The organism is Acinetobacter pittii (genome assembly GCF_022449185.1).
Lineage (GTDB): Bacteria > Pseudomonadota > Gammaproteobacteria > Pseudomonadales > Moraxellaceae > Acinetobacter > Acinetobacter pittii_I.
In genome coordinates, this window is sequence record NZ_JAKUKO010000004.1 from 288357 (window position 1) to 346027 (window position 57671).

The following is a 57671-nucleotide window of genomic DNA, read 5'->3' on the forward strand; positions in this document are numbered from 1 at the left end:
AGAAAAAAGCCAAGTCTTGAGACTTGGCTTTTTTCTTACTCAACGATGGCTTTAGATGTGCTGAAATAACTATCTAAAAAGCTAAACAAAATACAAAATACAACCAGTCCAACACCTGCAACACATGTCATAGTCCATCCGCCACGGTTCCAAGCAAAAATTCCTAATGCTGAACCAGCTGCGCCACCAATAAAATAAGTGGTCATATAAATGGCATTAATACGAGATTTAGCATCTGGACGTAAACGGAAAATAATGCTCTGGTTGCTGGTATGAACGAGCGCGAGTGCTAATTGAATTAAAGCAAAGCCAATAACATAACTAGAAAGGAGGGTTTGTCCGAAATAGAAACAAAGCCAGCTCACCAAAAACAGTCCACAACCCATCCACGTAAGTAACTTTGTGTAGCCTTGGTCGGCATATTTACCAATATAGCGTGTTGATAATGCCCCAAAGATACCGACTAGTGGGACCAGTCCGATAAATAGATCGGGCAAATGGTGTGCCGAAGTCAAAAGTAAGGCGATGGTGGAATACAAAATACTTACTGCGGCAAAGGCGAAAGCACCTGTAAGCGCTCTTAATAATAGTCGCTTTTCCTCTTTTAAGAGTTGAGCCATGGAAACAAATATTTGTCCATAGTTCATTTTCATACGCAAGACATAAGGCAAGCGGCTTTTTAAGGTAAATGCCAACAGAAGCATTAATACGCCGCTGACGACATACACTACTTTCCAGTGAAAAAGGTTGGAAAATAAGCCAGCTAGACTGGTAGAGAGTAAAATCCCAACCAATAAGCCACTCATTAAAAAACCAATAATCTCGCCAGTTTTTTCGGGTTTTACGGTCATTGTGGCAAGTGGAATCAGGACTTGGGCAGCAACAGAAAACAATCCCGCTAAAATTGTACCAATCCACAACATGGGTAAGTTCACAGCAAAAGCAGATGTAAATAGACCAACTGCGCAAAGCACCATCAAAAATGGAATAGCTTTGGCTTTATTGACAATATCACCCAATGGGACAATAAAGAGTAAACCGAGGGCATAAGACACCTGAGCAAATGTCACTGTTAAAGCGGCTTGTGCTTGAGTTACAGCAAACTCTTGCTGAATAGAGTGAATTAGAGGCTGACAATAATAATTCACACCTGCACATAATCCGCATGCTGCTGCCATCAACCAAAGCAAAGGTTTATTTTGACTGATATCTTCAGGGGTAGACATGACGTTCTCTCAGTTTTATTGGGTGTATGCCGTTGCTTCAACTTCAATAAGCATGTGTTCTAGTGCAAGGCGCGGCACAGGAATAAGTGTACAGGCAGGAAAAGGATGATTTTTCCATAAATTTTGCATAATTTTAATCAAAATTTGATGTTTTTCGACCGAGTGGTCAACAACTAAAACTCTCAATACAGCAATATTGCTAAGCTCTGCATTGGCTGCTTTTAAAGCATGTTGAATATTATCAAAAACTTGGTTCGCTTGTTCTTCAAAACTTGGGCTTAATTCACCTTGGGAATTTTCGCCTCCTTGACCTGCTACATGAATAATATTCTTAAAGCTTTCCACTACAGCAACATGACTATAAGCGTTTGGCGTTGGATTATATAAAGTTGATGGATTTATGATTTTAAAAGTTTCTTGACTCATGTTGGAACTCAACCGTTTATTAAAATTTAGATGAGTATCCAACCTCAACTTAAGTTGAGGTCAAGAGAATTTAATGTTTTAGTCTTTTCTTTCTAAGTGTAATCATCATGACGCCGACAATATTAAGAAGGCAGCCGACCCATTGCCACATATTGAGATGTTCATTTAAAAAAGCAACAGCAAGTAAAATCGTTAACACTGGTCCAATTGAAGCAATCATTGCAGATTGAGAGGCACCTAATCGTTCAATACTTTGCATGAGCATAACGGTGGGTAACACGGTGATTAAAAAGCCTAAGCCAATGCCATACCAAATTACACTAGAGGGAAGTTGTAATAGAAGTTGAATTGGATGAGGTGTACTTAATGCGTAATGAGTTAATGTGCCGATACAAGCCACAGTTAAGGCTAACCCTGTGAAATTCCAAGAGCCAAATTTCTTAATGAGAGGTGGCGTCAGTAACAAATAGCCGGCGAAAGCCACGGCACTTGCAAATACGAAACTTGTTCCTAACCAGAAGTTGCCCTGAATTGGTGCATTGTTGTGCTCCTGAAGCATAACCAGTACCGTTCCACCATAACTAAGAAAAATGGCAAATAAACTTTTTACATCTAATTTTTGTTTGTAGAGTAAGCTTGATACGATGACTGTAAGCGTGGGATATAAAAATAGAATAATTCGTTCCAAAGAGGCACTAATAAACATAAGGCCCATGAAATCGAGCCAACTTGCAAAATAGTAGCCTAATAGACCGGCAAAAATTAAAATTAGCCAATCCTTCTTTTTTATGCCCTGATTATGATGCCTGTTAAACCAGCAAATTAATAGAAAGAACGGTAAAGCGCTTAACATGCGTAAAGCCATCAGGACCGTACCGTCTACTAATGGAGAAAGGGCATAAGTCTGTTTAATAAAGATTGCTTTTGTACTGAATAGAAACGCAGAGCAAAGAGCAAAAAAAGACCCGATTTGAAACGAAGATAAAGAAATTTTCATATACAGGACTGTATAAGAGAGACTATTGTCTGCAAAAAAAAGAAAAATCCTCTTATGTTACACCTCTAAACAAATATCGTGAATCATCAGTTCAAAATATGGGTATTTATTAAATAAATAGTGGGTGGTATTTTAAAAAAGTTCAATTAGAATCCAAATTCTGTACAAAGAATACACATGGGGGAAACATTGCAGCTTGCAATGTTTTTGACAATGAGAAATTAGCTTGAGGAACGCTCATGCAGATCGGAATCCCAACCGAAACTGTCGTCGGTGAAAATCGTGTAGCTGCTACGCCAGAGACAGTAAAGAAGTTGATTAGCGCTGGTCATAGCGTTGTGATTGAACGTGGTGCTGGTGTAAAGGCTGCGTACATTGACAGTGCTTATGAACAGGTCGGTGCAACCATTACGGATGATGCCTATACGGGTAGTCAAATTATTTTGAAAGTTCGCGCACCACAGGGCGGGGAAATTCAGAAACTTGCAGCAAATACCGCTGTTGTAGCAATGTTTGATCCTTATCGTAATACCGAGCTAGATCAGTTTGCGAATCAACAAGTGTCTGCTTTTGCTCTAGAACTGCTTCCTCGTACGCTTTCTCGTGCACAAAACATGGATGTGTTGTCCTCTCAAGCAAACTTAGCTGGTTATAAGTCGGTTTTACTTGCTGCTGCTGAATATCAACGCATGTTCCCAATGCTTATGACTGCTGCGGGTACTGTAAAGCCTGCGCGTGTTGTGATCATGGGGGTTGGGGTTGCTGGTCTACAGGCGATTGCAACTGCAAAACGTTTAGGTGCAATTGTTGAAGCGACAGACTTACGTCCTACAGCTAAAGATCAAGTTGAGTCTTTAGGTGGTAAGTGGTTAGACGTCCCAATGTCTGAAGAAGAGCAACAACGTGCAGCAGATGCCGCTAAAAATGGTTATGGATGGATGCCGGGTGAGCAATACATCAAAGACCAAGCTGCGATTGTAGATAAAGCTGTTTCTAATGCTGACATCGTGATTACTACTGCATTGTTACCAGGTCGTGATGCACCACGTTTAATTAAAGCTGAAACTGTTGCCAACATGAAACCGGGTTCTGTCATTTTAGATATGGCTGTTGAAACTGGTGGTAACGTTGAAGGCTCTAAAGTTGGTGAGACTGTGTTTACAGAAAATGGCGTGAAAATTTTGGGTGTTCCAAATATTCCGGCAACTGTAGCAACAGAAGCTTCTGCATTGTATGCGCGTAACGTTTTTAATTTCGTAGAGACCTTATTCGACAAAGAGAAAAACTTTGCGATTAATCAGGAAGACGAAATCCAAAAAGCCCTATTGGTCACTCATGGCGGTCAAGTACTGCTTAAGCGTGGTTAAGGAGATTTCTCATGGTTGAAACTATTACAATTTTCGTCCTTGCCATCTTCGTAGGTTATTACGTGGTTTGGGGTGTTACGCCAGCTTTGCATACACCACTTATGGCGGTAACCAATGCGTTGTCATCTATTATTGTGGTAGGTGCGATGTTGCAAACTGTAGGTCTGCCAGTTTTAGGTGTAGATGCTAACGTTGCATTTCAAAGTGTGAATGTGGTGAGCGTACTCGGTGCGATTGCAGTATTTTTGGCAAGCATTAATATTTTCGGTGGCTTTGCAGTAACTGCACGCATGCTGGAAATGTTTAAGCCTAAGCAAAAGAAATAAGAGGGCTTTGACATGGAATTTATTCAAGCAAATGCAAACTGGTTGTACCTTGTTGGCGCAATCCTCTTTATCTTGACGCTTCGTGGCTTATCTGGTCCTAAAACAGCAATTCAAGGTAACCGTTACGGTATGATCGCGATGGCGATTGCAGTTGTAACAACCTTCTTTGTTGCGAATAACCCAGTTATTTGGATGATCGTTGGGGCAATGGTGTTAGGTGCAATCGTGGGTATTGCGCGTGCACGTACAGTGCCAATGACGCAAATGCCGGAAACTGTTGCGCTTATGCACTCATTAGTGGGTTTGGCTGCTGTTTTAATTGCGATTGCTGCAATTTTACATAACAACCAACTTACTGAACTATTTGCTCAAAATGAGGCGGCTTTAACAGCAGCTGGCGTGCAGCATGCACACATGAGTAAGGTTCACTTATTTGAATTGTTTGTTGGTTGTTTCGTTGGTGCGATTACCTTTACTGCATCTGTGTTTGCGTATGGTAAATTGGCTGCGAAAAAATGGGCTAAAACAATTTCTGGTGCATGGGTTAAACCTGTTCAAGCACTTATCTTTGTTGCGATGTTGGCTTGTGGTTTCTACTTCTTTACAACTGGCAACATGACTGCTTTCTGGGCAATGACAGCACTTGCACTTGCATTTGGTTGGGTTTGGATTGCACCAGTGGGTGGCGGTGATATGCCTGTAGTGGTATCGCTTCTTAACTCATTCTCTGGTTGGGCAGCGGCAGGTATTGGTTTTACTCTTGAAAACAACATGTTGATCGTTGCTGGTTCGCTTGTAGGTTCATCTGGTGCGATTCTGTCGTACATCATGTGTAAAGCAATGAACCGTTCGATCATCAATGTATTGTTTGGTGGGGCAATGGGTGGTGCAGCAGTTGCAACTGCAGATAAAGGTGAACAAGTTCAACGTAACTACCGTTCAGGTTCTGCTGATGATGCTGGCTTCTTAATGTCAAATGCGGATAGCGTTGTGATTGTACCGGGTTATGGTATGGCGCAAGGTCGTGCTCAAAATGCGGTAAAAGAGTTGTGTGAACTTTTGAAAGAACAGGGTGTTCGCGTTCGTTTTGCAATCCATCCGGTTGCGGGTCGTATGCCTGGTCATATGAACGTACTACTTGCTGAAGCAGACGTAGCATATGAAGACATTTTGGAAATGGATGAGATCAACTCAGATTTCCCTGCAACTGACGTAGTACTTGTAATTGGTGCAAACGACGTTGTAAACCCAGCTGCGAAAGATGATCCAAGCTCACCGATTTATGGTATGCCGATTCTTGAGGCTCATAAAGCGCGTACAATCATGGTGATTAAGCGTTCTATGGCAACTGGTTATGCTGGTCTAGACAATGACTTGTTCTATAACGAAAAAACAATGATGATCTTTGGTGATGCTAAGAAAGTTGTTGAAGATATGACAAAAGCAATTAACGGTACAGGCCACTAATTTGCTTTGAAATAAAAAAACCACCTTCGGGTGGTTTTTTTATGTGGGCTGATTTTTTAAAGAAATTTTTCTACAAGATCCATAGATTGTTGATACAGGTCACGTGCCAGTTGCTGATTTTTAGCATGTGATGATTTCCAGTCTGGCATGTGGGCGCTGACATATTCGCCATTGCGGTTTTGCCATGCTTCAGAAGTTGCCATTTCTGTAATGAGCTTTGCTGGAACTGAGGTTGGGACTAAACCTAATTTCATCGCCGCATAGATGGGTTTTGGTAGGTCGCGATAAATATCAGAAGCAACACCACCCGGGTGTAATGCATTATTGGTAATTGAACTTCCAGCTAACTGTTCTGCTAATGCATTGCTGAATAATAAATTTGCAAGCTTTGATTGTCCGTAATAGAACAGGGGATTGTAAAAGCCTTCTGCGCGAAATTTATTGGGTTTAATTGAACCCACCCAGTGGGCAATAGATGCAAGATGGATAATGCGCGCTTTAGGAGATTGTTTTAAAACTGGAAGTAATTTTTGAGTTAATAAAAAATGGCCTAAATAATTAACCCCAAATTGTTGCTCAAAGCCTTCACTGGTCAACTGTTTGGTTTTGGCAAATAAACCTGCATTATTAATAAGTACATCAAGGTTGCCATATTTATCTGCAATTTCATCGGCAGCTTTTCTGGTTAATTCAAGACTATTTAAGTCGAGAGAAACGACATCGACTTGTCCTTGGTTAAGTGAGCTTAGTTTGTTTTGTGCCTCTTGCGCTTTCTGAGGATTTCGACATGCCAAAATCACATGTTGTCCTTGTTTAACGAGTTGTTCTGCTGTAGCAAGGCCAATGCCCGTATTGGCGCCTGTAATTAATATCTTCACTTTCTGTACTCCGGTTATGCTATTTATTGGTGAGAACTTTCAGAAAATATATAGTGCTGCAAATCTGACAATTTGTCATGTCAAATTTGGTTGTAAGTGATGATTGGTATTTGTGGGGGCTGGAAAGATGATGGGATATTTGAAAATGGTTAAAATCTTTGTTTAGTAAATAAAAAAAGCGGCTCAAAAGAGCCGCTTTTTTTAAAAGCAAAATTTTAAGCAACCGACTCTGGAGCGGTACGCCATAAGCTTTCTAAATCATAGAATTTACGAGCTGTTGGTAGCATTACGTGTACTACAACAAAGCCGAGATCAATTAAGATCCATTCTGCATCTCGTTCACCTTCAACGCCAATCGGGCGGAAACCGGCTTTTCGAGCTTCTTCTGCAACATTGTCAGCAAGTGCTTTGACATGGCGAGTAGAAGTACCACTTGCAATTACAATAGCATCAGCGACATTGCTAATTGAGCTAACATCTAACTGGAGAATATCTTTTGCTTTTACATCAACTAAAGCGTCATGGACGACTTTGAGACAAGCTTGTACGTCTTTATTTGAGGTGTTCATTGCGAAATCGTGAGAATTAGACACGCTGGGCGATGGTTCTAAATTCATATAGGGTATATTTTCCTGACAATTACTCACTATCTAATATAGTGGTTTTCGCACTAAATTTCAAACAGAAGTCGTAACAGTTTATATATTTACATCATCAGAAAAGTATTTTTTCTTCCATGTAAACGACTGATTTGAACCATTTTCAGGTTTATATTCCGCTGCAATATAGTTCTGATATGAACTTTGCTTTAACCAAGAAAAAATTTGTTCATAAGGAATTTGAGCTGTATCAGGCTCATGGCGGCCCGGACAGTCTGCAAATTGAATATGTCCAATTAAGTTAATATTCTCTTGCAAACCCTCAAGTACATCTTCCCCCATCATGGCCATGTGATAGCAGTCATATTGCATTTTCAGAGCAGGGTGGTTGACCGCTTCGAGCATTTCTTGGCCCTGCGCAATGTTCTGCACCAAAAAGCGAGGCATATCCGTGCCATTAATCATTTCAAAAACGGGTTCTATACCATGTTCACTGAGTAAGTTGCAGGCAAGTTTTAAATTGGCTGCTAGTGTTTTTAAACAAGGAAGTAAGTCAGCATCTAGTGGTTGCTTACCCGCCAAAATATTAACACGAGGAACGTTTAAAGCCGTGGCATAGCTAATAGCCAATTCTAATGCCTCATGGAAAGCTGTTTCTTGGCCGGGAATGCCTGCTAAACCGTTTCCGCCTTGCATAAGATCACCTGCAGGCACATTTATTAGACAGAGATTGAGGTTGTAACGTTTAAGTTGGTCTTGAATCTCGGAAATGGTAAGTTCGTATGGGAATTGGATTTCTACATGTTCAAAACCCTCTGCATGGGCTAATGCGAAGCGTTCAATTAAAGGAACTTCGGTAAAAATCATGGATAAATTGATTGCGAGACGGCCCATACTCAAACTCCGTTTATTATTGCTCTACTACTTGAATCATAGTAGCTAAATCTTTCTCAGCAAAGCCATTTTTTTGGTGAGTTTGTAGCTGTAATAGAGCTTTTTGTGCAACAGGGATATCTAAATTAACATTGTTAGCCAATGTTACCGCGTTGTTAAGATCTTTGGATAATGTTTGAACTTTCCACTGAACAGGCTCGAATGTATGAGTTGCCATGCGTGGTGCAAGTATTTGAAATGGCTTTGAGTCGGCAAATCCACCAGCTAGAGCTGGAGCGAGTAATGTGGTGTCTACACCCGCTCGATCTGCAAGAGCAACAGCTTCCGCAATAAGAGCACTATTTGCTGCCACAATCAATTGATTACAAATTTTAGTGGCTTGGCCAGTTCCTGTATCTCCCATTCGTGTTACACGTTGAGATAAAACATTATAAATAGGCGTTAATTCTGTAATGGTTTGAGCATTACCACCTGCAAAAATAACAAGTGTGCCTTGTTCGGCACCAGCGGTTCCACCTGATACGGGTGAATCAATCCATGTAACATCATGCGCGGCAGCAGTTTGAGCAAGCGTTTTTGTTGCAGCAACAGATAAGCTCGAGAAATCAACAATTACCTGTTTAGCTTTTAAATTAGGCTGAATTTGTTCAAATACAGTTTGTACAGCTTTGTCATCTGCTAGACAGGTCAAAATAACAGGATATTCGCCAATATTTATAAGATCTAAAGGCTGTGCGCCGATATCAATCAGTTCTTCACATGCAGAAAAGGTTCGATTCCAAACTGCAACTTGAAAACCAGCCTGAATAAGACGGGTTGCCATACGGCTTCCCATCAACCCTATACCTAAAAAAGCAATAGGGGTGTTGCGATCAAAATTCATAATCTGAGCTCTTTATTTATATTGGCGTGGTAAAAAATTAACTTCCGGATGTTTGTCTTTTTTACGAGCAAGTTTGCTATTTTTACCAAGTAATAATTTAAGTTGCCAGATTTTTTCTAGACGCAATGATTTTTCTGGTTGGTGCTCCATCGCATCAAGTACACGTTTTGCCGCAGTGAGCGCATCAGGTGAGCGTTGTAACATTTCAGTGGCAATTTCATTGGCTTTTTCTAATGGAGAGTTGCTTAAATGAGTGACAAGACCAATTTCTTTTGCATAATCTCCATCAAAAACACGGGCTGTTAAGGTAAGTTCTTTTGCAAGATCAACGCCAATTAGTCCCTTCAAGGAGCGAGTAAGTCCCATATCTGGAACTAAGCCCCAACGGCTTTCCATAATCGACATTTTAGTGTCTGGATGAGAAATGCGAATATCAGCTGCTAAGGCAAGTTGCATTCCGGCACCAAAACAATATCCTTCAAGAGCTGCAATCACAGGTACAGGTAAATTTTGCCAAATCAGGAATGCTTTTTGGAATAAGCTTTGTCCGGGTTTCACAAGCTCCCAAATGGCAAAGGCAGAATTTTTTGGATTATTCAGGTCAGATAAATCAATTCCGGCACTAAAAACTTGTGCTTCACCTGTCAAAATCACACAGCGGATATCTCTATCTTTTTTAATGGCTTTTGCTGTTGAAACGAGTTCTTTGAGAAGGGCAAAACTCATGGCATTACGTTTATCAGGACGGTTTAGATAGACTGTTGCAATGCCATTATTCTTTTCAATACGTAAAAGTGCCATGAAATTCCCGCTTATTTTTTTATCGATAAGCGGAGCATAACATGGCTGTAATTTGGAAACATGACAGCTCAGTCATACCATTTGGTAGATATGCTAGTCAGGAATCACCAAGATTTGGTGGGCTGCACTTTCTACTTCTTTAACAACAAGGCCTAACTCATCAAAGCGTCTCATAACCTCTTCAATAAAGCCTTCATCGGCTATACGGCGTTCTTTGCGTAGTGTTGAAATAAATTGCTCAAAGTCACCGGTCACTTGTTGTAGTTTTGGAGTCCCGACATAGCGAGTAGCACCATAGAGGCGATGTAAAACATGCTCAAGTTGAGGGAAGTCTTCAAGCTCAATGAGCTGCTGCATTTCATCAAGCTCAGTTGGAAAACTATCAACTAACATTTTAAGTAGATCTTGCGCTAAGTCTTCTTTATTTGCTGCAAGCTGCAAACTTTGTTGCCAGTTTAGAATTTCTGGGTCTAATGCTTCTGCAACGACATGATGGTCTTTATCTGGAGCTTTTGCTGTAAAGTTGTTTTTAGTCCATTGCGTTAAGATCTGGATAATTTGTTCCATTTGAATTGGCTTGGTGACATAGTCATTCATGCCGACTTTAAGGAGTTTTTGCTTTTCATCAGCAAGGGCATGCGCTGTTAATGCAATAATTGGAAGCTGCATTTCACCATCTAAAGTCGACTCTAATGAGCGAATAGCGCGAGTTGTATCAATACCTGACATAACAGGCATTTGAATATCCATAAATACCAAATCAAATGGTTTAAGCTTCTGGTCAATTCGCTCTTGGATCAGGTTCAGCGCTTCTTGACCGCTGAGAGCTTTAGTTGTTCTAACGTTGAGTTCACCTAGCAAGGCTTCTAAAACAATTAAGTTAGGTAGGTGGTCATCGACTGCCAGAATGTGTAAACCTTGACCATTAAAATCTTGTTGCTCCTCTTCAAAAATAGGCTGATCATTTAATAATTGAATGAGTCCGCTTCGACTTAATGGTTGATATAAAGGGCGAGCACGATATTCATTGAGCATATTTGGCTCAAGTGTCATTTGATAGCCATAGACTGCCAAATTGCCTTGATAACGACTACGGATTTCTTTTAATAACGCTTCAGTATCGCCGCTGTGGTCAACAATGAGCCATGTATTGTCTTTTTGATCAAGATGTTTTAAACGACTAAATAAGTCCAGAATCGATTGTGTCTCGATATGAGGAACATGATAGTTCTCAAGGTAATAACGTAAAACACTTGCTGTAGCAGGGTGGGCAAGATAAGAAACCACTTGTAAATGTTCAAAGTGCGGGTGTTCAATCTCGTAATCTTCATCTACTACAAATTGTGCTGTAAACCAGAAGGTTGAGCCTTTTTCTGTTGGAGCACGTTCCTGATTGTCCTCAAAGCCAATTTGGCCATGCATCAGATGGACAAGCTGTTTAGAAATAGCTAAACCTAAACCTGTACCGCCAAATTGGCGTGTAACAGATGCATCACCTTGCGAGAATGATTCAAATAATTTTTTACGATCTGTGCCGCTTAAACCAATACCACTGTCTTGAACACTAAAATGAAGTAGGCATTGTCCGATATCATCATGTTCCATACGAACACGAACAATAATTTCACCGTCTGGAGTGAACTTAATCGCATTTGAAATCAAATTGGTCAGAATTTGTTTGAAGCGTAAAGCATCACCAATCACTTGTTGTGGAATGTTGTCTGCATAATAAAACGCCATGGCAATATGCTTTTGGGCAGCCAGTGGAGACAGCATATCCATGACATCAAAGACAGCTTCTTCTAAATCAAACGGTGCTGTTTCAAGCTCTAACTTACCGGCATCAATTTTTGAGAAATCTAATACATCATTAATTAATGCTAATAAATGGGCAGATGATTTACGAATAGTTTGCAGGTAAAGATTTTGTTCGTTATTTAGATTTTGTTGACGAAGTAATAAATGAATAAAGCCATCAATACTGTTTAAAGGCGTTCGAAGTTCATGACTAATATTGGCAAGGAAAACCGATTTGGCTTGGTTTGATGAAATCGCTTGGTCACGTGCTTGACGATAGGTAATGTTTTGAACCTCTAAGGTATCTAACGTTCTGCGTAAGTCTTCTTCGGTTTGTTCGGTGTGTTCTTTTAACTCTAAAAAGCTAAAGTGCAATCGTTTAACAACGTTTGCAATATCACGCTGTAATAAGCGCAATTCACCCGTACTGTTAATGACCATATGCTGGTCCAACGTGTCTGCATTTAAACGTTGCAACTGCATGCGAATTTCGTACATCGGCGCAATCCAGCGACGCGAATAAAAATTCAAGCAAAGTAAAAGTAACAGTAAGGTCATTAAGCCAGTAATGACGAGGGCGATTAGAATACGGTAACGAGCCAGTTCTAATGGCTGATTATCCATTTCAATAACAAGCCAAACAGGTGCTTTTCCAGGTGTGTCGCTAATCCGTTGTCCATAAATATTGTTGTGGTTATAAGAGATTGGCCCAAAAAAATTATTGTTTTGTTTGAAGTTTGGCCAGTACCGATTGTCACGATAACCGATACTTAAATAAGTTTGACCATTACTATCAATTAAAGCAGCACGTTTTAGATTTTTTTCACTAAACATGCTTTGCATGATGTGCTGAGCGTGATCATATTCATCGGGTTCTAGTTCAACCAGCTTATATAAATCGATCGCGATTTGATTGTAGCGAGCTAAAATTGCAGAGGCATGATGTAGCTGTTGTTGTTTTACTGAATGTGAGGTTTCAGTTAAAACCAGAAAAGCACCAACACACGTTAAAATCATAATAGGCACAAAAATCAGAGCAATTAATTGCCCATATGCATGATTCAGACGTAAGCGTTTCGATAAGGTTTTATTGAAATTAGACATGGCTACATCAGATTTATCTCTCTGTACGGCATCTTATCACGCTTTATTTTAAAACAGACGGCATTTTATAAATGACCGAGCTTTAATCGCTTTCATGAAAAAGCATATTGAAATGGGTGCAGTACCGAGCATTTTTTCATACAATAGGCCCACCTCGATATAGGTGTTGATCATGAGTAATACACAACCTGATTTTTTAGCCGACGAATTTTTGTTAGATCACTATGTAGGTAAGACGCCTCTAGTTCGTTTGCAGCGATTAGCTTCTCATACGCAAGCGATAGTTTTAGCAAAATTGGAAGGTAATAATCCGGCAGGTTCTGTAAAAGACCGTCCTGCATATAACATGATTATGCAGGCAGAAAAACGTGGTCAAATTAAACCGGGTGATACATTAATTGAAGCAACTAGCGGTAATACAGGTATTGCGTTGGCTATGGTTGCGGCAATGCGCGGCTATAAAATGAAACTTATTATGCCGAACAATATGAGCCAAGAGCGTAAAGATGCGATGCTGGCTTATGGCGCAGAGCTGATTGAAGTAACACCGCAGCAAGGTATGGAAGGTGCACGTGATTTAGCCTTGCAAATGGAAAAAGAAGGCAAAGGTCACGTTTTAAATCAGTTTGGTAATCCTGATAATGTTGAAGCTCATTATCTAACGACTGGTCCTGAAATCTGGAAGCAAACAGGTGGGAAAATTACCCATTTTGTAAGCTCAATGGGCACAACCGGTACTATTATGGGTGTTTCTAAATATTTAAAAGAACAAAACCCAGATATTCAAATTGTTGGTTTACAACCTGCTGATGGCTCAAGTATCGCTGGTATTCGCCGTTGGCCAAAAGAATATTTACCTACTATTTTCGATAGTAGCCGTGTGGATCGTATTATTGATATTCCACAAATTGAAGCTGAAAAAACTATGCGTAAATTAGCACGTATGGAAGGTGTTAGTGCTGGTACATCTTCAGGCGGTGCAGTTTGGGCATCAATCAAAATTGCAGAAGAAAATCCAGATGCTGTTATTGTTTGCATTATCTGTGACCGTGGCGATCGCTACTTGTCTACAGGTCTGTTTTCAGTACAGGACGATAACTCATAATTGAGAGAAATAATGCGTTTCCCTACCTTAGTTTTTGATATTGAAACTTTAACTGATTTAAAAGCGGGTGCGCATTTATATCATCTTGATTTACCTGAGGCCGATGTAGAGCAAGCATTGACGAAAATCCGTCGCCAAGAATCTGGTATGGATTTTCAGCGTTTGCCTTTACATGAAATTGTGTGTATTTCTGGCTTATGGATCGATGAGTCTGGTTTTCGATTATTTTCTTTTAGTCGAGAACAATATTCTGAAGCAGAAATTTTGCAGAAATTTCTATCTATTTTTGATAAGCGCCATCCGACTCTAGTAAGTTGGAATGGTTCACAATTTGATTTACCAGTTATCCTATTTCGCGCTATGTATCATGGGCTCTCTGCACCTGGTCTGTTTGATCAAGGTGAGATTGATAGCCAAAAGCGTTTTAATAATTACCAAAACCGTTATCACCATCGCCATATAGATTTAATGGACGTGATGGCAATGTTTAATGGTCGTAATTTTCAAAAGCTTGATGATATTGCCTGTATTTTAGGTTTGCCGGGTAAGCGTGGCGAATCGGGTTATCATGTGCCTGAATATGTTCGTAATCAACAGTGGTTAAAATTGACGAGCTATTGTGAAGGCGATGTGCTCAATACATGGTTTATTTATTTGCGTTGGTTGGTACTAAAAGGTCAATTGAATGCAGATGAACATAACCACTGGATCAGTTCAAGTATTGAATATTTACAAACTATGCCACAGCAGGCCGACTTCCTTGAAGTATGGGAACGTACTTCGAAACATACTGAATTTACTTCTCACTATTTTAATTCTTCAGATTTTTAGGTTCATTCTTTGAAACAACAAGCCAAATCTCGCAACCTCCAACAACCTGAATATATTTTTCAGGTTGAAACACTTTCTCATGAGGGGCGTGGAATTGCGCATTATGGTTCTCATCCTGAGCACCCTGCAGATAAGCATGGCAAAAAAGTTTTTATTCGTTATGCATTGCCAGGAGAAACTGTAAAAGCTCGGATTACCCATCAAGCGAAGCGTCTTGAAGAAGCTGAAATGTTGCAGTTGTTAGGAGAACCTTCAGCACATCGTATAGAGGCAATTTGTCCTCATTATGGTATCTGTGGTGGATGTAGCATGCAGCATATTCATCCTGATGAACAAATCCGTTTAAAACAAAATGTACTCCAGTCACATTTACAGCATTTTGCAGGTATTCAACCTGAACAGTGGCTAGAACCGATTCGATCTTTACAAAGCGATTATCGTCGTCGTGCTCGAATAGGCGTGCGCTATTTGCCAAAACCAGATCGCTTAATCATGGGCTTTCGCGAACATCATAGTAATCGTTTAACTTCGATCCATAGCTGTAGTGTTTTGGATAAAAACTTATCAAATAGTCTGCCTGAGTTACGCACTTTACTCCAAAGTCTAAAAGGCAAAGCGCACATTGGTCATGTAGAATTAGCAAAAGGTGATAATGAAATTTCTTTATTGGTTCGTCATGTAGAAAAATTAAACAATTCTGATGTCAACCAATTAAAGCAATTTGCGTTACACAAAGGGTGGCAGTTGTATTTGCAACCTAAAGGTCCTGAAAGCATTCATCGTATTGATGATGAACAAGGTGCTTTACGTTTACACTATGCCTTAGAAAGGTTTAATGTAAATTTTGCTTTTTCGCCATTGGATTTTACTCAGGTCAATGCCACAGTAAATGAACAGATGGTTCAATTGGCATGTGAATTGCTTCAGTTGCAACCAGGTGAAAAGGTACTTGATCTATTTTGCGGTTTGGGCAATTTCTCACTCCCGTTAGCACGATGTGTTGGTGAGAGTGGTCAGGTTGTCGGTGTTGAAGGGAGTGAAGAAATGGTGCAGCGAGCAACAGCTAATGCGAAATGCAATAGTTTGGTGCAAGCAACCTTCTTTTCACAAGATTTAACAAAAGATTTTTCGCATCATTCTTGGGCAAATCAAGGATTTGATGCATTATTGATTGATCCTCCTCGTGCTGGTGCATATGAAATTATGCAGTATGTATCAAATTTTGGAGCAAAAAGAATCGTTTATGTATCATGTAATCCAGCTACACTGGCAAGGGATGCGGGTGTTTTGGTCCAATATGGTTACCAGTTAAAAAAAGCAGCAGTGATGGACATGTTTACGCATACCGAACATGTTGAATCCATTGCACTATTTGAAAAAATTCAAGAGATAAACGATTAAAAACATGAGTTACATATTGAGGAGAATGGTATGGTCACAGTACGTGAACAGTTACCTGAACAACTAACCGAGTTGTCAGAGGAAACGACTGTAGAGCATGCCGCCGAAACGCAAATCGGTTTAGCCTCATGGTTGGATCGGGTGCGTGAAATATTAGATGGGGCGGAGCTTGAACAACTTGAAAAAGTCGCTCATTTAACCCTGCAAAAAGAGTTAGATTCAACGGTTAATCATCGTTCCAATACTTTTGCTACAGGCGTTGGAATGGCCGACATTCTGGCACATCTCCATGTAGATGAAGATACTTTATCAGCAGCAATGCTTTATCGTAGTGTGCGTGAAGGCATTACCGATATAGAAGAAGTAAAACAGAAATTCGGGGAGCAGGTTTACAACCTTGTCAAAGGTACTTTGGCAATGGGTAAACTCTCAGAACTTATTGAGAAAAATAAACGGTTAGAAGATCACTTTAATAATAATCAACGAGAACATCTAAGCGGCATTTATAAAATGCTGATTTCGGTGACCGAAGATGTTCGTGTTGTTTTAATTAAACTTGCTGAACGTACTTATTCTTTGCGAGAGCTTGCAAATTCCTCTCGTGAACGTCAGGAACGTGTAGCGCGTGAAATTTTAACTATTTATTCGCCGTTGGCACATCGACTCGGTATTGCTCAGCTTAAATGGGAACTTGAAGATCTTGCATTTCGCTATTTGGCACCAGATCGTTATAAAGAGATTGCTTCATTACTCAATGAAAAGCGTTTAGAGCGTGAGCATTATATTCAGTTCGTCATTGACCGTTTGAAAAATGAGTTAGCGTCTTACGGCATTGAAGCCGAAATTACAGGGCGTGCAAAACACATTTATTCGATTTATCGAAAAATGAAGAGCAAAAACCTGAGCTTCGACCAACTTTATGACATTCGTGCTTTGCGTGTGTTGGTCAATAGTGTGCCAGAGTGTTACCACTCTTTAGGTATCGTACATCAAATCTGGCGCCATATTCCGCATCAGTTTGATGACTATATTACCAATCCGAAAGCCAATGGTTATCGTTCTTTGCATACGGCTGTAATTGCTGAAAATAAATCTCTTGAAGTGCAAATTCGTACTCATGAGATGCATGATGAAGCAGAGTTAGGCGTATGTTCACACTTTAACTATAAAGAAGGGTCAAAGAATACTGACCATTCCTTTAACCATCGTTTGCATTCATTGCGTGCAGTTTTAGAACACTATCAAGAACGTAATGAAACGACGGTACACCAAAATGAAGATGAAACAGAAGGCTTTGAACAGTTACAAGACTTTGAAGGCTTTGAGAAGATTTATGTTTTCAGTCGTGATGGTGATATTAAAGAATTGCCGCGTGGCTCAACAGTTTTAGATTTTGCCTATCATGTGCATACAGAAGTAGGGAATAAGTGTTATGCAGCGCGGGTCAACCAGCGTTATGTGCCACTTACCTATACTTTAAAAACGGGTGAACAGGTTGAAATTTTAACTAAAAAAGATCGTGAACCAAACCGTGACTGGTTGGTGAACTCTTTGGGTTATATCAAAACCTCTCGTGCACGTGACAAGTTGCGTCATTGGTTTAGACAGCAAGACCGTAGTAAGAATCTTGAAGTAGGCCGTGAACTGCTTAATAAAGAGTTGGCTCGTCTTGCGATTCACCCAAAAAGTATCGACCTAAACGATTATTCATCACATTTTAATGTGAAGACCGGCGACGACATTTTGGTGAATTTGGTCAGTGGCGATATTAGCTTACATGCTCTGATTAATCAGGTGAACCGCCAAATGCATCTAGATCAGGATGAGCCTGAACTAGTACTTAAACCAACATTAAATCCACGTGCCAGCCATACGCTATCAGCACATGGCATTTTAATTGATGGTTTAGATAATGTAGAGCTGCACATTGCTCAGTGCTGTCAGCCGGTGCATGGTGAATCAATCGCTGGATATATTACTTTGAACCGTGGTGTCAGCATCCATAAAGTCATTTGTTCTGACTATCAGCGTATGATTAAGCAAGAGCCAGAGCGTGCTGTTGAAGCTGATTGGGAAATGCAGCCAACACGTGGTCAAAGCGTTCAGATTGTGGTGGAAGCTTATGATCGTCGTGGTCTGCTTAAAGACTTAACTCAAGTGATTTTCTCTGACCAAATCAATATTCGTCAGGTCAATACAATTTCTGAGGCAGATGGTATTGCTAATATGAAGTTGCTCATTGAGGTTAAAGGTTTAGCGCAGCTTTCACGTTTATTGGCTCGCCTAGAGCAGCAACCTGGAATCATTAGTGCACGACGCATGATTCAAGGTGTTTAATAAATTAAATAAAAAGGCTGTCAAATGACAGCCTTTTTATTTACCAGCGAATTGGTTTTTCGCTAGAACCTGAAGGAAGATCCGCATCTGATAATGGTGAAGAATTTACCTCATTATCAAAACTATCTTCGTTTTGAGAGTAATGATTTGATTTCAAAGATAAACCACGCAATACATCATTAACGACTTGATCTGCGAAAATTTCGGTACTAGAAGGTGGGGTATCTTGTGTGACTAAATTACCAACATTTGCTTGTGGTGGTTGCTTAATAGAACCAGCTGCTGCAATTTTGCCTGTATTTACTTCAATTACACGCCAGTTTAATTTAATCGTATCACGTTCGGCTGGAACTGCGCCGTAAAAAGATTGACCTTGAACCGTGCGGGCTTCATTAATTCTACCAACAAGAATATAGTCTGCACCCACTTTTTGGGCAATTCTTGCCATTTCGGATGGCGCACCATCCCAAGCGAGGAATGCATTTTCGCTTGCCATCTCTTCAATATAATCTCGACTTACTAAACTTAGTTGTCGTGAATTTGCCATTTGCGTACCAATTAGATCCGCTACTTCCTGCACAAACTCATATGGGTCTTCACCCGATGCTAAGTTAAATTTTGACTCAACTACTTGAAAAGGAAAAACTGCGATTCTTCGTAAATGTTGATCAGCTACATTTGATTGATATTTACTAATATAAGCTCGAACGCGGGCTTTATAATTTTTACCTGAACCAGAAACACTAAGCACTTGAAAACGGTTAATTGCACCTGAAGACTCTGTTTGTACACTGAACACAGGTGAGCTTTTGCCTTGATATGACCAGTGGTGATCTGTCATAACCATATTAACTTCTTCAGCCATCCCCATTTGTGAACTTACTTTTGTTCCATTCACAGATTGAGCTGCTGTCAATAAAGCTTCTGCAATAGCTTGTTGCTGGGTTGGTCCACTACCTGAAGCTTCTTTCATCACTTCTTGTAACGCGGCAAAACTTGAGGTGGCAGTAAGACTTAATAGTACTGCGCAAAATATTTTTCTCATAAAGGCTCTTTTTATTTATAGAGCATAGCAATTAATAATTGCCATGCTATAAAGGATTATTTAGAAAAGCTTATAAGCCGAATGTAGATTTTTTTGCAGATTTGCGAATTTCTTTTTCACTGGTCCATTCAACGATTCCAGTTTTTAAATTCAGTAGTTTTAAAGTGAATTTATAGTAAACATCACTCTTGCCGCCCGAGTTTTTAACGATGCTAGATAAATTACCATTCAGCATATACTCAGCACCAATCTGTGAGCCAGATTTAACGGCAGTTCGTTTATCTACCATTCCGCTACGTTGTTGATACGCCATCTGGTCTGCTACTGCTCCCACAGAAGTCATGTCTACAAAGCGGAATTTTCCTGAATTGATTAGACGGTTTTGAATCGTATCGGTAATAGACTCTGTATCGATATGTTCTTGAGATTTGTTTTTAATTTTATCAACAAATAAAACAGGACGACGATTTTTTGTCATATCAATAATTGGTGGGAAGGCCAGCATGTCATCCACCATTTTTGTCGCAATTTGCTGTAAATCTGTAGAACCAAAATCTTTTGTTAAAGTTTCAACAGATTGCGCATCACTATAGCTAACTGTTTGTGAAGCACAACCAGAAAAAAGTGCAGCGCTACTCATTGCTGTAATCATGAATAGTGATTTAATTTTCATTAAAATGTCCTGTATCTATCTTTAAATAATGTTGTGAATTTAGGTTTAAAAACTTAATCTTTTTTCATGTAAATCAATACATCGACTGCACTAGGGTTAGGTGCAACTGACTGAACAGTTTTAACTTCACGACCTTGTAAGCTAATAGGTTTCCAAATTGCACCTTCTGGATTAATTTCAGTTCCTTCCGCATCAAACCATACAACTTTGTATTGGAAGTCTTGGGCATAGAACCAACCATTTTTCAATGCAAGTGAAGCGCGTTTGATGTCACCTAAAGTCGTCATGTTGATTCGACTAACACCAATACGGGTAGCTAAAATAGGGTTGCTGGTCTGTGTGCGAACAGTACTCTGACCTGTGGTAATGTCAGTTTTTGTTTGCATAGCATTTGGAGCTGTACAACCTGTAAAAAACGCAGATGTAATTGAGAGTAGGCTCAAATAAATTACGGCCTTTTTCATTTTGAATATCCTTTAATCATTAATGAGTAATAGCAAAACTATCGGTTAAAATTTCTTGATTTGCTTCTATGCCATGAATAAACACAGTTTGATTTGGCTTCACATCAATATCGAGTTCTTGAGTCATATAGCCATTTTTTAGTTGGATAGTATGAGTGCCTGTTGGCAAAGTGAGACGGGCAACTTGAGCATTACTTGGTAGAGTATTCCAAGCACGAACATCGGCTTTTTCAGAAGCTGTGTTGTAAATATTTCCAGCAATTTGACCAATAGCCCCTAGGTGATTCCCAAGTTCTTTTTGGACCATATATTTTGCTGTTGTGCGCGCAATTTGCGATGTCATATTGGCAGCTACATTTTCTTTTAGGGTTTTTACAGCTAATGCACCTATATCAGTTAAAGTAGAGGTGTCAGTCATAGGTCTACCATTTACAAATACCTGAAGACTAGTAGGGCTTTTATAAGTAGAAGGGTTGTAGCTAGCAAATGAAACATTGATCAAGCCGTTTGGAGTAGGCAATGCAAATGTATTGGGTATTTTTTGAGGTACTAGGCCTTGCTCTAAGAAAATTATAACTGGATATTGTTGAGATTTTTTACCTGAAGACATGTCTAAGCGTTTAACATCATTTTTAATGAAGTCATTAGGCTGTAATTCATATGCTTTTTTGAAGTCAACGAGGGCATCGTTTTCTTCTCCTAATGCTTCCCAAAGAGTGGCTGCCATGTAAAATGCATAAGCATTTTGATATGTATTTTTAACTTTCCCAGCAATTGTATCTAGGCCAGCAAAAGCTTCGTCAAAGTTCTGATTATGATCGGAACCAGCTTTTTCTTTAGCTTTTTCAGCTTCCTTCGTGTGGGCGAGTTCAATTTCACGCTGAATACGTTGGGCGATACGCATTTCTACACCAGCGCTTTCTGGATTATTGAGAGCCATAAAATTTATGGCTTGATAAACATGTGCTAAAACTTGTTCATATTCTGGGATTTTGTAAGGAATAACACTGTCATTACTCACAAGTGAGAGAGCTTTAAATCCGAGCTCTGAGGCACTGATTTTTGCTTTATTATTTCTTTGTTCTAACAGTACAAATGCAGCTTCAAAGGATTTCTTACTTTCTTCATATTGATGATTAGCTTGTTGTAAACGACCTTTTTCAAGTAGGTAGAGTGCAGCATCGCTCCCTTTAACTTTTTTCTCTAAAAATTTATGAGTTTCTTCTGGAATGGGTTGCGTGAGGTTTGCACGGAAGCTCTGAGCGGTTTGATTGTAGTCATCAAAAAAGCCAGCTTGAGCAGTAGGTAAAACACTGCTAAATAGAATAGCCAGAAGAGTTTTTTTGTGTCGTTGTGATTGCTTAATTATTGAAAAATCTGTCACAAAAAATACTCACAAGTTTACAAAAATAAACGAACTATAATTTTGTAAAGTGAGTATTTCAATAATTTTATTAACTATTAGTTTTATTTGTTCTATTGGAGAGTAAACGCAAAGCCTTATCTAATATAGCGTTAAAGGTTTTTGAAGCTTTATATTTTAAGTGTTTGTTTGTTTGATAAATAATCTAATTAAGTTTTTATAATAATTTTAATCTTAGCTTTTAAGTTTTATTTATCGCTTTAATCAGAATTAATTGGATTCTTAAATTTAAATAATTGTTATGTTTATTTTTTTAATATTCATCTTTTTTATTTGAAGATTTTTTAATTAATAAGTGATGATATGTATTTTATTGGAGTCTTTTGATTTAGAGTAACTTAAAAAAGTGTTTCTCGATTGTTGTATTATAAATATATATAAAATTGTTTTGGTAAAAAGGCTGTCAAATGACAGCCTTTTTACTGCAAATTATTTTCTAGATAAATAAATATTGGTTAGTCGATTTAGAAATTGTGGGCTCAACGTTGAGAGCTGATAAAGCAGTTTGGTTTTTATACCCACTGGAGTGTGGGTAGGTGTCCAAAAATGAGCCTTTTTCTCTACAAGCGTAAGCACCTGCTGAGCAATATCATTTGGGGTTAAATCTATCCCCATATTCTGAATGGTGCCTGCATCCATATTGTTAACCATTGCAGTTTGTACAAATAGCGGCATCACATCTAAAACACGAATACCATATTTTTTCCATTCCACATCTAAACCTTCAGTAATTCCACGAACTGCAAATTTACTAGCAGAATAAGAGATCAAATCAGCTTGACCATAAATTGCAGAAGCTGAAGAGAGGTTGATAACGCGTGCAAAAGACGCTTGCTTTAAATAGGGTAGAGCAGCGTGACAGCCATTGATTACGCCGTTTACATTAATATTTATTGTTCTTTGGTGAGCTTTAATATGAGTCGTTTCAAAAGCGCCAGAATATAAAATACCTGCATTATTTACCAAGATATTAAGTTCACCAGCCCATTCGGTAAATTCTTTTAATATGTGTTGCCACTGGCTGTAATCACTTACATCTAGATAGCCTGCATGGGCATTTGGTCCTAAGTCATTTGCTAGTTCTTGAGCAAGCGATTCATTAATATCATATATGCCTACTTTATATCCTTGTTTGTAGAATACTCGTGCAATTTCAGCCCCAATACCTTGAGCGGCACCACTAATCAGAATACTGTATCTCATCTTTTTTCTCTTTGTCAGTACAATAGTGCGACTGATTTAATCGCTTTGATTTTGATCATAACAAATTAAAATCTTAGTTTGACTGACCAACTTTTTAAACTTGAGGGTTACCATGGATAAATTGCTTAAAATCATGCAAGAGTTACGTGAAAAATGTCCGTGGGATCAACAACAAACCCCAATGTCACTGACTAAATATGCGATTGAAGAAGCATATGAAGTCGAGGCGGCCATTCGTCAAGGCGATATTAATGAAATCAGAAATGAACTAGGCGATTTGTTATTACAGGTTGTGTTTCAATCACAAATGTTTAGTGAGCAAGGCGCTTTTAATTTTCAAGATGTTGTTGAGGCAATAAGTGAAAAGTTAATACGCCGTCATCCACATGTTTTTCAGGCAGATCAATTTAATAATTTAACGCCAGAACAAGTAAGTGAGCTTTGGAAACAAATTAAACAACAAGAAAAACAAGGCAAGCCGCAATCAAGATTAGATGAAATAAAGCATGGGCCAGCATTGTTACAGGCACAAGAAATTCAAACAAATGTAGCTAAGGTTGGGTTTGATTTCGAAACGGTAGAAGATGCGTATGAAAAACTAGAAGAAGAGTTGGATGAGTTTAAGCAGGCCCTAAAAAATCAAAATATTGATGAAATTCAAGACGAATTTGGAGATTGCCTGTTTTCATTAGTCAATGTTGGACGTAAACTTGCGATTTCAAGTGAAACATCACTTTTATCGACAATACATAAATTTAGAAGCCGTTTTGCTTTTATTGAAGATCAAGCCCAAAAACAGCAAAGAACATTAGAAGACATGACCCTGTCTGAAATGGATGAATTGTGGAATCAGGCAAAGCGGCAGTTAAAGTTAGGGGAAAAAACACATGCAATTCAGCATGAATCTTTGGAAAAATAAGCACAATATTTTCATTATTTTATTTTGGAGCGTGATTTCATCAACTTTTGTTCAGGCTCAATCTTTTGATCAAAATTTTAAGGAGTGGAAGGCTAAACAGCAGATGTATGATCAGAAGTTGAGCATGCAACACGCCTCTCATTCTAATAGTCCAAAAAGCTCAGTTATGACTGATTCATCAGGACAAATTCATTTGAATCAAGCCAATATTGATGAGCTCCAAAAGCTAAAAGGTATTGGTGAGAAAAAGGCTCAGGCAATTGTGGAATACCGTCAAAAGAATGGCGGCTTTAAAAATATTGATGAATTTAAAAACGTAAAGGGTATTGGTCCAGCCATTTTTGAAAAGAATAAAACGCGTTTGACTTTATAAATCATCTGTCTGTCAATTATCATTTCATGCGCAAACTACAGAGAATCAAATTGCCCTTTGTGTGCGTTAGAGCTATGATTAGCGACAACTTGTTATTTACGTCCTGACGTAGGAGACAGCGTCTTTTGCAAACCTTGCGAGCGTCAAAATGTGGTTTGTCCACAGCCCAACTTCCTTCTTCGATTTTAGATGTGATCGATAGCCTGACTAAAGCTGGCTATGAAGCTTATATTGTTGGGGGTGGTGTCCGTGATTTAATGCTAGGGCTTAATCCTAAAGATTTCGATGCAGTTACTAATGCAACACCTTCCCAGATTAAAGAAGTTTTTGGTCGACGTTGTCGAATCATTGGCCGCCGATTTGAATTAGCACATGTCTATTCAGGGCGTGAGCTTATTGAAGTTGCAACTTTCCGTGCTCCTCCTAAAAAAGCAGTCACCAGTGCTTCAGGCATGATTTTACGTGACAATAACTGGGGAACCATCGAACAAGACTTTGCTCGCCGTGACTTTTCAATCAATACGCTATATTACCAACCGCGTAAGAGTATTGTGCTTGATTTCTGCAAAGCAATTGACGATGTAAAAAATAAAACTCTACGTTTATTGGGCGATCCGGCACAGCGCTTCGAAGAAGATCCTGTGCGTATGCTGCGGACTTTACGTTTTGCAGCCAAGTTAAATTTCAAAATTGATTCAGATATTCTCGATATATTTGATGCAGAGATGACGCAACTATTGCGTGATGTTTCTCCGCATCGTTTATATGATGAATCTCAGAAGCTCTTTACAATGGGACATTTGGCGCGTGTTTTGCCAATGTTGATTGAGTTTGGTGTTTGGAAACAACTCTTTGCCGATATTCAGCCTAACCTCACTCCATTTATTCTAAGAGCAGCAAAGAATACAGATCAGCGTATTCAAGTGGGTAAAACAATTAACCCTGCATTTTTCTATGCAGTCTTATTGTGGCAACCATTTTTAGAGCGTTGTGAATTTTATTTATCTAAAGGTGTGGTACCAGCTGAAGCGCGTGCACAAGCTGGTTTAGATGTCTTAAAACGTCAGGCAACCCGCACTGTGATTCCTCGTTTTGCAGAAACTTTTATTCGTGAAGTTTGGGAAATGCAGACCCGTTTGCTTAATCCGAAACCACAGCAAATTGAAGCATTGGCTGGACATGCGCGTTTCCGTGCTGGTTTTGACTTCTTGTTACTTCGTGAAAAGTCAGGTGATGACACAACACAGGGGATGGGAAGCTGGTGGGAAGCCTACCAAGAAATGTCGAATGACGAAAAAGAAGCTGCAATTAGCCAGTACAATCGTCAGAAGGCTAGAAACCGTCGTAAAGCTGTTGCTGAACCTGTTGAAAACAATAAAGTTGAGACGGAAATCGAACCTTTGGTTGATATTCCTGAACCACGCAGCCGTCGTGGAAAAAAAGAACGTGCTCGACAAGAACAATCGATGGGTCGTTTCGTTGAAAAAGCCTCTGCTTCAGAAGCTGGAGTGATGAGCGACCATCCGATTTTGAAGCGTAAGCGTGTACAACGCGATTTAAGCCAAGTTATTTTTGGGCCAACGCAATGACAACTAAGACCTATATTGGTTTAGGAAGTAATTTGGGTGCTTCGCGCCAAATCTTATCTGAAGCCATTGCTAAGCTTAAAACTTTAGGTGGAGTGAAAGTTTCTAAACTTTATCAAAGTCCACCTATGGGGCCTCAAGATCAACCAAATTATTTAAATGCAGTTGCAGAGCTCAATACCGATCTCACGCCTTTAGATTTGTTAGACCAGTTACAACGATTTGAGCAAGAAGCTGGTCGTGTACGCCTTCGTCGTTGGGGAGAGCGTACCTTAGATTTGGATTTGCTTATATATGGTGATGAAAAAATTCAAAATGAGCGCTTAACTGTGCCACACATTGGAATTCTAGAGCGAGATTTCGTTGTAATTCCTTTATTAGATTTAGACGCTGATTTACATATTAATGATCAGCCACTTAAAAATTTAGAACTCATACAGCAGCCTACGCTGACTGTACTTGCTGATGAGTCTTGGGCTTAAAACCTGACTTATTACGTTCTGCAAACTCCTGTAGAGGATACCATCATGATTAGTCTAAGTGACTTAAGAAAATTTAAAGCCGAAGGACGTAAGTTCTCTTGTCTAACTTGTTACGATGCGAGTATGGCAAAAGCAATGGAACTTGCTGAAATTGATACAATCTTAATTGGTGATTCTCTTGGAATGGCAATTCAAGGTCGTGACTCAACTTTACCTGTAACTGTTGAGGACATGGCTTATCATACGGCGGCGGTGCGTCGTGGTAACCAGCATGCTTTGATTATGACTGACTTACCATTTATGAGTTATGCCACCTTAAATGATGCTTTGCAAAACGCAAGAACAGTTATGCAAGCTGGTGCCCAGATGATCAAAATCGAAGGTGGCGCTTGGCTAAGTGAAACTGTACAAGTGTTAACACGTAATGGTGTACCTGTATGTGTACATTTAGGTTTAACTCCTCAATCTGTACACGTATTTGGTGGTTACAAATTACAAGCTAAAACACGTGAAGCAGCTGATCAACTTATTGCTGACTGTACGGCAGTGGTTGAAGCAGGTGCGGCAGTTCTATTGCTTGAATGTGTTCCTGCTCAGTTGGGACAAGAAATTGCTGAACTATTTCCAAATACACCTGTGATTGGTATTGGCGCGGGTAATGCGACTGATGGTCAGGTACTTGTAGTACAGGACATGCTTGGTTTAACTTTTGGTCGAGTTGCGCGTTTTGTCCGTAACTTTATGAAAGAACAATCTGGTGAAACAGCAATCCTAGACGCTTTTAAAGCTTTTCATGCTGCTGTGCAGGACCAGTCATTTCCAGCCAAAGAACATACTTTCCACGTTGAGCTGTAATTCATGAAAACAGAAACCACCATACAAGGTCTTGCAGCTTCTTTAAATCCTGCTAGAGCTGCGCGTAAAATTATTGGTTTTGTCCCAACAATGGGAAATCTACATGAAGGACATCTCACACTTGTTCGTGAAGCGAAAAAGTTATGTGATGTTGTGGTTGTTAGTATCTTCGTAAATCCAACCCAATTTGGACCGGGTGAAGATTTTGACAACTATCCTCGTACTTTAGAACAAGATAGTCGTCTATTAGCCGATGTAGGCTGTGACATTATTTTTGCACCATCAGTTGAGCAAATGTACGGTACTCAGCCACGTTTAACCAACATAAGTGTTAGCCAAATTACTGATGCTTTATGTGGTAGTTCACGTCCTGGGCATTTTGATGGCGTAGCTTTGGTGGTCACCAAACTCTTTAATATTGTGCAACCTAACTATGCTTTCTTTGGTCAAAAAGATTACCAACAGTTAGCAGTGATTCGCCAGTTTGTACAAGATTTAAATATCCCGCTAGAAGTAATTGGTGTGCCAATTGTTCGTGCAGCAGATGGCTTAGCTCTTAGTTCAAGAAATGGTTATTTAAGTCCAGAGCAACGTCAGGTCGCTCCGGTTATTTATCAAAGTTTAAAGCAAGCTGAGCAGCAGTTACATCAAGGCAAAGATCTACAACAAGTTTTAGAAGATATCAAAACTCAGTTGACAGATAATGGGTTTGTTGTGGATTATGTCGAAGCTCGTCAGTCAAATCTGTTACCTGCTACTCAGTTTGATCGTGATATTGTGTTGTTTGTCGCGGCAAAACTAGGTGCAACTCGTTTGATTGATAATTTAGAAGTTGCCTTTACACCCCAATAAATAGATCAAAGGACAGCCATGCCATGAAGCGTATACTTATCGTGACAGGACAGTCTGGTTCAGGAAAATCTTCGGCTCTCCAAGTGTTAGAAGATTTGGGCTATTACTGTATTGATAATTTACCTTTGGCATTGCTGCCCGAAATTGTTGCAAAGCTAGATCATGAAAATAACCTAGAGCAATTGGCATTAGGTGTGGATGTTCGAAGCACTCGTGCAGATATGCAAGAGTTCGATCATGTTTTTGAGCAACTACAAAAACATGGCACAGTTGATGTGATTTATCTGACTACGCAAGATCAGGATTTGATCGCACGTTTTAGTGCATCACGTCGTCCGCATCCATTAGCCAATCGTTTTAAAAGTCTGTTGCAATGTATTCATGAAGAAAAGCAGTTACTGCTGCCAATTCAGTTCCGCGCTACGGTTCATATTGATACAACAGATAAAAGTGTGCATGATTTAAAGCATATTTTACTGTCTAAATTGGGGCAGTCAGATAAGCTCATCGTGATATTGCAGTCATTTGGATATAAACATGGCATTCCTTTAGATGCTGATTATGTTTTTGATGTACGGCATTTACCAAATCCGCATTGGGATTTAGAATTGAGACGTTTTTCTGGTTTGGATGAGCCAGTAAGACTATTTTTAGAAGCAAGTCCGCAAGCAAACGAAATGTTTGATGATATTCTTCACTTCTTAAAAAAATGGCTTCCAGCATTTGCTGAAGGACATCGTCACTATATGACGATTTCTATTGGTTGTACTGGTGGTCAACATCGTTCCGTTTATATCGTAGATAGACTAAAACAAGCACTTGAGGCAGAATGGTCTGTTCAGGTCTTACACAGAGAAATGAAGCACTGGTCATGATAGACACAACTGTTGATGTAATTAATAAACTCGGTTTACATGCTCGTGCATCAGGAAAACTGATAGAGGTCACTACAAAATTTCGTTCGTCGATCCAAATTGGAAAAGGCGATCATTTAGTAGATGCAAAAAATATTATGTCTTTGCTGATGTTAGGTGCAGGTAAAGGGACCACTTTGCGATTGGTCATTGATGGTACCGACGAAGAGCAGGCATTAAATGAAGTACAGGCGTTATTCGCCGCAAAATTTTATGAGGCAGATTAATCGTGGCACGTCGTCCCCAACGTTATACTGAAGAAGATTTTGGCTCTTTAGAAGGACGTGCAAGTAAGACAGAGCAGAAAAAAGCAGTTCAACGTATGGCTGCTTTAGGTGAGCAATTAGCACAACTTTCTGTTAAACAGATTCAAAAACTTCCAGTTGATGAACGTTTAATTGATGCGTTAATGGAAGTACAGAACATTAGTTCTTTTGAAGCTCGTCGTCGCCAGTTTCAACGTATTGGTAAATTATTGCGTAATGAAGATGAGACCGTTATTTTGTCTTATCTAACTCCGCAGCAAGGCGCAAAAAAGCAGGCTCAATTGATGCGTTGGGTTGATCGTATGATCGAACAAGGCGACCCTGCAATTAATGAATTTAGCAAAATTTATAATGCCTCAGAGCGTCACACATTGCGTCAGCATGTGTTGAGAATCAAGCGTGATAAGACTCAAGAAGTGAGTGAAGCAGAACTTGAGGCATCAAAAGGTAAATTTGTTAACTATGTGCAGCAAATTGCCTTATTGTCTGATCAAGGCTAATTGCTCTTCAATAGTAAAAAGCGACGCTCAAGGCGTCGCTTTTTTTATTTATATATTTTCAGCTCGTTCTTTTGCCCATTCACGTAAAATGAATTTCTGTAATTTGCCTGTCGAGGTTTTTGGAATTTCTGTAATAACCACATCTTTAGGCACTTTAAAGCGCGCTAACTCTTTTTGGCAATGTTCAATAATTTCTTCAGGTGTTGCTGTAGTACCCATCTTTAATTCAATAAACGCGCATGGTACTTCTTGCCAACGTGCATCGGGTTTAGCGACTACCGCAGCGGTTAATACAGCAGGATGTTTATACAAAACATCTTCTACTTCTAAAGATGAAATGTTTTCTCCACCTGAAATAATGATGTCCTTCGAACGATCAGTAATTTTTGCATAACCATCTGGGTGGCAAACGGCTAGGTCGCCCGTGTGAAACCATCCGCCAGCAAAGGCTTCTTGAGTTGCTTTAGGGTTCTTTAAATAGCCTTTCATGACAATATTGCCACGGAACATGATTTCTCCCATGGTTTGACCATCATTCGGGACAGGTTCCATAGTCTCGGGATCTAACACACGCATGCTGTCTTGTAATGGGTAGGGTACGCCTTGACGGGAATGAAGTTGGGCTTGTTCAGCAATTGATAGCTCATTCCATCCAGATTGAGAAGCACATAGGGCAGAAGGCCCATAAGTTTCTGTTAAGCCATATACATGGTTTACGTTAATCCCCATGTTTCGCATCCCTTCAATAATGGCAACAGGGGGAGCTGCCCCAGCCACCATGACCTCAACATGGTGATCAAAGCTGGTTTGTTTTTCTTTAGGTAAGTTAAGAATCATTGAAAGAACAATAGGTGCACCACAGAAATAATCAACTTTGTGTTCTGCAATCAATTGCATGACTAATTCTGGATCGACTTTGCGTAAACAAATATTGGTTCCGCCACTTGCTGCTATGCTCCACGCAAAACACCAGCCATTACAATGAAAGAGGGGTAGTGTCCATAAATACACAGCACGCGGTTTCATTCCACAAGCCAAGATATTGCTTGCAGCGTTAAGATAAGCCCCGCGATGATGATAGACCACACCTTTAGGATTACCTGTAGTTCCTGAGGTGTAATTTAAGCTAATCGCATCCCATTCATCTTCTGGTAAATGCCAAGAGAAGTTAATATCGCCTTGAGCGATCCATTCTTCATATTCAAAGGAACCTAAAAACTGATTTTCGCCTTCATATTCGGTATCAGCTACATCAATCACAATAATGTGTTGGTTCGGAATAAGTGAGAGGGCCTCTCTTGCCAAATTCACAAATTCAGGGTCAACCAACAGTACTTTACTTTCAGCATGTTCTAACATGAAAGCGATTGTTTTTGCATCTAAACGTGTATTAAGGGTATTAAGTACCGCACCCGCCATAGGAACTGCAAAATGCGCTTCAATCATGGCTGGAATATTTGGCAATAAAACGGATACCGTATCATTTTTCTCAATTCCCAGTTGCTTGAGTTGAGATGCAAATTGGCAACAACGTTGGTAAGTTTCTTTCCATGAAATTTGGCGCTTACCATGAATAATTGAAGCTTGATCTGGGTAAATATAAGCCGCACGCTCTAGGTAGCGTAGAGGTGATAACGCAACAAAGTTTGCGGGTGTGCGTGGTAACTCATCATAAGCACTAACCATGTGAAACAACTCCGTGTTCTATTTTTAATTCATTCTTTGAACATATGATTTAATATTAATCAAAGCATTTATGCTTTAGTCTTAAAGAGCGATACCCTCCAGTCAAAAAATGAGCAGAAATGCTATTTTCTTCATCTTAAACCACTTGTGTTAAACATGTTTAAAAATGATCTCAATATATTTTTTAAGTCATTTATTGCTGTTTACGTGATAAGCAAAATGTATTTATGATTTTATGAACTCAAAGGTTTTCACATTGCTTGAACAAGTGTAAAATCTTTCAGGTTTTTAAACTTTGATTTACACCGTTTTTATATTTTGAGGTTCGCCTCGATCATAATCTCGCGGTGAAATGCTCCTTCGTATAGGGCATCACTCCTTAAGGATTTTTTTATGCCAATTATCACATTGCCAAATGGCGATCAAAAGAGTTTTGATCACGCTGTATCTGTTATGGAAGTTGCCCAAAGTATTGGGTCTGGTCTAGCAAAAAATACTGTTGCTGGCCGTGTAAATGATCGCTTAGTTGATGCATGTGACTTAATTACCGAAGATTCGACCTTACAAATTATCACTCCAAAAGATGAGGAAGGTCTTGAAATTATTCGCCACTCTTGTGCACACCTTGTAGGGCATGCTGTTAAACAGCTTTTCCCGGAAGCCAAGATGGTGATTGGTCCCGTCATTGAAGAAGGTTTTTACTACGACATCTGGATGCCACGTCCTTTTACTTTGGATGATATGGCAGCTATCGAAGAGCGTATGAAAAAGCTCATTGATCAAGATTACGATGTCGTTAAAAAAATGACACCACGTGATGAAGTTATTGCTGAATTTACTGCGCGTGGCGAAGAATATAAATTACGCTTGATTGCAGACATGCCTGAAGAAACACAAATGGGCTTGTACTACCATCAAGATTATTTGGATATGTGTCGTGGTCCACACGTGCCGAATACCAAATTCTTAAAATCATTCAAGCTCACTAAAATCTCTGGTGCATACTGGCGTGGTGATGCGAAGAACGAACAGCTTCAACGTATTTATGGTACAGCTTGGGCAGACAAAAAACAGCTCGCTGCATATATCAAACGTATCGAAGAAGCTGAAAAGCGTGACCATCGTAAAATTGGTAAAGCTTTAGACTTGTTCCATATGCAAGAAGAAGCACCGGGAATGGTGTTCTGGCATCCAAATGGCTGGACGATTTACCAAGTACTTGAACAATACATGCGTAAGGTTCAACAAGACAACGGTTACCTTGAGATTAAAACACCACAAATTGTAGACTTTACATTGTGGGAAAAATCGGGTCATGCGGCGAACTATGCTGACAACATGTTTACGACTCATTCTGAGAATCGTAACTATGCAGTTAAGCCAATGAACTGCCCATGTCACGTGCAAGTGTTCAACCAAGGTTTGAAGTCTTACCGTGATCTACCGATTCGTTTAGCAGAGTTTGGTTCTTGTCATCGTAACGAACCATCAGGTTCTTTACACGGCATTATGCGTGTACGTGGCTTTACACAAGATGACGCGCACATCTTCTGTACTAAAGAACAGATCGGTCAAGAAGTTGCTGACTTTATTAAGCTGACTTTAGAAGTTTATAAAGATTTTGGCTTTGAAGAAGTGCAAATGAAACTTTCTACACGTCCAGAAAAACGTGTCGGTGATGATGCACTTTGGGATATGGCTGAAAAATCTTTAGCAGATGCTTTAGATGCAGCAGGTCTAGACTGGGAATTACAACCTGGTGAAGGTGCGTTCTACGGTCCGAAAATTGAATTCTCATTGAAAGACTGTCTCGGACGTGTATGGCAGTGTGGTACTATTCAGTGTGACTTTAACTTACCAGAACGTTTAGATGCGTCTTACGTGACTGAAGACAATGATCGTGATCAGCCTGTGATGTTGCATCGTGCAATTCTTGGCAGTTTTGAGCGTTTTATTGGTATACTAATTGAACACTACGCTGGTTTCATGCCACCTTGGTTGTCGCCGTTACAAGCATGTGTCATGAATATTACTGACTCTCAAGCTGAAGCTTGTGAGAAAGTCGTAGCAAAACTCAAAGAAAATGGCCTTCGTGCTATTTCTGACTTGAGAAATGAAAAAATCGGATTTAAGATTCGTGAGCGCACTCTAGAGCGTATTCCTTACCTATTAGTTCTTGGTGATCGAGAAGTTGAAGAAGGTACAGTGAATGTGCGTACCCGCTCAGGAAAAAATTTAGGTACTATGTCAGTAGATGCATTCATTGACTTAGTGAAGTCTGCCGTCGCCGAACGTGGCCGGTATATTGTGGAGTAAGAAAGATTAAACAGCCTGACCGTAACCAACAACAAGGTGCAAAAAGCAACCGTCCAGCAATTAACGACGAGATCCGTGCAAAAGAAGTACGCCTCGTTGGTGCTGACGGTGAGCAAAAAGGAATTGTTTCATTAAATGAAGCACTGCGCGCTGCTGAAGAGGCAGATCTTGACCTAGTTGAGATCGTTGCAAACGCCGAGCCGCCTGTTTGTAAAATTATGGATTACAACAAGCACTTGTTTGACCTTAAGCAGAAGCAAAAAGATGCGAAGAAAAAACAGCATCAAGTGCAAGTGAAGGAAATCAAACTGCGCCCTGCAACTGATGTTGGTGATTATCAAGTTAAGCTTCGTGCTATTTTGAAATTCCTTGAAGAAGGAAACAAAGTGAAAATCACTTTACGTTTCCGTGGTCGTGAAATGGCTCACCAACAACTTGGCTTAGCTCAATTACAAAAGATTGAAGCTGATGTTGCTGAGTTTGGGGTTGTGGAACAAGCACCTAAAATGGAAGGCCGTCAAATGGGTATGTTACTTGGACCTAAAAAGAAAAAGTAATACTCAAAAAAAGCACTGCAAAAGCAGTGCTTTTTTATATCCTTATCATAATAAAAAAAGATGATTTAATTTTCTCTGTTCAGTTTTATTTAAGACAATTGCTATATCTTTTAAAAGAAATTCAATTCTTGAATTTTATGTATTTTTTAGTGTTGGAAATCTCATCGTCCCTCTTAAAACATGCTATAACGCAAGACGCAGTCATGATAACGATGAATAGGAAAATAGAATGATTGATCTCTATTATTGGGGAACTCCCAATGGACATAAAATCACAATTGCCTTAGAAGAAATGGGAGTGGACTACACTCTTTACCCAATCAATATTTTAGAAAATGATCAATTTCAACCAGACTTTCTGAGAATTTCTCCAAATAATAAAATTCCGGCAATTGTTGACCAAGATGGACCTCGTGGTGAGCCAATTTCAATATTTGAATCAGGTGCGATCCTGCAATATCTAGGTCGAAAAACTGGATTATTTTATCCAACGGATGAGCAAGAGCGAGTTGAAGTTGAACAATGGCTCATGTGGCAAATGGGTGGGCTAGGGCCTATGCTTGGGCAGAATCATCATTTTAACCGCTTTGCACCAGAAAAAATTCCATATGCTATAGATCGCTATGTAAATGAGACTAAGCGCTTATATGGTGTATTGAACAAACAGCTCATTGGCCAGAAGTTTGTTGCGGGTGAATACTCGATTGCTGATATGGCAATTTTACCTTGGATCTTGCGCTATGAATGGCAAGGTATTCAGCTAGAGGATTATCCTTATGTACAAGAATATATTGTTCGTTTGACGGCACGTCCTGCGGTACAAAAAGCATTATCAATTAAAGTTATTTAACTTTTATTGGTAGCGTAATGAATAAAGTGAAAGGTGATTTGGTCTAATTTAATATGCTAAGTTACTTTTTACTTTTTTTGAGCGCGTTTGGGGCGGCTACATTATTACCATTACAATCAGAGGCTGTGCTCGCCACTTTATTATTAAAAAAAGAATATTCTGCTTTCCTTCTAATTTCTATCGCTACTTTCGGAAATGTACTGGGCTCGTGTGTGAACTGGTGGCTTGGTTTAAAAATAGAGCAGTTTAAACACAAAAAGTGGTTCCCGGTTTCTGAAAAACGTTTAGAACAAGCTCAACGTTTTTATCATAAGTATGGGTTTTATTCGCTGCTTCTAAGTTGGACACCTGTGATTGGTGACCCAATTACTTTAGTTGCGGGTTTATTTAAAGAAAATTTTTGGCGCTTTTTAATTATAGTTTTGATTGCTAAAGCAGGACGCTATATTTTTATTTATTGGGTGATTACAGGTTTTATTTAAAATAAAAGCATCCGAAGATGCTTTTATTAAAATAGTTTAACTAGTCTTCTGAGCTTTTTGTAATATCGACTTTAAATAGGTCATTGGTTTTTAGCCAACAGAAGGTGACCACTGCAAGTGTCATACAACCCCCAAAAATAGTGGCTGCAATTGTTCCTAAATATTTGGCTGCTAAACCTGACTCAAATGCACCAAGCTCATTACTTGATGAAACGAACATGCCATTTACGGCAGCAACGCGACCACGCATATTTTCTGGCGGAAAAATTTGCAAAATGGTTTGTCTAACCACAACTGAAATACTGTCACAAGCGCCTGTCATAGCCAACGCAAATAGTGATAACCACATGTTATTTGAGAAAGCGAAAAGAATCGTAAAAACACCAAATCCTGCAACAGCAAGCAGCATGTTACGCCATGCATGTTGAGTTGGTGGGAAGCGAGTCAAAGCAATCATAGTGACAAGCGCTCCAATAGATGGTGCCGCACGCAAATATCCAAGTCCTTCTGGACCGACTTTTAAGATATCTTCTGCAAAAATTGGTAATAATGCGATGACTCCACCAAATAAAACAGAAGCTAAATCAAGAGAAATTGCCCAAAGAACAATTTTAGTTTTCCAGATAAAACGGAAACCATCTCCTAAACTTTCTAAAACATTAGCAGTTTCAATTTTAGGAAAAGTACGCTTATGCAATAGGTTAATTAAGATGAAACAAATACCAAGTAAAACCGCAACACTAAATAGACTTGTTTCTCGGCCTAAATAGGCAAGCATGAAACCACCAAGCATTGGCCCGATAATTACACCACTTTGCCAACCGATTGTCGTCCATGTTGCACCATTTGCATACAGTTCACGAGGAATCAAAAATGGTTTTAAAGACGTTGCAGAGGGATTATAAAACCCACGTATAGTACCTAAGCCAAAAATAACAGCATAAATACCCCAAGAAAGTAAATTTACGCTGATATGACTTAGACCATGCAGATGGAACAGCGACCACAGCACTAAAGGAAGAGGAACCGAGAAAAATAAACAGATTTTCATAATAATCTGTTTATTAAACCTATCTGCAAAATAGCCACCCCAAAGAGAAAGAGCAATAAAAGGAATGGCTTCTGCAAGTCCAATTAAACCTAGAGTCAGAGGGTCTTTGGTGATTTGATAGAGTGAGTAGGCAACAATAATTTCTTGAATCAGAATTGCTAAAGTTAAGCAAAATTGATTAATCGTAACAATTGAGAAATCTCTGTAGCGTAAGGCAGCAAATGCATCATGTTTCTGCATTAGGAATATCGTATGTTGATAATTTGATCATATTATAAATGGAAAAAAGCACAGGCGCTTTATTTATTATTGATATTGCTGACACTGTGGAAGGCAAAAAAGTCTGTCTTTGCACTCATAAAAACAGTAACTAATAGTTTTAATTTTGCTCAGGTTGCTATAAAATACGCGCTTCCTTACCTGCAGGTCGATTTTGCAATGGTGCGATCGTGCCGAACAGGTGCCCAAAAGAGGTTACTATGGCTAAGTTAAAAACTCGCCGTGGTGCAGCTAAACGCTTCAAAGCGACTGCAAACGGTTTTAAGCGCAAACAAGCATTCAAGCGCCACATTTTGACCAAAAAATCTGCTAAACGTATCCGTCAATTACGCGGCTGTGTAATGGTTCATGTTTCTGACATGAATTCAGTTCGTCGTATGTGCCCATACATCTAAGGAGATTATAAATGGCTCGTGTAAAACGTGGTGTAGTGGCTCATCGTCGTCACAAAAAAATTCTTGCTCGCGCTAAAGGTTACTACGGTGCTCGTTCACGCGTTTACCGCGTAGCGTTCCAAGCGGTAATCAAAGCTGGTCAATACGCTTACCGTGACCGCCGTCAAAAGAAACGTCAATTCCGTGCTCTATGGATTGCGCGTATCAATGCTGGTGCTCGTCAAAACGGTTTGTCTTACAGCCGTATGATCGATGGCTTGAAAAAAGCTCAAGTGATCATCGACCGTCGCGTATTAGCTGACATCGCTATGCATGATGCAGTAGCATTTGCTGCTTTAGCTGAAAAAGCTAAAGGTGCATTAGCTGCATAAGCTTAGAGATTCAAAGAAAGACCGCTTTTTAGCGGTCTTTTTTATTTTTAGCGGTTCTATTTTAAAAAAGAGATAACAATCAGAGATAAAAGATGAAAGACGAAAAATTTCTTAATGATTTAATTCAAAAAGTACAGCAAGGTCACCAGTTCAAATATTTATATTTCTGGGGACATACTCCTAAGAAAGTTGATCTTGTTGATAAGAGTTGTTTTAGCCAGTGGTTTCCTGCGCAATTTGAGATAGAGGGTATCGGATATTTTACTGCTGAACATTATATGATGGCGCAAAAAGCAAAAATATTTAATGATGAAGAAATTTTTGCACGGATTTTGCAAGTTAAACATCCTAATGAGGCGAAACAACTAGGTCGCAAAGTACGTAATTATGAGGAACAGATATGGCAAGAAAAACGGTTTGATATTGTCGTACAGGCGAATTTTGCCAAATTCTCACAGCATCCTGAGTTGAAGAAATTCTTATTAGCAACGAAAGACCGTATTTTAGTTGAAGCATCTCCAGTCGATAAAATTTGGGGAATTGGTATGGCGCAGGACCATCCACATATTCAAGATCCATCTCTATGGCAAGGACTAAATTTGTTGGGTTTTGCTTTAATGCATGTTCGAGAGCTACTTTTAACTGAGTAGGTTGGTTTGAGACCAATCAATGCTTCACTTTAAAAGTAGTGACGTGAGGGAAGTAAATTGAAATCATTAAATGACATGGATATTCGTATAGCATCACTTAAGGATGCATTATCTATTGCAGAAGTACATGTACAGGGGTGGAAAGAAACCTATACAGGTATAATTAAGCAAGAAATATTAGATGAGCTTAAAATCCTAGATAAGGAGTTATTATGGAAAGAAATAGCAAAAAGCCCTGATCATAAGTTATTTGTCTATACTGAAAATGGGATAGTGAAAGGCTTTCTCGATGGTTATTTAAACCCAGAAAATAATATTGCTGAAATTATGGCTTTTTATCTTTTAAAAGAAGTTCAAAAGCAAGGCATAGGACGTGAGTTATTTCAAAAGTTCTACCAATGCGCTTTAAATCAAGGATACAGTTTTATTCGCTTAGAAGTTTTTAATAAAAATCCAAGTCGTTTCTTCTACGAAAAAATGGGAGCTAAATTAATTGGGGAAGCCGAACTACCTGAGTTCGGCCCCGAAATAACAGAGTTATTTTATCAATGGGAACTCTAATCTTTAAAGTCCAAAATAATAAGCCAAAGCACAAATAATAATCGTTAGAATAACCAGTTTAATAACGCCTGAACCAGTGCCTTTATGGTGCTGAGACTTGAGATGCTGTGGATTTTCATTTGATTGCTCGAATGGCGAGGCTTTAACTACAGGTACCATCTGAGCTGTCTGATAATGGTTGGCAACTTTCACAATAAGCTTGGCAAACAAATCATCAGTTTTTTGTGTAAAGTTTCTTAAATTAATGAGTTGCTCTTGGTCTAGTTCTTCTCCTAAAGGATCATTTGCAAGGCGTTTCTTTTGTTCTAAATAATTGGCTAATGCTTGTGTACGAGATAAAAGTTGATGAGCGTAATCTGCGGGATAATTCTCTGGAATTAATGCAAGTTTTGGCTCTAAGCTTTTAATATTTGTACCATCAAAAAGAGCATTTTGAAGTTCTGGCTCCTCAAAGCCTGTCGCATACTTGCTACGGAATAATTCACTCTCCATAAAGTCGGCTATTTCTTGCCATGGTGGATTTTTTAGATCAGCTTCAATTTTTTTTGATAATTTTTCATTTAATTCAAAACGCCAGAAAGTTTCTAAACGAAGCTCACAGGTTTGTGAGGCAGGGGCTTCAAACTCATTATCATTGTTATACCATTCGGCAAGCTCATGGCCAAAAATCCAAGCAAATTTCTTATCATTCTGATGACTCACGATAAAATGAGTATAAGGTAAGAGCTCGACATTACTGTTTGGATTTTGCTCTTCATTAAGAAGGCTTGATAAATGTAAGCTAAGTTTTGGGGTGCCTTGTTTTTTTAATGCTTCTAGCCAGACTTGAAAGTGTTGGGCCAACAAATGTTGAGAAGTTAAGTCACGAAACTGAAAACTATGATAGTCGAAAATATGATGTTGTCGCCATTGGTTAAAGCTTAAATTCTGACGGAGGTATTCATTACCGTATGTTACAAGCGTAAGTTGTTGTTTCCAAATCTGATTAAGCGCCATAATAGTTGATCTCATTGACGATGCTACTATCTTATACGTTTTATCTTTTTGTTGCCTAATACATTTTTCATGATGGATAAACTTCATCAATTCGATGAAAAACTGTTAGAATGCAGTGTTTTATTATATTTTTTAAATTTGTTGCTTTGAGAGTTAATATGTCACTGGAAGCCCTGACCACAGAAGCGCTTGCTGCCATTGCAGCAGCTCAAGACCTTGTTGCACTTGATCAGGTGCGTGTGCAATTTACAGGGAAAAAAAGCCAGCTTGCAGAACAATCGAAAGCATTAGGGAAAATGGACCCTGAAGAACGCAAAGTACAAGGTGCTGCGATTCATGCTGTTCGAGAAACAATTAATACTGCATTAACAGAGCGTCAAGCGGCACTACAACAGGCAGCACTTGCACAAAAGTTAGCAAGTGAAACGATTGATATTACATTGCCGGGCCGTGGTCAACGTATTGGCACAGTTCATCCTGTTACTCAAGTACAAGAGCGAATTTGTCAGTTCTTCACTAAAGCTGGTTTTACAGTTGCAACTGGTCCAGAAGTTGAAGATGACTATCACAATTTCGAAGCATTAAATATTCCTGGTCACCATCCGGCACGTGCTATGCACGATACTTTCTACTTTGATGCAACTCACTTGCTACGTACACATACCTCTGGGGTACAGATTCGTACAATGGAGACGAGTGAGCCGCCAATTCGTATCGTATGTCCTGGCCGTGTTTACCGTTGTGATTCGGATCAAACGCATTCGCCAATGTTTCATCAGATCGAAGGTTTATACGTTGCTGAGAACACCAGCTTTGCTGAATTAAAAGGTTTATTGATTAACCTACTGAATGAATTTTTTGAGAAAGATTTAAAAGTACGTTTCCGCCCATCATATTTCCCATTTACAGAGCCTAGTGCAGAAGTGGATATCATGGATGAGCGTGGACGTTGGTTAGAAGTATTAGGCTGTGGCATGGTACATCCAAATGTATTAAGTGCTGCGGGTATTGATCCTGATAAATACAAAGGCTTTGCTTTTGGTTTAGGGGTAGAGCGTTTTGCAATGTTGCGTTATGGCATTAATGATTTGCGTATGTTCTATCAAAATGATGTGCGTTTCTTACGCCAATTTGCCTAACAATTTTTCAGGATTAAAAAAGGTTTATAAAGATGAAGATTAGCGAAAATTGGCTACGCACATGGGTTAACCCAGCAATTGATAGTGAGACATTGTCTGATCAGTTAACTATGCTTGGTCTTGAAGTTGATGAACTTGCACCTGTTGCTAAGCCATTTACTGGCGTCGTGGTCGGCGAAGTTTTAACAGTTGAGCAGCATCCAGATGCAGATCGTTTGCGTGTAACGACAGTTAATATTGGTTCGGGCGAGCCTTTACAAATTGTTTGTGGGGCACCGAATGTTCGTGCTGGCATGAAAGCTCCAGTTGCAACGATTGGTGCTGTATTACCGGGTGATTTCAAAATCAAAAAAGGTAAACTTCGTGGAGTTGAGTCACAAGGCATGCTTTGTGGTGCTTCTGAAATTGATCTTGAAGATAAAATCGATGGTTTGCTTGAGTTACCTGCCGATGCTCCAGTAGGGATAAACATCCGTGAATACTTAAAACTCGATGATAACGTCATCGATATCAGTATTACACCAAACCGTGGTGACTGTTTCAGTATCCGTGGTATCGCTCGTGAGATTGCAGTAATTAACCAACTGCAAATGAATGAACCTGATATTAAATCAGTTGATGCGACAATTGCTGATGAGAAGAAAGTAGTGATCAGCACTGAAGGTGCTCCACGCTACTTAGGACGTGTAATTAAAAACGTTAATGTAAAAGCTGCTACTCCTGAGTGGATGGAGCAGGCTTTAGCTCGTTCAGGAATTCGCACGCACAGTATTTTGGTTGATGTGACGAACTATGTCCTTATGGAACTGGGTCAGCCAATGCATGCTTTCGATTTAGCTAAAATTGAAGGAATTGTACATGTGCGTCAAGCTCAGCCACAAGAAAAACTACAACTTCTTAATGATCAAGGAGTTGAGTTGCAAGAAGATATAATGGTGATTGCTGATGACCAGAAAGCTTTGGCAATTGCCGGAATTATGGGTGGTTTAGCATCAAGCGTAACTGATGACACAACTGACATTTTCCTAGAAAGTGCATTCTTCGCGCCACTTGCTATTGCTGGACGTGCTCGTCGTTTTGGCTTGCATACTGATTCTTCACAGCGTTATGAACGTGGTGTGGATTTTGAGTTGCCATTAATTGCGATGAACCGTGCTTCGCAGCTTATTCAAGAGTTAGCAGGTGGTGAATTTGGTCCAATTACTGTAGCTGAAAAAACTGAAATTTTACCAAAACGTGAAGCAATTGAACTGAAACAAGCTCAGGTAGACCAATTGTTGGGATATCAATTGACGGCTGATTTCATTGCAGATGCTTTAACTCGACTAGGATGTGAAGTAACTGTTAAAGCTGAAGGTGAGTGGAGCGTAGTGCCTCCATCACATCGCTATGATATGGCTATTTATCAAGACTTAATTGAAGAAGTGGCACGTATTGATGGTTATGACAATATCCAAATTAGCTTACCAAGCATGGATGTTCAATTAGCTAAATATCAAGACCAATTTGAAATTGCAGAGTTGCGCCAAACTATCGTGACTTTAGGCTATCAAGAAGCAATTAGTTTTAGCTTTGCTGATGCAAAACTTGAAAAGCAATTGAACCCGCAAGTAAATCCGTTAATGCTAGCAAATCCAATTTCAAGTGATTTGGCTGCGATGCGTAGTACTTTGCTTTCAAGTTTAATTCCTTGCGTACAATATAATCTTAACCGTCAGCAAAGCCGTGTTCGCTTCTTTGAACTAGGACTTCGTTTTGATTATCAAGATGCTAAGAGTATTCAAGATCTAAAACAGATTCCAACTTTAGCTCTAGTGGCCGTTGGCTCGCAACAACCAGAATCTTGGCATGTGAAGCCTCAACCAATGGATTTCTTCGACTTCAAAGGAGAGATTGAAGAGATTTTAGCTGCTGGTCGTGTAAAAGTTGAATATGTACGTTCAGAGCGTTCATGGTTGCATCCAGGGCAGTCCGCTGAAATTTTAGTTGATGGACAATCAATTGGTTACTTAGGTCGTCTACACCCATCTTTAGAAAATGAGCTAGATTTAAGCACAACTTGGGTTGCTGAACTTGATCAAACAGCCGTTTTGCAATCTTATGTATCTAATTTTACAGAATTATCACGTTTTCCTTCGATTAGACGTGATATTGCGCTTTTAATCTCTGATAATATAAATGTTAGAGATATTCAGCAGTTAATCGAAAAAACTGGTGGAGAGCTTTTAGACTCTACATGGTTATTCGATGTGTATACGGGGCAGGGTGTCGAAGAAGGTAAACGCTCATTAGCGTTTGCACTACTATGGCAACATCCTTCACGTACGCTTGAAGATGCTGAAATTAAATCTGGTATGGACAATATAATCCAAGTGTTGGAAAACACTTATCAAGCGACATTGAGGGCCTCATGACAGCATTAACTAAAGCAGACATGGCTGATCATTTAAGTGAGTTAACCAGCTTAAATCGCCGTGAAGCAAAACAAATGGTCGAGTTGTTCTTCGACGAGATTAGCCAAGCGCTTATTGCAGGGGAGCAGGTTAAGCTTTCTGGTTTTGGTAATTTCGAATTAAGAGATAAACGCGAACGTCCAGGACGTAACCCTAAGACAGGTGAAGAAATTCCGATTTCTGCACGCCGTGTAGTGACCTTTAGAGCGGGTCAGAAGTTTAGACAACGCGTTGGAAATGAGCAGATCGATTGATCTGCTTTTTTTATCTATATTTTTAGAGGGCTTTATATAATTTTAATTGGCGGTAATATTAATCTTTTTCAATATTGATAAATAAAAGAAATTAATATTGAGAACTAAAAATTTACACATAAAAAAAGAGGACAAAATGTCCTCTTTTTTATCTAATCTAGATATAGATTAGTGTGCAGCAGAAGCAGCAGGAGTAGAAGCAGCAGCAGGAGCAGAAGCAGCAGCAGAAGCAGCGTCAACAGCTGTAGAAGCAGCAGTAGCAGCTTCAGAAGCAGCAGTAGCAGCAGTAGAAGCTGCAGCTACAGCTTCAGAAGCAGCAGCAGCAGGAGCTTCTTCTTTCTTAGAACAACCAACGAAAGCTAAAGTAGCAGCAACAGCAGCAGCAACAGCGAATTTTTTGAATAACATGGCATCACTCTCACAAAAAAGATTTGAGATTAAAAAAACCTAAGTTGGACTGTTTTGCTTTTATTATTCCTAAAACGTAGCTAGGTAACAACGCATGGAGCAGTCTAACTGGTCTGCCGCTATGCTATCACTGCAAATGATGAAATACTACTGTTGCCTGTCAAAAAAATGTATGAAAAAGAGAAAAACACACTGTTTTTTAACAGAAAAAAACAATTAACTAGCTTAGATATATTGGAAAAGGCAGAGGTAAGCTACTAAAAAACTTCACTTTTTTTATGTAATAATATTTATTATCAAAAACTTATAAATAATTTTACATGAAAATAAGCAAAATGTATTTTTGTGTAAAGCTTGTCAACCAAATAAAAAGCCACTCAAAAGAGTGGCTTTTTTTGAAGGCTTAATTACTTAAGTTGAAGCTTTACGTTTCATTTGATCAAAGAAATCATCATTTGTTTTGGTTTCTTTCATGCGGTCAAGTAAGAATTCCATTGCTGCCAACTCATCCATAGGGTGAAGTAGTTTACGGAGGATCCATACTTTACGTAATTTATCTTCATCCATTAAACGCTCTTCACGACGTGTGCCAGATTTTTTGATATTCATAGCCGGGAAGACACGTTTTTCAGCGATACGGCGATCAAGCGTAATCTCTTGGTTACCTGTACCTTTGAATTCTTCATAAATTACATCATCCATTTTACTGCCTGTTTCAATCAAAGCAGTCGAAATGATCGTAAGTGAACCACCTTCTTCGATATTACGTGCAGCACCGAAGAAACGTTTAGGGCGCTCTAACGCATGAGCGTCTACACCACCAGTTAGTACTTTGCCTGATGATGGAATAACAGTATTGTAAGCACGTGCAAGGCGGGTAATAGAGTCAAGAAGAATCACAACATCTTTTTTATGTTCAACAAGACGTTTAGCTTTTTCAATTACCATTTCTGCAACTTGTACATGGCGAGCCGGTGCTTCATCAAATGTTGAGGCAATAACTTCACCGCGAACAGTACGCTCCATTTCGGTTACTTCTTCTGGACGTTCGTCAATTAATAGAACGATCAAGAATACTTCTGGATTGTTTCTAACAATCGATTGAGCAATATTTTGAAGTAACATTGTTTTACCCGCTTTCGGCGGTGCAACAATAATAGAACGTTGGCCTTTACCAATTGGCGCAACTAAATCAACGACACGAGCAGTTAAGTCTTCTGTCGTACCATTACCTAATTCCATAACCAATTGTTCGGTCGGGAAAAGGGGAGTTAAGTTTTCAAATAAAATTTTATTACGAGAATTTTCTGGCGTGTCGTAGTTAATCTGGTTAACTTTGAGCAACGCAAAATAACGCTCACCTTCTTTTGGAGGGCGAATAGTACCTGTGATGGTATCACCTGTACGCAAGTTAAAGCGTCGGATCTGTGAAGGACTCACATAAATATCATCCGGACCTGCTAAATACGAACCTGCGGCAGAACGCAAAAAACCAAAACCATCAGAGAGAATTTCGAGAACGCCGTCACCAAAAATTTCTTCGCCATTCATCGCATGGCGTTTCAAAATGGCAAAAATAATATCTTGCTTTCTGTTACGAGCCATACCTTCCAGGCCCATAAATTCAGCAATTTTAATTAGTTCGCCGATTGGTTTTTTCTTGAGTTCAGTTAAATTCATAAGGGTCAGAATTAGGAAAGAGTAGAGTGTGGTTTAAAAAGGAGAAAAATCGCTCGCATACAAAAAAGATTATCGCAATTGTATTTACACAATAACAATTCAGAAGTCTGATTAATTGTTTCGAAGAGAAATGTGAAAAAACAATTTCTGTTGCCGAGTGGCGATCTTTATGTTTGTGTCTTGTAAGAAGCCGGACGAAGATGATTCCCTTCAGTGCCTCTTGAGCATGCAATATAAGCCAGCCTAGCAAATTTGTCAATTTATAGGCGAAAAAAATACGCTATAAAAAAGTATAGCGTATTTTCTTTTTTAGCATTTTGACTTAAACGTTTTCATCAATAAAGCTAACAAGTTTAGAGCGAGGTACAGCACCAATTTGTTGAGCTACAACTTCACCATTTTTGAAAAGTAGTAAAGCAGGAATGTTACGGATGTTGTATTTCACTGCTGTATCTTCGCAAGAAGTCACATCAACTTTAACAATTTTTACTTTACCAGCATATTCACTTGATAAGTCTTCAAGAACAGGTGCGATTGCTTTACAAGGTGCACACCATCCTGCCCAGAAGTCAACAAGTACAGGGGTTTCAGCATCTAAAACATCTGCTTGGAAGTTATCATCAGTTGTATTTACAATAGTCGCAGACATGGTACGGCTCCAATTTTTAGAAAAAAGTGCTATTACAGGAGAAATTATCTCTATCAGTATTACATAGCTACTTAGTTCAATGTAAGGGTTTGGTGCTATTATTCAAGGCTTAACTAAATTTGTCTAATGGATGCTCACGATATTCATCATCGACTTGTACAATCAACTTATAAATAGAAAAATTTAAATGACAGCTAATTGTTGATGAAAATGGCTTTTCAATTGCATTCTTGTGAATTACTCTAGGCGTGAATTGTTATGGGTTTAGTTCAATAATGTCTGACTTTCTGATTGATGAAGAATTACTTGCCGCCATAGATATGGGGTCGAACAGTTTTCACCTTGCAATTGCACGGGTAGATCATGGTGAAGTTAAAAAAGTTGCTTCGATGTCAGAAAAAGTACAGCTTGCAGCTGGTTTAGATGAGAATAAAAACCTAACAGAAGCCGCTCAGCAAAGAGGCTTAGCCTGCTTGGCTCGTTTTGTAGGAAGATTAAGTTCTGTTCAACCAAATCGTTTAAGAATTGTGGCGACCAATGCTTTACGTCAGGCAAAAAATGGTCATGAATTTATCCAAAAAGCAGCAGAAATTTTGCCTAAACCTATTGAAATTATTGCTGGGCGAGAAGAAGCGCGTCTGATTTATCTTGGCGTATCGCATACCATGGCAAATGGTGGTCGACGTTTAGTTGTAGATATTGGTGGTGGTTCTACTGAATTCATTATTGGTGAAGAGTTTGAACCTATTTACACTGAGTCATTGCAAATGGGATGTGTGGCTTATACAAAAGCCTACTTTGCTGATGGCGAAATCACACAAAAAGCCTTTGATAAAGCAGTAGTTGCTGCCCGTAAAGAACTTTCAGCTATTGCAACAACGTATAAAATGGAAGGTTGGGATACTGTCGTTGGTTCTAGTGGCACGATTAAAGCTTGCCGCCAAATTATGGTGAATATGGGCTTGAGTGATGAACAAGAAAACGTTACTCGAGAAGGCTTATATAAACTCAAAGATAAATTACTTAAGTTTAAAAATATTTCTGAAATTGATTTTGAAGGGTTAAGAGAAGATCGACGAGCAGTTTTGCCAGCCGGATTGGCAATTTTGTACGCAGTTTTCGAAGTTTTAGAAATTGATCGTTTGGCATATTCTGATGGTGCATTACGTGAAGGAGTCATGTATGACCTGTTAGGTCGTTTTAAGCATGAAGATATCCGTGATCGTAGTGTACAGGCCTTAATGGGACGTTATAACGCAGATCCAAAACAAGCAGAAAGAGTTGTAAATACAGCACAGCAATTATTTGATGGTGTTGCAGAATCTCTTAATTTAACCAGTGAAGACAGTGACTTACTGCGCCGAGCTGCCTATTTGCACGAAATTGGTTTGGCGATTAGTCATGGTGGGTATCACCGTCATGGTGCTTATTTATTGCAGCATTCTGATATTCCGGGCTTCTCACAAATTGATCAAAATCACCTTTCACATTTGGTCGCTCACCACCGTCGTAAATTGCGAAATGATGTAAAAAATGAAATTTTGAAGGCTGGTGGTCATAAATTACTTTATCTATGTTTATTACTTCGCCTAGCAGTTTTACTCAACCATAGTCGAAGTGATCAGATGCTTCCTGCCATTGAACTGACCATCATAAATGATCAACAATGGCAACTTAGTGTTTCTGGTGATGCCAAACAATGGCCATTGTTAGTTGCCGACTTGCATGATGAGCAAGAGCAGTTTAAGCATTGGGACATTGAATTGAATATTCAGTCGGAAAAATTTATCGATTAAAGGGATAATATTCGACCTATGAAAAAAGCTACTCAGTCCAAAGCGTGGACAACGGTTCAAATCGCACGTCATCCTGATCGTCCGCAGTTTCTAGATTATGTCGGTGAAATCTTTACAGAATTTGATACCTTGCATGGTGATCGTTTGTTTGGTGACGATGGTGCGATGGTAGGTGGTCTTGCTCGTTTTGATGGTCAGCCTGTGATGGTTATTGGCCAACATCGTGGTCGTAGTACCCGTGAAAAATTAAAGCACAACTTCGGTATGGCTAACCCAGAAGGTTACCGTAAATCTCAACGCCTATTAGATATGGCAGAGCGTTTTAACCTTCCGGTCTTCACATTTATTGATACTATGGGTGCTTACCCAGGTGTTGGTGCTGAAGAGCGTGGACAAGCTGAAGCAATTGCAACTAGCCTTGCTCAACTTTCAAGTTTGAAAGTTCCTGTTGTCGCAACAGTACTCGGTGAAGGCGGTTCTGGTGGTGCTTTAGGTATTGGTGTTGCTGACCGAGTAATTATGTTGTCGCATAGTATTTATTCTGTGATTTCACCAGAAGGCTGTGCATCTATTTTGTGGAAAACTGCTGAAAAAGCGGCTCAAGCAAGTGAAGCTTTAGGTTTGACAGCAGATAAATTACAATCTCTAGGTATTGTTGAATATGTAGTAGATGAAGGCGAAGGGGCTCATTTAGACCCTGAGCAAGTCATGCAAAACCTAAAAGTAGTTTTGAAGCAAGCTTTGGATGAGTTGCTACCAATGGATGCAAATGAACGATGCGAAGCACGTTATCAACGTTTAATGAAGTTTGGCAGCGAAAATTTAGGCATTGCGTCTTAAAACAGGCTCAAGAGTTTTCAGAAAATAGTACTTTTCTTATTGGATGTAGTGGTGGCATGGATTCAATGCTGCTGCTACATGTAATGTCTCAAATTTTCCCTCATAAGATCCGAATAATTTACATAGATCATCAACTGCAATCAAAAAGCGCAGAGTGGGGCGAACTCGTTGCTAAACAAGCGAGTCTTTTAAATATTCCTTATACCATTCAAAAAGTTCAAGTTATTGACGGTAATTTGGAAGCTCAAGCACGTCAGGCGCGTTATCACGCTTATCTACAACATTTACAAGCCAATGAAATTTTAGTGCTCGCTCATCATCAGCAAGATCAGGCTGAAACAGTAATATTACGTTTATTGTCGGGTGCGGGTGTTGATGGGCTTGCTGCTATGCAGTCTATTGATTACCGTAAAGATATGACAATTTGGCGACCTTTTTTGGATTTAACCCGTGAGCAGATTGCCGAGTGGACTACTCAACTTGAAATTGAGTATGTAGTTGACCCTACAAATTACGATATCCATTATGATCGGGCATGGTCGCGTGAAGAACTTTGGCCCTTCTTACAAAACCGATTTCCAAAAATGCAGCAAGCACTTAGTCGTACCAGTTATTTGATGCAAGATGCTTCTGAAATTTTAGAAGAAGTTTTAAAAGTTGATTTGCAAAATTGTGGTACGGATGAATGTTTGGATTTAACTCAGCTATTAAAACTATCTTCTGCTCGACAGCGTCAATTGCTTTCGGTTTGGATGAAAGGTGATGGGCAATATCGACCTGCATTTGAAATGGTTGAGCGGTTAAAAAATGAAGTAATTGATTCAAAGTCTGATGCACAAGCGGCATTACACTGGAACCAGTTTTACTATGTCCGTTATCAACATCATCTTTATAGATTGAGTCGACAAGTTTTTCTTGCTGAAAAATTAAACCCAGTTGAAACCGAGATGGAGCATTATTTTCAACTAGGGGAAATAGTGGATTGCGCTTCAGGACAATTTCAAATTACTCAAAAAAATATGGGTTTGGCTGCATCTTTATTAAATAAAAAATTAAAAATTATTCGACGCCAAGGTGGTGAAAAGATTCACCTATATGGTCGTGTTGGGCAATGGCCATTAAAAAAAGCAATTCAAGAAGCACATATTTTGCCTTGGCTTCGTCATACAATTCAAATATTGGTCATAGATAATGTTATGCTTGGGGTTTTTACACCGAAAGGATTTTGGTTGGCTCAGTCTCCGTATTGTGAGCAAGGAGGATGGCAACCGGATTTAATTTCTCATTCTTGTAATCTGGTAAATGGCGAATATGGTTATGGCAAGTGCAGTAAATTGTAATATCTGTTTTATTGGTGGCGGTAATATGGCCCAAGCGTTAATTGGCGGGCTCATTTCAAGAGGTTTACCACCGACACGTATTACTGTTTCAGATCCTGTTGAGCAGATCCGTCAATTATTACAAGAGAAAGAAGTCCACGTAACACAAGATAACGTAGCTGCAATTAAAAATGCTGATGTCGTTGTACTGGCAGTAAAACCACAAGTTTTGGCGACTGTTTTACGTCCTCTAAAAGGACTGTTATCAGATAAATTGGTTATTTCAATTATTGCTGGTGCTGAAATCCAAACGATATCAAACTTAATTGATAGCAATCGAATTGTTCGAGTTATGCCAAATACGCCAGCTCTAGTTCAGACGGGTGCACATGGTATCTATGCAAATGATGTAGTAGGTACTTCGGATCGTGAATTAACAAGTCAGATTTTAGCAGCCACAGGCTTAACAATTTGGGTAAACTCCGAAGCTCAAATTGATGCGGTAACAGCGGTTTCTGGCTCAGGTCCTGCATATTTCTTCTATCTCATGGAAAGTATGATCCGTGCGGGTAAAAATTTAGGACTTGATGAAAAAGTTGCAACTGCGTTGACTCTTCAAACGGCATTAGGTGCAGCTCAAATGGCAATTACGAGTTCAAACACTCCTTCTGAACTTCGTAAGAATGTGACATCGCCAAATGGCACAACTCAAGCTGCACTTGAAGTTTTTGACCGTGCACAAATCTCCCAAAATATTCAATCTGCATTGGCTGCTGCACAGAAGCGTAGTCAAGAATTGGCTCAAGAATTGAGTGACAGTGCGAAATAGCTTAAATAGGATAAGACAACTATGGGTGCAAATTCTGCGCTAATTTTTGGAATTTTAATTAATGTCGCGATTTTATTGGTCTTTTTCCGTTTTTTAATGCAATTGGCGGCAGTAAGTCCTTATAATCCTGTGGTTTTATCGACCGTAAAGGCGACTAAAATTGTTGATATTTTTGGCCGAATTTTTCCGACGGTCGCAAAAGGCCGATTTAATTTGGCTGCGTTGGTTCTTTTAATTATTTTATATTTGCTGAAAATTTTTGGCGTGATGTATCTTTCTGGTTCTATGCCAAATAGTCCGGTTCACTTAGTGATTCTGACATTTGTGACGATGATTCAGGACCTGATTCGTTTCTGCCGTTATTTAATTTTCGCGACAATTATTTTGAGTTGGGTGGTTATGTTCACTCAATCGCGTTCACCTTATATTGAAGTGATTCAAGATTTAGCTGAACCATTACTCGCACCATTCCGTCGTTTATTGCCTAATATGGGAATGATTGACTTATCTCCAATTTTGGCGTTTTTGGCGCTTTATATTGCCGAGATCTTAATGAATGAAGTTGCAAAAGTTCTTTTAACGGGGCTTTAAGTTAACGCAATAAAAAAGGGCTGTTAATACAGCCCTTTTTTTATTTCTGCTAATTAATGGGCATCATCCCAGTTTTGCCCTTGCCCAACTTCAACGACTAAAGGCACAGAAATTTTTACTACAGATTCCATGACAGTCGCGATTTGCTTAGAGAGCTCCTCGGCAATGTTTTGATCTGCTTCAAAAACTAATTCATCGTGTACTTGAAGAAGTAACTTGGCTTGATCTTTTGGCAAGATTTTATCGACTTCAATCATTGCAAGTTTAATGATATCAGCGGCACTACCTTGTAACGGTGCATTAATTGCAGCACGTTCGGCAGCCTTACGTACCATTACATTTCGTGCATCAATATCTGGTGTATAAAGACGACGACCTAAAATAGTTTCAACAAAACCTTGCTCTGATGCAACTTGACGTGTGCGTTGCATATATTCATAGATGCCAGGATAGCGCTGGAAGTATTGTTTGATATAGTTCTGTGACTCTTGACGTGTGAAACCTAACTGACGAATTAAACCAAACTCAGACATACCATACAGTAGACCAAAGTTAACTGCTTTCGCTTGACGACGTTGATCATTGGTCACATCTTCGATATCAATGCCTAATACTTCTGCAGCAGTACGACGGTGAACGTCTTGTCCATGCTGGAATGCGTGTACTAATGCTTCATCTTGAGAAAAATGAGCCATTAAACGTAATTCAATTTGCGAGTAATCGGCAGCCAATAGTACTCGACCTTCTGGCGCAATGAATGCTTTACGAATTTGGCGTCCAATTTGTCTACGAATTGGAATATTTTGTAAGTTAGGATCTGAAGAGGAGAGACGGCCTGTTGCAGTGAGTGCTTGGTGATAACTTGTATGTACACGATGCGTGTCATTGTGAGATTGCTCAACTAAACGATCTGTATAGGTACTTTTAAGTTTTGCTAAACCGCGATGCTCTAGAATAATTTCCGCTAAAGGATGTTCAATTTTTTCTAAAACACTTTCACTGGTGCTGTATTGCCCAGTTGCAGTTTTTTTACCGCCTTTAATTCCTAATTTATCAAATAGAATTTCACCTACTTGTTTAGGTGAAGCAATATTAAAAGTTTCATCTGCAATTTCCATCGCTTGATTTTCAAGCCCTTCCATTGTTTTTGCAAATTCAACGCTTAATTTATCTAAGAATGCATGATCTAGACGAATACCATCTTCTTCCATACCCGATAAAATACGGGCAACTGGCATTTCGATGTTATATAAAATATTTTCTAGCTCAGGAAATGGCTTAAGTTTGTTTGAAAGCACTTCATACAAACGATAGGTCACATGTGCATCTTCTGCAGCATAGTGAGCAGCAACTTCAATCTCAATTTGATTGAAAGTCTTTTGTTTAGCACCCTTACCAGCAATTTGTTCAAAAGTGGTGGTTAAGTGGCTTAAGTAGACACGAGCTACGTCATCCATGCCGTGACGAGTGGCTGCTGCATTCAATACATAAGATGCAAGCATGCTATCGAAATACCAGCCTTTAAGTTCTATGCCATGATTGGCAAAGATATGGGCATCATATTTAAGGTGATGACCAATTTTTTTAACTGCTTCATTTTCTAGCACAGGTTTAATTTGAGCCAGAATTTGATCACGATCTAGTTGCTGCGGCGCATTTTCATAATTATGCGCTAATGGAACATAGTAGGCATCTTTCGCATCAAATGCGATTGAAAAACCAACCATCTCTGCAATACGGTAATCAAGGCTTGTAGTTTCTGTATCAATAGCAAAATGATCGGCATTTTGCATACGTTGCCAGAGCTGATCCCATGCTTCTTGGGTTAAAACAGTGTGATAATTTGCAGTTCCAAGCTGGTCATCTTGACTAGTTAAGCTAGCTTGATCTTCTGTTTCTATCGTTTCAGCAGGTTTAACTTCATTTTGAACAATAGTCTGTGAAGCTTGCTGTTTGTAGCTTGAACTATTTGGGTTGTTTGGATGATCAAGCGACTGTAATTGGTTCCTAAACTCAAGCTCAGTATAAAGATTCCGTAGAGCCTCTACATTTGGATCGGTAAGTTTTAATTCATGCCAATCGAGTTCTAAAGGAAGATCACAGACGATACTAGCTAACTGGTGGTCAAGCTTAATATTGTCTAAATTGTCTTTAATATTCTGGCTAAGTTTGCCTTTAAGCTGGTCTACATTAGCAATGATATTGTCTAAAGTGCCATATTCGGTCAGTAACTTGGCTGCTGTTTTTGCACCCACGCCAGGCACGCCCATAATACCGTCAGATGCATCGCCCATAAGGGTTAAGTAATCAATAATTTGATTTGGCCAAACACCAAATTTTTCAAATACCCCATCGATATCCATTACGCGGTCTTTAAAGCTGTCTTCTAGTTTTACATGGTCATTGACGAGCTGAGCCATGTCTTTATCGCCGGTTGAGATAAGTACATGATGGCCTTCGAGTACGGCACGTTTAGCGAGCGTACCGATAATGTCATCTGCTTCTGCACCCGGAAGACTATATAAAGGAATCCCTTGAGCTTTAATCAATGCATGCAAATATGGAATCTGTTGAGATAACTCTTCAGGCATGGTTGGGCGATCACCTTTATAAATAGGTGAAAGCTTGTGACGAAAAGTTGGTTCAGGCGTATCAAAAATGACGGCCATATGTGTTGGCTGCATACGACGCATTAATTTTTGAATGGCAGAAATTGCCCCACGTATTGCATTGGTATGTAACCCTGTAGAGGTCGTCAATGGTGGTAATGCATGATATGCACGAAATAAAAAATAGGACCCATCAACCAAGACAAATGGTGGCATTGAACAATTCCTTAATTTGAATTAGGGGTATTTTACGTGAAAACGGCTATGAATGCAGGTTTATGATTTTTGCAGTATTTTGTATGTATAAATATACGCTTGTATTGGCTTGAAGTAAGATGACTTGTAATGAAGGTGTCATATTGCTAAGCCCATGTATAAAAAAGACAAACAGGGAATGATCATTGTTTTGATCACTTTGACTTTGTTTTTAGCCATTTCAATTGGTTTTAAATTTCAGAGTGCTGTTATTGCTTTATCTATTGCACTTACTGTCATATTAGTTCAATTTTTATCAAATTTGCATCAGCGTTTAATTCATTTAGAACAACAGTTTTCTCAGCAGAAAACGCCACTTTATTCTATACACATACAAAGAACAGTAATTTATGCAGCCGTCTTGGTTGCATTAGTTGCTTATATCAATCATTGGATATGGATTACTGGTGGGGCATTACTGGTTTTATTATTATGTTTGATTCAAATCATTAGTGCATTTCATACTCGTCTATTGTTCCTTGAGTCAGCAAAACAAACTGTTCGAGTAAACGATACTCTACAAACAGAAGCTATAACTCCATCGATAGAGCAAGTTGATCTAAAAAATATCGTTGAGCCAGTCAAGCCAGTTCTACCTGAAACAATAGCTTCAAATCAAGAACAACAAATAGCTCATGTACAAAGCGCATGGTGGCAACCAGCAGTCGATTGGATGGTTCATGGTAATCCAATCTTAAGAGTTGCTGTTGCTGTGCTGATGGTTGGAGTAGTGTTGTTATTACGTTTTGCAAGTGAGCACTGGCAGTTAAGCTTAGGTGTAAAACTTGGTTTTATTGCTCTTGCTGGAGCTGTGTTAACAGCATTTGGGTATACCTTGCAAAAGAAAAATCAACTTTTTGCTGTGGCATTGCAGGGTGTAGGACTTGCAGTTGTATTTTTGACGCTTGTGTTCTCACATCATTTTGGTGTGATTGCCAATATCACTACAGCAAGTATTTTATTTGCTATTTTATTAGCAATTACGGTATTCCTCAGCTTAAAACAACAAGCAATTTATTTAGCAATATTAGCACTCGGTATGGCTTATGCGGCACCTTTAGTTATTCCGCAATATCGCCCAGATGTGATTTTCCTATTTAGTTATTACTTTGTAATTAACCTTGCGGTTGCTGCTGTTAATTTTATTCAGCCTTGGAAAGTCCTAAATCAGATTGCTTTCTTTGCCACCATGTTCATTGGTGGTAGTGCAATCGCATTTTATGCTGAGCCAGCAAAATTTAATACATTAGACTGGATTTTGTGGTGCCATATCGCACTGTTTATTTGGCTTAGTGTTCGTTATAGCCAAAATATATCTCGGACGTCAGCAAGTGAAAAACAAGAAGGTATTCGTTTACCTCCGCTCTTAGATGTGGGTCTTATTTTTAGTGTGCCTGTGCTGGGCTTTACCCTTCATGCCTACTTAGTACATGAGTCTACACAAGCATTGACGATTGGTGCAGCCGTCTTGGCGGGTACTTATGCAGTATTAACTTTCTGGATTAAAAAAACTCATCCTCAGCTTTCAGTTCTTGCAAAAAGCTTTTTCATTCTCGCGGTTGCATTTTTTGCCTTAATTTTCCCGCTTGCAAAAGGAGCACATTGGACAGCAATTGGTTGGGTTGCTCAAGGTACGGCTTTAATTGTGTGGGGAGTAACTGAGCGCTACCGTTTAAGCCGATATATTGGTGTGGTTTTAGTTTTACTTAGCTCTATTGCACTGTTTTATCAGGTGTGGGCAAATGAAGAGTTCCCAACCCTAAGCACAAGCATCTATGCAATTGCTCAATTTATTTCTGCCTTTTATTTATTGCAATACAACAGTAAAGAGCAACGCTATTTTAGCGCAAGCATGTTTAGTGGCATTTTCTTGTGTTTAGGGATGTATGCAGGTGCTGTAGCTGGTGTAGAAATAATGACATGGCATCATCATTCTTTGAGTCCATATTTGATGTTCGCCGTAGTTCTAATCGCAATATTTAGCGCAGTCGTTCACTATAAACTTCGTGTGCAATGGCAAAGTTTGCAGTTAATTTTAATTAGCTTGTTACTGTTGTTAGTTTTGGGTGAAGCCTTTACCAGTCAAGTATTCATTCTGTTTAAATGGACCGATCTATTACAGCAGAGTTCTTTCCTAGTCGCTACCATTATTCTAAGTGCCTTATTTCTTATGGCTCAACCGCAGTCGAGTCAGTCTGGATACTTAAACATCTGGGCTGGTTTAAACTGGTTGGTGTTAGCAGTAGTTGGTTTGGCGATCTTTCCACAAATGCCAGTTGTTGCTCTGGCTTTTATCCCTGTGGTTTATTCGCTTTGGGCGTATAATGCTCATAAAACTGCATTGTTGCATCAAATTCCTGTTTGGTGTTTAAACTTAATTTGGTTGCTAGTTGTGAGCGTTGATCGCCACTCTGCTGAGTACCTTTATTTTGTTCCTTTATTTAACTTAACTGATTTTCTTTCTATTGTAGTATTTGCAGGTCTGCTCTTTATTATTTATCAACATGCTTTTGGTCAAGATAAATCACTGGAGTGGACTTTTAAAATTACAACAATTCTAGCTGGGTTGTTGGTATTCAGTAGTGTGGTCGTTAGGGGCTTACATCATTATTGGGGAACACCACTATGGAGCTTAGCAATTTGGACGAATGGTGAAGTACA

56 protein-coding genes and 1 pseudogene (2 of these 57 cut by a window edge) are annotated in these 57671 nt (G+C 39.3%); 36 read left to right on the forward strand and 21 right to left on the reverse strand.

All coding sequences use genetic code 11. From position 1 onward, the window contains the following. Nucleotide 1: a 1-nt sliver of an ectoine hydroxylase gene (gene thpD / locus MKX14_RS11660; protein ID WP_046812613.1), read on the forward strand. 905 nt of this gene lie to the left of the window's left edge; a 1-nt sliver of its 906-nt coding sequence is all that appears in the window; its start codon lies beyond the left edge, outside the window; the stop codon is cut by the window's left edge — 1 of its three bases falls inside, at nt 1. Nucleotides 2-35: 34 nt separating this feature from the next. On the opposite strand, the gene MKX14_RS11665 is transcribed toward thpD, so the two are convergent. The 3 genes from MKX14_RS11665 to MKX14_RS11675 form a co-directional block, all read right to left on the reverse strand. Further along, nucleotides 36-1226, reverse strand: a complete 1191-nt coding sequence (locus MKX14_RS11665) for an MFS transporter (protein ID WP_240282490.1) — start codon at nt 1224-1226, stop codon at nt 36-38. Nucleotides 1227-1241: 15 nt separating this feature from the next. Beyond that, nucleotides 1242-1652 carry a RidA family protein gene (locus MKX14_RS11670; protein WP_017399913.1) on the reverse strand — a complete coding sequence of 137 codons (411 nt, stop codon included), beginning with the start codon at nt 1650-1652 and terminating at the stop codon, nt 1242-1244. 70 nt (nt 1653-1722) lie between these two features. After that, complete coding sequence (locus MKX14_RS11675) at nt 1723-2649, reverse strand: DMT family transporter (RefSeq protein ID WP_240282491.1); 927 nt, start codon at nt 2647-2649, stop codon at nt 1723-1725. A 239-nt stretch (nt 2650-2888) separates the two neighbouring features. On the opposite strand from MKX14_RS11675, the gene MKX14_RS11680 reads away from it, so the two are divergent. From MKX14_RS11680 to pntB, 3 genes are read left to right on the forward strand one after another with little or no spacing between them, the layout of a single operon-like run. Further along, entirely contained in the window at nt 2889-4016 is a 1128-nt protein-coding gene (locus MKX14_RS11680; RefSeq protein ID WP_240282492.1) for a Re/Si-specific NAD(P)(+) transhydrogenase subunit alpha, read from the forward strand. 11 nt (nt 4017-4027) lie between these two features. Beyond that, on the forward strand, nt 4028-4342 hold the full coding sequence (locus MKX14_RS11685) for a proton-translocating transhydrogenase family protein (RefSeq protein ID WP_000230434.1): 315 nt from the start codon (nt 4028-4030) through the stop codon (nt 4340-4342). 12 nt (nt 4343-4354) lie between these two features. After that, nucleotides 4355-5809, forward strand: a complete 1455-nt coding sequence (gene pntB, locus MKX14_RS11690) for an NAD(P)(+) transhydrogenase (Re/Si-specific) subunit beta (RefSeq protein ID WP_240282493.1) — start codon at nt 4355-4357, stop codon at nt 5807-5809. Between the two features lie 56 nt (nt 5810-5865). On the opposite strand, the gene MKX14_RS11695 is transcribed toward pntB, so the two are convergent. The 6 genes from MKX14_RS11695 to MKX14_RS11720 form a co-directional block, all read right to left on the reverse strand. Next, nucleotides 5866-6687: an SDR family NAD(P)-dependent oxidoreductase gene (locus MKX14_RS11695; RefSeq protein WP_240282494.1), complete on the reverse strand. Its 822-nt coding sequence runs from the start codon at nt 6685-6687 to the stop codon at nt 5866-5868. A 215-nt stretch (nt 6688-6902) separates the two neighbouring features. Continuing rightward, nucleotides 6903-7304, reverse strand: coding sequence for a ribosome silencing factor (gene rsfS / locus MKX14_RS11700; protein ID WP_001047580.1), 402 nt, complete (start codon nt 7302-7304; stop codon nt 6903-6905). A gap of 81 nt (nt 7305-7385) precedes the next feature. After that, nucleotides 7386-8180 carry a hydroxypyruvate isomerase family protein gene (gene hyi / locus MKX14_RS11705; RefSeq protein ID WP_108009562.1) on the reverse strand — a complete coding sequence of 265 codons (795 nt, stop codon included), beginning with the start codon at nt 8178-8180 and terminating at the stop codon, nt 7386-7388. A 16-nt stretch (nt 8181-8196) separates the two neighbouring features. Continuing rightward, the gene (gene glxR, locus MKX14_RS11710; protein WP_240282495.1) at nt 8197-9063 is read right to left on the reverse strand and encodes an NAD(P)-dependent oxidoreductase; all 867 of its coding nucleotides are present in this window, start codon (nt 9061-9063) and stop codon (nt 8197-8199) included. A 12-nt stretch (nt 9064-9075) separates the two neighbouring features. Then, the gene (locus tag MKX14_RS11715; protein WP_108009566.1) at nt 9076-9864 is read right to left on the reverse strand and encodes a crotonase/enoyl-CoA hydratase family protein; all 789 of its coding nucleotides are present in this window, start codon (nt 9862-9864) and stop codon (nt 9076-9078) included. 93 nt (nt 9865-9957) lie between these two features. Continuing rightward, nucleotides 9958-12765 carry a GacS-like sensor histidine kinase gene (locus MKX14_RS11720; RefSeq protein ID WP_108009568.1) on the reverse strand — a complete coding sequence of 936 codons (2808 nt, stop codon included), beginning with the start codon at nt 12763-12765 and terminating at the stop codon, nt 9958-9960. A gap of 172 nt (nt 12766-12937) precedes the next feature. Between MKX14_RS11720 and cysM the strand changes: the two genes are divergently transcribed. The 4 genes from cysM to relA are packed head-to-tail and all read left to right on the forward strand — an operon-like array spanning nt 12938 to nt 18439. After that, nucleotides 12938-13870, forward strand: a complete 933-nt coding sequence (gene cysM / locus MKX14_RS11725; RefSeq protein ID WP_002117176.1) for a cysteine synthase CysM — start codon at nt 12938-12940, stop codon at nt 13868-13870. A 12-nt stretch (nt 13871-13882) separates the two neighbouring features. After that, nucleotides 13883-14701 (forward strand): 3'-5' exonuclease, encoded by an 819-nt coding sequence (locus MKX14_RS11730; RefSeq protein WP_005066255.1) that lies wholly within the window; start codon nt 13883-13885, stop codon nt 14699-14701. 9 nt (nt 14702-14710) lie between these two features. Next, complete coding sequence (rlmD, locus tag MKX14_RS11735; RefSeq protein ID WP_068565064.1) at nt 14711-16102, forward strand: 23S rRNA (uracil(1939)-C(5))-methyltransferase RlmD; 1392 nt, start codon at nt 14711-14713, stop codon at nt 16100-16102. A 30-nt stretch (nt 16103-16132) separates the two neighbouring features. Continuing rightward, nucleotides 16133-18439, forward strand: coding sequence for a RelA/SpoT family protein (relA, locus tag MKX14_RS11740; protein ID WP_002117181.1), 2307 nt, complete (start codon nt 16133-16135; stop codon nt 18437-18439). Nucleotides 18440-18479: 40 nt separating this feature from the next. Here relA and MKX14_RS11745 read toward each other — a convergent pair whose 3' ends face one another. The 5 genes from MKX14_RS11745 to MKX14_RS11765 all read right to left on the reverse strand — a co-directional run bounded on the left by MKX14_RS11745 (nt 18480) and on the right by MKX14_RS11765 (nt 23247). After that, nucleotides 18480-19484: a CsgG/HfaB family protein gene (locus tag MKX14_RS11745; protein WP_240282496.1), complete on the reverse strand. Its 1005-nt coding sequence runs from the start codon at nt 19482-19484 to the stop codon at nt 18480-18482. Nucleotides 19485-19554: 70 nt separating this feature from the next. Next, complete coding sequence (lpoB, locus tag MKX14_RS11750) at nt 19555-20157, reverse strand: penicillin-binding protein activator LpoB (protein ID WP_240282497.1); 603 nt, start codon at nt 20155-20157, stop codon at nt 19555-19557. Nucleotides 20158-20210: 53 nt separating this feature from the next. Beyond that, nucleotides 20211-20621: a DUF1425 domain-containing protein gene (locus tag MKX14_RS11755; protein ID WP_108009576.1), complete on the reverse strand. Its 411-nt coding sequence runs from the start codon at nt 20619-20621 to the stop codon at nt 20211-20213. A gap of 19 nt (nt 20622-20640) precedes the next feature. After that, nucleotides 20641-22005 (reverse strand): COG3014 family protein, encoded by a 1365-nt coding sequence (locus MKX14_RS11760; protein ID WP_430622879.1) that lies wholly within the window; start codon nt 22003-22005, stop codon nt 20641-20643. 468 nt (nt 22006-22473) lie between these two features. After that, nucleotides 22474-23247 (reverse strand): SDR family oxidoreductase, encoded by a 774-nt coding sequence (locus MKX14_RS11765; protein WP_240282498.1) that lies wholly within the window; start codon nt 23245-23247, stop codon nt 22474-22476. Nucleotides 23248-23359: 112 nt separating this feature from the next. On the opposite strand from MKX14_RS11765, the gene mazG reads away from it, so the two are divergent. The 9 genes from mazG (at nt 23360) to yjgA (ending at nt 29994) form a co-directional block, all read left to right on the forward strand. Continuing rightward, nucleotides 23360-24166 carry a nucleoside triphosphate pyrophosphohydrolase gene (mazG, locus tag MKX14_RS11770; protein WP_046812595.1) on the forward strand — a complete coding sequence of 269 codons (807 nt, stop codon included), beginning with the start codon at nt 23360-23362 and terminating at the stop codon, nt 24164-24166. Then, complete coding sequence (locus tag MKX14_RS11775) at nt 24135-24539, forward strand: ComEA family DNA-binding protein (protein WP_032007083.1); 405 nt, start codon at nt 24135-24137, stop codon at nt 24537-24539. The genes mazG and MKX14_RS11775 overlap by 32 nt, the downstream gene beginning before the upstream one ends. A gap of 125 nt (nt 24540-24664) precedes the next feature. Continuing rightward, nucleotides 24665-26128 carry a polynucleotide adenylyltransferase PcnB gene (gene pcnB / locus MKX14_RS11780; protein WP_002117192.1) on the forward strand — a complete coding sequence of 488 codons (1464 nt, stop codon included), beginning with the start codon at nt 24665-24667 and terminating at the stop codon, nt 26126-26128. After that, the gene (gene folK, locus MKX14_RS11785; protein WP_046812593.1) at nt 26125-26607 is read left to right on the forward strand and encodes a 2-amino-4-hydroxy-6-hydroxymethyldihydropteridine diphosphokinase; all 483 of its coding nucleotides are present in this window, start codon (nt 26125-26127) and stop codon (nt 26605-26607) included. Before pcnB ends, folK begins: the two co-directional genes overlap by 4 nt. Nucleotides 26608-26652: 45 nt before the next feature. Beyond that, entirely contained in the window at nt 26653-27462 is an 810-nt protein-coding gene (panB, locus tag MKX14_RS11790; RefSeq protein ID WP_002117298.1) for a 3-methyl-2-oxobutanoate hydroxymethyltransferase, read from the forward strand. A 3-nt stretch (nt 27463-27465) separates the two neighbouring features. Next, entirely contained in the window at nt 27466-28314 is an 849-nt protein-coding gene (gene panC, locus MKX14_RS11795; protein ID WP_032057513.1) for a pantoate--beta-alanine ligase, read from the forward strand. Between the two features lie 23 nt (nt 28315-28337). Then, nucleotides 28338-29189 carry an RNase adapter RapZ gene (rapZ, locus tag MKX14_RS11800; RefSeq protein WP_002117179.1) on the forward strand — a complete coding sequence of 284 codons (852 nt, stop codon included), beginning with the start codon at nt 28338-28340 and terminating at the stop codon, nt 29187-29189. Beyond that, nucleotides 29186-29455, forward strand: a complete 270-nt coding sequence (locus MKX14_RS11805) for an HPr family phosphocarrier protein (protein ID WP_000567533.1) — start codon at nt 29186-29188, stop codon at nt 29453-29455. The genes rapZ and MKX14_RS11805 overlap by 4 nt, the downstream gene beginning before the upstream one ends. A gap of 2 nt (nt 29456-29457) precedes the next feature. Further along, nucleotides 29458-29994 (forward strand): ribosome biogenesis factor YjgA, encoded by a 537-nt coding sequence (gene yjgA, locus MKX14_RS11810; protein WP_014208401.1) that lies wholly within the window; start codon nt 29458-29460, stop codon nt 29992-29994. Between the two features lie 48 nt (nt 29995-30042). Here the strand turns inward: yjgA and alkK are convergent, their stop codons facing one another. Beyond that, nucleotides 30043-31680 (reverse strand): acyl-CoA synthetase, encoded by a 1638-nt coding sequence (alkK, locus tag MKX14_RS11815; RefSeq protein ID WP_240282499.1) that lies wholly within the window; start codon nt 31678-31680, stop codon nt 30043-30045. 393 nt (nt 31681-32073) lie between these two features. On the opposite strand from alkK, the gene thrS reads away from it, so the two are divergent. From thrS to MKX14_RS11835, 4 genes are all read left to right on the forward strand, one after another. Continuing rightward, nucleotides 32074-33996 carry a threonine--tRNA ligase gene (gene thrS, locus MKX14_RS11820; RefSeq protein ID WP_240282500.1) on the forward strand — a complete coding sequence of 641 codons (1923 nt, stop codon included), beginning with the start codon at nt 32074-32076 and terminating at the stop codon, nt 33994-33996. Nucleotides 33997-34001: 5 nt separating this feature from the next. Further along, a complete protein-coding gene (gene infC / locus MKX14_RS11825) occupies nt 34002-34553 on the forward strand; it encodes a translation initiation factor IF-3 (protein WP_075383312.1) in 552 nt (183 codons plus the stop codon). A gap of 229 nt (nt 34554-34782) precedes the next feature. Further along, a complete protein-coding gene (yfcG, locus tag MKX14_RS11830) occupies nt 34783-35403 on the forward strand; it encodes a glutathione S-transferase N-terminal domain-containing protein (RefSeq protein WP_240282501.1) in 621 nt (206 codons plus the stop codon). 53 nt (nt 35404-35456) lie between these two features. Continuing rightward, nucleotides 35457-35885, forward strand: coding sequence for a YqaA family protein (locus MKX14_RS11835; protein ID WP_046812589.1), 429 nt, complete (start codon nt 35457-35459; stop codon nt 35883-35885). A gap of 40 nt (nt 35886-35925) precedes the next feature. Here the strand turns inward: MKX14_RS11835 and nreB are convergent, their stop codons facing one another. Then, nucleotides 35926-37176 (reverse strand): nickel resistance MFS transporter NreB, encoded by a 1251-nt coding sequence (nreB, locus tag MKX14_RS11840; RefSeq protein ID WP_240282502.1) that lies wholly within the window; start codon nt 37174-37176, stop codon nt 35926-35928. 38 nt (nt 37177-37214) lie between these two features. On the opposite strand from nreB, the pseudogene MKX14_RS11845 reads away from it, so the two are divergent. The 5 genes and pseudogenes from MKX14_RS11845 (at nt 37215) to MKX14_RS11865 (ending at nt 39192) form a co-directional block, all read left to right on the forward strand. Then, nucleotides 37215-37428: pseudogene (locus MKX14_RS11845) on the forward strand (hypothetical protein). After that, complete coding sequence (gene rpmI, locus MKX14_RS11850; RefSeq protein ID WP_002054552.1) at nt 37416-37610, forward strand: 50S ribosomal protein L35; 195 nt, start codon at nt 37416-37418, stop codon at nt 37608-37610. Before MKX14_RS11845 ends, rpmI begins: the two are co-directional and overlap by 13 nt. Before the next feature lie 11 nt (nt 37611-37621). After that, complete coding sequence (gene rplT, locus MKX14_RS11855) at nt 37622-37981, forward strand: 50S ribosomal protein L20 (protein ID WP_000124858.1); 360 nt, start codon at nt 37622-37624, stop codon at nt 37979-37981. 92 nt (nt 37982-38073) lie between these two features. Next, entirely contained in the window at nt 38074-38631 is a 558-nt protein-coding gene (locus MKX14_RS11860) for an NADAR family protein (protein ID WP_017387624.1), read from the forward strand. A 57-nt stretch (nt 38632-38688) separates the two neighbouring features. Then, complete coding sequence (locus tag MKX14_RS11865) at nt 38689-39192, forward strand: GNAT family N-acetyltransferase (RefSeq protein ID WP_025466077.1); 504 nt, start codon at nt 38689-38691, stop codon at nt 39190-39192. A 3-nt stretch (nt 39193-39195) separates the two neighbouring features. Here the strand turns inward: MKX14_RS11865 and MKX14_RS11870 are convergent, their stop codons facing one another. Next, the gene (locus MKX14_RS11870) at nt 39196-40188 is read right to left on the reverse strand and encodes a hypothetical protein (protein WP_240282520.1); all 993 of its coding nucleotides are present in this window, start codon (nt 40186-40188) and stop codon (nt 39196-39198) included. A 158-nt stretch (nt 40189-40346) separates the two neighbouring features. Here MKX14_RS11870 and pheS point away from each other — a divergent pair, with 158 nt between their 5' ends. From pheS to himA, 3 genes are read left to right on the forward strand one after another with little or no spacing between them, the layout of a single operon-like run. Then, nucleotides 40347-41327 carry a phenylalanine--tRNA ligase subunit alpha gene (pheS, locus tag MKX14_RS11875; protein WP_199992604.1) on the forward strand — a complete coding sequence of 327 codons (981 nt, stop codon included), beginning with the start codon at nt 40347-40349 and terminating at the stop codon, nt 41325-41327. A gap of 32 nt (nt 41328-41359) precedes the next feature. Further along, nucleotides 41360-43741 (forward strand): phenylalanine--tRNA ligase subunit beta, encoded by a 2382-nt coding sequence (gene pheT, locus MKX14_RS11880; protein WP_240282503.1) that lies wholly within the window; start codon nt 41360-41362, stop codon nt 43739-43741. Beyond that, complete coding sequence (himA, locus tag MKX14_RS11885; RefSeq protein WP_000126166.1) at nt 43738-44034, forward strand: integration host factor subunit alpha; 297 nt, start codon at nt 43738-43740, stop codon at nt 44032-44034. The genes pheT and himA overlap by 4 nt, the downstream gene beginning before the upstream one ends. Nucleotides 44035-44202: 168 nt before the next feature. Here the strand turns inward: himA and MKX14_RS11890 are convergent, their stop codons facing one another. Beyond that, nucleotides 44203-44442, reverse strand: coding sequence for a hypothetical protein (locus MKX14_RS11890; protein WP_108009596.1), 240 nt, complete (start codon nt 44440-44442; stop codon nt 44203-44205). A 94-nt stretch (nt 44443-44536) separates the two neighbouring features. On the opposite strand from MKX14_RS11890, the gene MKX14_RS11895 reads away from it, so the two are divergent. Continuing rightward, on the forward strand, nt 44537-44662 hold the full coding sequence (locus tag MKX14_RS11895; RefSeq protein ID WP_108009598.1) for a hypothetical protein: 126 nt from the start codon (nt 44537-44539) through the stop codon (nt 44660-44662). 191 nt (nt 44663-44853) lie between these two features. On the opposite strand, the gene rho is transcribed toward MKX14_RS11895, so the two are convergent. Both rho and trxA read right to left on the reverse strand, forming a co-directional pair. Continuing rightward, complete coding sequence (gene rho, locus MKX14_RS11900) at nt 44854-46122, reverse strand: transcription termination factor Rho (RefSeq protein WP_002117304.1); 1269 nt, start codon at nt 46120-46122, stop codon at nt 44854-44856. A gap of 322 nt (nt 46123-46444) precedes the next feature. Then, on the reverse strand, nt 46445-46771 hold the full coding sequence (trxA, locus tag MKX14_RS11905; protein WP_002054512.1) for a thioredoxin: 327 nt from the start codon (nt 46769-46771) through the stop codon (nt 46445-46447). Between the two features lie 275 nt (nt 46772-47046). On the opposite strand from trxA, the gene ppx reads away from it, so the two are divergent. Genes ppx through MKX14_RS11930 form a run of 5 tightly spaced genes read left to right on the forward strand, consistent with a single transcriptional unit; the run spans nt 47047 to nt 52146 of the window. After that, nucleotides 47047-48567, forward strand: a complete 1521-nt coding sequence (gene ppx / locus MKX14_RS11910; protein ID WP_033849270.1) for an exopolyphosphatase — start codon at nt 47047-47049, stop codon at nt 48565-48567. An 18-nt stretch (nt 48568-48585) separates the two neighbouring features. Next, nucleotides 48586-49407 (forward strand): acetyl-CoA carboxylase carboxyltransferase subunit alpha, encoded by an 822-nt coding sequence (accA, locus tag MKX14_RS11915; protein WP_240282504.1) that lies wholly within the window; start codon nt 48586-48588, stop codon nt 49405-49407. Further along, a complete protein-coding gene (tilS, locus tag MKX14_RS11920) occupies nt 49344-50747 on the forward strand; it encodes a tRNA lysidine(34) synthetase TilS (protein ID WP_275891850.1) in 1404 nt (467 codons plus the stop codon). Before accA ends, tilS begins: the two co-directional genes overlap by 64 nt. Further along, nucleotides 50719-51555 (forward strand): pyrroline-5-carboxylate reductase, encoded by an 837-nt coding sequence (proC, locus tag MKX14_RS11925; RefSeq protein ID WP_240282522.1) that lies wholly within the window; start codon nt 50719-50721, stop codon nt 51553-51555. The genes tilS and proC overlap by 29 nt, the downstream gene beginning before the upstream one ends. Before the next feature lie 21 nt (nt 51556-51576). Continuing rightward, nucleotides 51577-52146 carry a YggT family protein gene (locus tag MKX14_RS11930; protein ID WP_000501183.1) on the forward strand — a complete coding sequence of 190 codons (570 nt, stop codon included), beginning with the start codon at nt 51577-51579 and terminating at the stop codon, nt 52144-52146. A 53-nt stretch (nt 52147-52199) separates the two neighbouring features. On the opposite strand, the gene polA is transcribed toward MKX14_RS11930, so the two are convergent. Further along, the gene (gene polA, locus MKX14_RS11935) at nt 52200-54971 is read right to left on the reverse strand and encodes a DNA polymerase I (RefSeq protein ID WP_240282505.1); all 2772 of its coding nucleotides are present in this window, start codon (nt 54969-54971) and stop codon (nt 52200-52202) included. Nucleotides 54972-55125: 154 nt separating this feature from the next. On the opposite strand from polA, the gene MKX14_RS11940 reads away from it, so the two are divergent. Then, nucleotides 55126-57671, forward strand: partial view of a DUF2339 domain-containing protein gene (locus MKX14_RS11940; RefSeq protein ID WP_240282506.1) — the 5' portion only. The gene runs 268 nt beyond the window's last position; 2546 of the gene's 2814 nt are visible here — the first part of the coding sequence; the start codon lies at nt 55126-55128; the stop codon falls past the right edge of the window.

Bases quoted from the DNA above. Each gene is read 5' to 3' on its own strand.
- MKX14_RS11665 (WP_240282490.1), bottom strand. From the start codon at position 1,226: ATGTCTACCCCTGAAGATATCAGTCAAAATAAACCTTTGCTTTGGTTG.
- MKX14_RS11670 (WP_017399913.1), bottom strand. From the start codon at position 1,652: ATGAGTCAAGAAACTTTTAAAATCATAAATCCATCAACTTTATATAAT.
- MKX14_RS11675 (WP_240282491.1), bottom strand. From the start codon at position 2,649: ATGAAAATTTCTTTATCTTCGTTTCAAATCGGGTCTTTTTTTGCTCTT.
- MKX14_RS11680 (WP_240282492.1), top strand. From the start codon at position 2,889: ATGCAGATCGGAATCCCAACCGAAACTGTCGTCGGTGAAAATCGTGTA.
- MKX14_RS11685 (WP_000230434.1), top strand. From the start codon at position 4,028: ATGGTTGAAACTATTACAATTTTCGTCCTTGCCATCTTCGTAGGTTAT.
- pntB (WP_240282493.1), top strand. From the start codon at position 4,355: ATGGAATTTATTCAAGCAAATGCAAACTGGTTGTACCTTGTTGGCGCA.
- rsfS (WP_001047580.1), bottom strand. From the start codon at position 7,304: ATGAATTTAGAACCATCGCCCAGCGTGTCTAATTCTCACGATTTCGCA.
- hyi (WP_108009562.1), bottom strand. From the start codon at position 8,180: ATGGGCCGTCTCGCAATCAATTTATCCATGATTTTTACCGAAGTTCCT.
- glxR (WP_240282495.1), bottom strand. From the start codon at position 9,063: ATGAATTTTGATCGCAACACCCCTATTGCTTTTTTAGGTATAGGGTTG.
- MKX14_RS11715 (WP_108009566.1), bottom strand. From the start codon at position 9,864: ATGGCACTTTTACGTATTGAAAAGAATAATGGCATTGCAACAGTCTAT.
- MKX14_RS11720 (WP_108009568.1), bottom strand. From the start codon at position 12,765: ATGTCTAATTTCAATAAAACCTTATCGAAACGCTTACGTCTGAATCAT.
- cysM (WP_002117176.1), top strand. From the start codon at position 12,938: ATGAGTAATACACAACCTGATTTTTTAGCCGACGAATTTTTGTTAGAT.
- MKX14_RS11730 (WP_005066255.1), top strand. From the start codon at position 13,883: ATGCGTTTCCCTACCTTAGTTTTTGATATTGAAACTTTAACTGATTTA.
- relA (WP_002117181.1), top strand. From the start codon at position 16,133: ATGGTCACAGTACGTGAACAGTTACCTGAACAACTAACCGAGTTGTCA.
- MKX14_RS11745 (WP_240282496.1), bottom strand. From the start codon at position 19,484: ATGAGAAAAATATTTTGCGCAGTACTATTAAGTCTTACTGCCACCTCA.
- lpoB (WP_240282497.1), bottom strand. From the start codon at position 20,157: ATGAAAATTAAATCACTATTCATGATTACAGCAATGAGTAGCGCTGCA.
- MKX14_RS11755 (WP_108009576.1), bottom strand. From the start codon at position 20,621: ATGAAAAAGGCCGTAATTTATTTGAGCCTACTCTCAATTACATCTGCG.
- MKX14_RS11765 (WP_240282498.1), bottom strand. From the start codon at position 23,247: ATGAGATACAGTATTCTGATTAGTGGTGCCGCTCAAGGTATTGGGGCT.
- mazG (WP_046812595.1), top strand. From the start codon at position 23,360: ATGGATAAATTGCTTAAAATCATGCAAGAGTTACGTGAAAAATGTCCG.
- MKX14_RS11775 (WP_032007083.1), top strand. From the start codon at position 24,135: ATGCAATTCAGCATGAATCTTTGGAAAAATAAGCACAATATTTTCATT.
- folK (WP_046812593.1), top strand. From the start codon at position 26,125: ATGACAACTAAGACCTATATTGGTTTAGGAAGTAATTTGGGTGCTTCG.
- panB (WP_002117298.1), top strand. From the start codon at position 26,653: ATGATTAGTCTAAGTGACTTAAGAAAATTTAAAGCCGAAGGACGTAAG.
- panC (WP_032057513.1), top strand. From the start codon at position 27,466: ATGAAAACAGAAACCACCATACAAGGTCTTGCAGCTTCTTTAAATCCT.
- rapZ (WP_002117179.1), top strand. From the start codon at position 28,338: ATGAAGCGTATACTTATCGTGACAGGACAGTCTGGTTCAGGAAAATCT.
- MKX14_RS11805 (WP_000567533.1), top strand. From the start codon at position 29,186: ATGATAGACACAACTGTTGATGTAATTAATAAACTCGGTTTACATGCT.
- alkK (WP_240282499.1), bottom strand. From the start codon at position 31,680: ATGGTTAGTGCTTATGATGAGTTACCACGCACACCCGCAAACTTTGTT.
- thrS (WP_240282500.1), top strand. From the start codon at position 32,074: ATGCCAATTATCACATTGCCAAATGGCGATCAAAAGAGTTTTGATCAC.
- yfcG (WP_240282501.1), top strand. From the start codon at position 34,783: ATGATTGATCTCTATTATTGGGGAACTCCCAATGGACATAAAATCACA.
- MKX14_RS11835 (WP_046812589.1), top strand. From the start codon at position 35,457: ATGCTAAGTTACTTTTTACTTTTTTTGAGCGCGTTTGGGGCGGCTACA.
- nreB (WP_240282502.1), bottom strand. From the start codon at position 37,176: ATGCAGAAACATGATGCATTTGCTGCCTTACGCTACAGAGATTTCTCA.
- rpmI (WP_002054552.1), top strand. From the start codon at position 37,416: ATGGCTAAGTTAAAAACTCGCCGTGGTGCAGCTAAACGCTTCAAAGCG.
- rplT (WP_000124858.1), top strand. From the start codon at position 37,622: ATGGCTCGTGTAAAACGTGGTGTAGTGGCTCATCGTCGTCACAAAAAA.
- MKX14_RS11860 (WP_017387624.1), top strand. From the start codon at position 38,074: ATGAAAGACGAAAAATTTCTTAATGATTTAATTCAAAAAGTACAGCAA.
- MKX14_RS11870 (WP_240282520.1), bottom strand. From the start codon at position 40,188: ATGGCGCTTAATCAGATTTGGAAACAACAACTTACGCTTGTAACATAC.
- pheS (WP_199992604.1), top strand. From the start codon at position 40,347: ATGTCACTGGAAGCCCTGACCACAGAAGCGCTTGCTGCCATTGCAGCA.
- pheT (WP_240282503.1), top strand. From the start codon at position 41,360: ATGAAGATTAGCGAAAATTGGCTACGCACATGGGTTAACCCAGCAATT.
- himA (WP_000126166.1), top strand. From the start codon at position 43,738: ATGACAGCATTAACTAAAGCAGACATGGCTGATCATTTAAGTGAGTTA.
- MKX14_RS11890 (WP_108009596.1), bottom strand. From the start codon at position 44,442: ATGTTATTCAAAAAATTCGCTGTTGCTGCTGCTGTTGCTGCTACTTTA.
- MKX14_RS11895 (WP_108009598.1), top strand. From the start codon at position 44,537: ATGGAGCAGTCTAACTGGTCTGCCGCTATGCTATCACTGCAAATGATG.
- rho (WP_002117304.1), bottom strand. From the start codon at position 46,122: ATGAATTTAACTGAACTCAAGAAAAAACCAATCGGCGAACTAATTAAA.
- trxA (WP_002054512.1), bottom strand. From the start codon at position 46,771: ATGTCTGCGACTATTGTAAATACAACTGATGATAACTTCCAAGCAGAT.
- ppx (WP_033849270.1), top strand. From the start codon at position 47,047: ATGTCTGACTTTCTGATTGATGAAGAATTACTTGCCGCCATAGATATG.
- accA (WP_240282504.1), top strand. From the start codon at position 48,586: ATGAAAAAAGCTACTCAGTCCAAAGCGTGGACAACGGTTCAAATCGCA.
- tilS (WP_275891850.1), top strand. From the start codon at position 49,344: ATGCGAAGCACGTTATCAACGTTTAATGAAGTTTGGCAGCGAAAATTT.
- proC (WP_240282522.1), top strand. From the start codon at position 50,719: ATGGTTATGGCAAGTGCAGTAAATTGTAATATCTGTTTTATTGGTGGC.
- MKX14_RS11930 (WP_000501183.1), top strand. From the start codon at position 51,577: ATGGGTGCAAATTCTGCGCTAATTTTTGGAATTTTAATTAATGTCGCG.
- polA (WP_240282505.1), bottom strand. From the start codon at position 54,971: ATGCCACCATTTGTCTTGGTTGATGGGTCCTATTTTTTATTTCGTGCA.